Origin of the sequence: Marinobacter persicus (assembly GCF_900114155.1) — a bacterium.
GTDB classification, from domain to species: Bacteria; Pseudomonadota; Gammaproteobacteria; order Pseudomonadales; family Oleiphilaceae; genus Marinobacter; species Marinobacter persicus.
Window position 1 is genome coordinate 287,697 of the sequence record NZ_FOSC01000001.1, and the last position, 57,671, is coordinate 345,367.

Below are 57,671 nucleotides of genomic sequence, written 5' to 3' on the forward strand. Positions count from 1 at the left end.
TTCGAACACCTTATTTCAGACACAGGGTAACTTTGGTAATGGCAGGAATGGACGAACAATACAATCCCCGTGATGTAGAACAAAAAGCCCGCGACTTCTGGGAAACCAACGAAACCTTCAAAGTGAAGGAAGAACCGGGCAAGCCCAAGTACTACTGTCTGTCCATGTTCCCCTACCCCAGCGGCAAACTGCACATGGGCCACGTTCGCAACTACACCATCGGTGACGTGATCTCCCGCTACCAGCGCATGCAGGGCAAGAACGTCATGCAGCCCATGGGGTGGGACGCCTTCGGCCTGCCCGCCGAAAATGCCGCCATTGCCAACAAGTCCGCCCCGGCGAAGTGGACCCGCTCCAACATCGATTACATGAAGCAACAGCTCAAGCAGCTGGGCTTCGGCTATGACTGGAGCCGCGAGCTGGCCACCTGTGACCCGGACTACTACCGCTGGGAACAGTGGTTCTTCGCCCGTCTGTATGAAAAGGGCCTGGTGTACAAGAAAATGTCCACGGTGAACTGGGACCCGGTGGACCAGACCGTGCTGGCCAACGAGCAGGTGGTCGATGGCCGTGGCTGGCGCTCTGGGGCCGTGGTTGAACAAAAGAAAATTCCCCAGTGGTTCATCCGCATCACCGATTACGCCGATGAACTGCTCAAAGACCTGGACGAGCTGGAAGGCTGGCCCGAACAGGTCAAGACCATGCAGCGCAACTGGATCGGCAAGTCCGAAGGTACCGAGCTGACCTTCCCGCTGAAAGACCGGGACGAAGGCCTGACGGTCTACACTACCCGCCCGGACACCCTGATGGGCGTAAGCTACATGGCGGTGGCCGCCGAGCACCCGCTGGCGAAAGAAGCCGCAGGCCTGCATCAGGATGTGGCCCGTTTCATCGATGAATGCGGCAACAGCAAGGTGGCCGAGGCCGAGCTGGCCACCATGGAAAAGAAAGGTATCGACACCGGCTTCAAGGCCATTCACCCGCTGACCCAGGAAGAAGTGCCGGTCTGGATCGCCAACTTCGTATTGATGGAATACGGCACCGGCGCTCTCATGGCCGTCCCGGGCCATGACGAGCGTGACCACGAGTTCGCCGCGAAGTATCACCTGCCCATCAAGCAGGTGATCGCGGCTAACGACGGCCGTGAAATCGACGTGCAGGAAGAAGCCTTTACCGAGAAGGGCGTGCTGGTGTCCTCCGGCAAGTACAGCGGCCTGACCAGCGACGAAGCCTTCGACGAGATTGCCAAATACCTGGAAGACAACAACATCGGCAAGCGCACCGTGAACTACCGCCTGCGTGACTGGGGCGTATCCCGTCAGCGGTACTGGGGCGCCCCCATCCCGATGATGACCCTGGAAGATGGCACCGAAATGCCCGTGCCGGACGACCAGTTGCCGGTCCGCCTGCCGGAAGACGTGGAAATGGACGGAGTACAATCGCCCATCAAGGCTGATCCGGAGTGGTGCAAGACCGAGTACAACGGCCAGCCGGCCACCCTGGAAACCGACACCTTCGACACCTTCATGGAGTCGTCCTGGTACTACGCCCGGTTCTGCAGCCCCAACTACGACAAGGGCATGCTGGATCCGGCCGCGGCCAACTACTGGCTGCCGGTGGACCAGTACATCGGCGGCATTGAGCACGCCATCCTGCACCTGCTGTACGCCCGTTTCTTCCACAAACTGCTGCGGGACGTAGGCCTGGTGGACAGCTCCGAGCCGTTCAAGCGCCTGCTGACCCAGGGCATGGTGCTGGCCGAGACCTACTACCGCAACGAAGACAACGGCGGCAAAACCTGGTTTAACCCGGCCGATGTCACCGTGGAGCGGGACAACAAGGGCCAGATGGTTCGCGCGATTCTGAAATCCGACGGCCAGCCGGTGGAAATCGGTGGCGTCACCAAGATGTCCAAGTCCAAGAACAACGGCATCGACCCGCAATCCATCATCGACGAATACGGTGCCGACACCGTGCGTCTGTTCATGATGTTCGCCGCGCCCCCGGAGCAGTCCCTGGAGTGGTCCGACAGCGGCGTGGAAGGCGCTCACCGCTTCCTCAAACGCCTGTGGCGCATGGTGAACGAGCACGCCGCCAGCGGTGACGTGCCGGCGCTGGATGCCGACAGTCTGAACGCGGACCAGAAGGCCCTGCGCCTGAAGACCCACGAGACCATTGCCAAGGTCAGCGACGACATCAGCCGCCGCCTGACCTTCAACACCTCCATTGCCGCGGTGATGGAGCTGCTGAACGAAGTGGGCAAGCTGGGCGGTGACGAGGCCCAGACCCTGGCCGTGCGCCAGGAAGCGCTGGAAACCGCTGTACTGGTGCTGGCGCCGATTGTGCCGCACATCTGTCACCAGCTCTGGTATACCCTGGGCCACAAACAGCCGGTGGTGGAAGCGTCCTGGCCGGAAGCCAACGAAAAAGCCATGGTGCGCAGTGAAATCACCGTGGTGCTGCAGGTCAACGGCAAGGTGCGCGCCAAGGCGGACGTGCCTGCCGACATTGCCAAGGGCGACCTGGAGAAACTGGCACTCGAGCATGAAAACGTGCGCCGATTCACCGAAGACAAGACCGTTCGCAAGGTGATCGTGGTGCCCGGCAAACTGGTGAACGTGGTGGCCAACTGATATGAAACTCTGCCCTGCTCTGAAAGCCTCTTTCCCGAAAGCCCTGGTGCTGACGGCAGCCACCGTGCTGGCAGGCTGCGGCTTCCAGTTGCGGGGCACCTCGCCGGTACCGGCAGCACTGCAGCCGCTGGCCGTGGATTGCCCGGAATCCCTGCCCGGGGATTTCTGCAACTCCGTGCGTGATCAGTTGGAACTTGGCGGCGTGAAACTGGTTGATGAAAACCGTGCCGATTATATTCTGCGCCTGCGCGACTACCAGCAGGACCGCCGCGCCTCGGCCATCACCTCCGACGCCTCAGCGGCAGAATATGTGCTGCGACACACGGTGTCGGTAGAACTGTTCACCGCCGATGACGTGCCGCTGATCGCAAAAACCGACCTGAACGCCAGCGAAAGCTACCGCTACGATGAGAACAACGTGCTGGCCAAACAGCGTGAAGAGGACGAGCTGCGTCAGCAACTGGGTGACCGGCTGGCCCAGCAGGTTATCTTCCGCCTGGCACCAATGACCCAACAGCGTATTGACGCCGCCATCACCGAATATCACGACAGCCAGGAAGACGACGGAGGCTCATGAAAACCCAGCCCGGCCAGCTTCCCCAGCTTCTGAAGAAAGGCCTGGCACCGGTCTATCTGGTTTCCGGTGATGAACCACTACTGGTTCAGGAATGCTGTGACCAGATCCGCTCGGCCGCCCGTGAGGCTGGCTACCAGGACCGTCTGACTTTTCATGCTGACCATCAGCTGGACTGGAATGCCGTTGCCGACGAGTGCAACGCCCTGTCCCTGTTCGCCGAAAAACGCCGTATTGAAATCCACCTGCCCTCCGGGAAACTGGGCGATGGCCGTAAAGTCATGGAGCAGATACTGCAGGCGCCTCCGGAGGATGTGGTGCTGTTGTTGATCAGTGCCAAACTGGACGCCGCTGAAACCAAACGCAAATGGTATAAAGAGCTTCAGGGCACCGGTGTTCACGTGCCGGTGTGGCCGATTGACCCTGAAAAATTCCCGGGCTGGTTACAGCAACGGGCGGCCAGCCAGGGCCTGCAGCTAACCCGGGGCGCCATGATGATTCTGGCAGAACGGCTGGAAGGTAACCTGCTGGCCGCCAGCCAGGAGCTGGATCGTCTGGCCCTGTTGCTGGGCAACAACAAGACCATTGACGAGGCAACCGTTGAGCAGGCGGTACAGGACAGCTCGCGTTTCAACGGCTTTGAGCTGGTTACCGAACTGCTGTCCGGCAAGGCCGCGCACGCCGGCAAGATGATCGGCATTCTCCAGCAGGAGGGCGAAAATCCGCTTGGCCTGCTCAGCGTACTAACGCGGGATTTAAACCTGATTCTGGAACTGCAGAACACCGTTCAGCCGGGCGAGAACCCCTCCGCCTTCCTTAAAAAGCGCGGCGTCTTCCAGCCCCGGCGCGCCACCGCCGTACGCCAGGCCGCCAGCCGCCTTAACCGCAACCAGCTGCACCAGGCCCTGCACCTGTGCAACCTTACCGATCGCGCCGCCAAAGGCTTTGACGATCTGGGCCCCTGGCACCATCTCCGGGATCTCTCCGTCGTACTGGCGGCACCGGCGCGCTGATTTCATTCCTTCCTTGACACAAATTCTGCAGCGGGCGCATGCTGAGTCTATGCTTATCATGGAATGCAAGGAGGACAATTCACCATGAACCTGCAAGACGAACTTCACAAACTGTCGGAAAAGATCAAGCAGTACCGGGACGAAGCCCGGGTGCAGATGCACCTGGCCCGGGAAGATGTGAAAGACGAATGGGATGATCTGGAAAAAGACTGGGAACGCTTCCGCCACAAGATGGATGACATCCTGCACGACACCGAAGATGCCGGCCACGAGGCCCGGGAGACTGCACACCGGCTGGGAGAAGACCTGAAATCCGGTTATCAGAATATTCGCAAGAAGCTGAAGTAACTGTCTGGCCTGCCCGTGAACTCGAATAGAGAAAACAGGCAGGCCTTTCCATTTTTACATGTTAGATTTCGCTGGCATCCGGCGCCATCATTGCCCCCTCGCCACTGCGAATCCCCTCAGCCAGCGCCACCGTGCGCGGCAGTAAACGGTCGTAGTAAAAGCGTGCCGTCTTGATCTTGCCGGTGTAGAAACCGGACGTATCATTACCGGCCTTCTCGGCCGCCGCTTTCACCATCTTCGCCCACATATAGGCCAGCGCGGTGTAGCCGAACATGTCGAGGTAATCCACGGCCGCAGCGCCCACGGCTTCGGGGTTTTCGCCCGCCTGTTTGATCACCAGCTCAGTCACATCCGACAACCGCTCAAGCGCCGCCGCCAGGGATTCCAGGTAGGGACGTAACGCAGCGTCCATGCTGTTCTGCTCGATGAAGTTGGTGACGTCCTCGGCGAACAGTTCAAACAGTTTGCCTTCACTGCCCACCACCTTGCGGCCCATCAAATCCATGGCCTGAATACCGTTGGTGCCCTCGTAAATCTGGGTAATGCGGCAATCGCGCACCAACTGCTCCTGGCCCCACTCCCGGATAAATCCGTGGCCACCAAACACCTGCTGGCCGAGAATGGTGGTATCCAGTCCCCGGTCGGTCAGGAAAGCCTTGGCCACTGGCGTTAGCAAAGCGACCATGCCGTCTGCATGCTCCCGTTGCTGATCGTCCTCGGAGAACTTGGCAATGTCCAGCCAGCTGGCCACATAAGTGGAAAACGCACGGCCACCTTCCACGAAACTTTTCATGGTCATCAGCATGCGGCGCACATCCGGATGCACCAGAATCGGGTCAGCAGCCTTGTCTGGCTGTCGGGCACCGGTAGGCGCACGACTCTGGATACGCTCATTGGCGTACTCCCGGGCACTTTGCAGGGAGGCTTCCGCCGCGCCCAGGCCCTGGATGCCCACCCCAAGGCGCTCGTAGTTCATCATGGTGAACATGGCCGCCAGACCTTTGTTCTCCTCGCCTACCAGCCAGCCGGTGGCACCGTCGTAGTTCATCACACAGGTGGCCGAGGCCTTGATGCCCATTTTCTTTTCCAGCGATCCACAACCAAACTGATTGCGCTCGCCCAGCGAGCCGTCGTCGTTCACCAGGAACTTGGGCACCAGGAACATGGAGATGCCTTTCGGGCCCTTGGGCGCATCCGGCAGTTTGGCCAGCACCAGGTGCACGATATTCTCCGCCATATCGTGCTCGCCCCAGGTAATGAAAATCTTGGTGCCCGTGATCCGGTAGGAGCCGTCATCCTGCGGTTCCGCCTTGGTGCGGATAATGCCCAGGTCGGTGCCCGCGTGAGGCTCGGTCAGGTCCATGGCCCCGGACCACTCGCCAGAATAGAGCTTAGGCAGGTATTTTTCTTTCAGCTCCGGGCTGCCGTGGGCGTCCAGCGCCACACAGGCCCCGGCGGTCAGCATCGGCGCCAGGCCGAAAGACATGTTGGCTGCCTGCATCATTTCCTCGAACTGCGCCACCAGGGTCTTGGGCATGCCCATGCCACCGAATTCCGGGTTACCACCCAGCCCATTCCAGCCGCCTTCGACCAGCGTCTGGTAAGCTTCTTTGAAACCTTCCGGGGTCGTGACATCACCATCATTCCAGCGACAGCCCTGTTCATCGGCTTCGCGGTTGAGCGGTGCCAGCACGCCGGCGGTGATCTTCCCGGCTTCTTCCAGAATGGCGTCAGCGGTGTCGGGGTCCACGTTCCCGGCGACCCCTGGCAGGGATGCCCACAAAGCGGGGGCGTCGAACACTTCGTTAAGGACAAAACGCATCTCGCGAAGGGGGGCCTGGTAATCTGCCATATCACTCTCCTGAACTGGTTTGAAGTAGCCTGCCCTGATTGTCATTTGCAGCTACAACTTATTGTTTTTACGAGTCTAGACTATACGCCGGCCAGCGGATAAAAAAGCCCGCCTCCGGCGGGAGAACGGGCTTTCGATTAACGCGGAGCCAGAACGCCTCCGTCAGATGAAGAACGCATCTTCCGGCATGTCCAGCAGCGTGTCGGCGCCGGCCAGCATTGCCTCGGCGTGGGCCTTGGTGCGCGGCAGCAGGCGTTTGAAGTAGAAGCGGGCGGTCTGCACCTTGGCGTTGTAGAACATCTCCTCGGTGGTGCCCTCGGCCAGTTGTTCCTGGGCCACTTTCGCCATACGCGCCCACAGGTAACCGAACACGATATAACCGGAGTACATCAGGTAATCCACCGAGGCGGCACCCACTTCTTCCCGGTTTTTCATGGCGGTCATGCCGATCTTCATGGTGACATCGCCCCATTCCTTGTTCAGGGCCGCCAGTGGCTCGACAAATTCCTTGAGCTGCTCGTTATCGGCGTTTTCCTTGCAGAACAGGTGCACCTGCTTGGTGAACACTTTCAATGCTTCGCCCTGACTCATCAGCACCTTACGGCCAAGCAGGTCCAGCGCCTGGATGCCGGTGGTGCCCTCGTAGATCATGCCGATGCGGGCGTCACGCACGTTCTGCTCCATGCCCCACTCGGAGATGTAGCCGTGGCCACCGAACACCTGCATACCCAGGTTGGCTGATTCGTAGCCAATTTCGGTCAGGAAGGCCTTGGCGATCGGCGTCAGGAAGCTCAGTAGCGCATCCGCCGCCTGCTTTTCCTCGTCGGTCTTGCCACTGTGGACAATGTCCACCTGCTGCCCGGCCAGATAAATCAGTGCCCGGGCGCCTTCGGCAATGGCTTTCTGGGTCAACAGCATGCGACGCACGTCCGGATGAACGATGATCGGGTCCGCGATACCGTCCGGGTTCTTCGGCCCGCTCAGGGAGCGCATGGCCAGACGTTCTTTTGCATAGGCCAGCGACCCCTGGAAACCCAGCTCGGCGGCGCCCAGCCCCTGGATGGCGGTGCCGATGCGGGCGGTGTTCATGAAGGTGAACATGCAGTTCAGGCCTTTGTTCTCCGGCCCGATCAGCCAGCCCTTGGCGCCGTCAAAGTTCATCACGCAGGTGGCGTTGCCATGGATACCCATCTTGTGTTCCAGGGAGCCACAGGAAAGACCGTTGCGCTCGCCGGCCGAACCGTCTTCGTTGGGCAGACACTTGGGCACAATGAACAGGGAAATACCCTTGGTCCCTTCCGGCGCACCCGGCAGGCGGGCCAGAACGATGTGCACGATGTTCTCGGCCATGTCGTGCTCACCAGCGGAAATGAAGATCTTGGTGCCGGTAATACGGTAACTGCCGTCCTCGTTTGGTTCGGCCTTGGTCCGCAGGGTGCCCAGGTCCGAGCCGCAATGAGGTTCGGTCAGGCACATGGTGCCGGTCCACTCACCGCTGGTCAGTTTGGTCAGGTAGGTCTGTTTCTGTTCCTCGGTACCGTGGGCCTCGATGGTGTTGATGGCACCGTGACTCAGGCCCGGATACATGCCCCAGGACCAGTTGGCGGTGCCGACCATTTCGCTGATCACCAGACCAATGGAATGCGGCAGCCCCTGGCCGCCGTAGTTCGGATCGGCGGTGATGGATGGCCATCCGCCTTCCACGTATTGCTGGTAGGCTTCCTTGAAACCGGAGGGGGTTTTCACGCCGTCGTCGGTCAGCTTGCAGCCTTCTTCGTCACCCACGCGGTTGAGCGGAGACAGCACCTGCTCACAGAACTTGGCCCCTTCCTGGACAATGGCATCGACCATATCAGGTGTTGCATCTTCGGCCCCTTCCAGGCTGGCGTAATGCTGCTCGGCGCTGAGCAACTCGTTCATGACAAACTGGATATCACGCAGGGGAGCTTTGTATTCAGGCATCGTTTCCACCTCGGTTGACGGCCCGGCGCCCTGTTTGAGGGACGCTCGGGGTTTGCTCGGGTACGGTGATGTGTCGGCATCACGGCTTTTTATTAAACGCTTGTTTGAAACATACGTTTTGGCGAGCAAAGCTGTCAATAGGCTGATGTGAATTTTCTGCTACATAGACGCCTTACGCATTCGGGGAAGCCTTTCCAAAACACGCTGTGAATACGTCCCTGTAACGCTCGAGCTCCGCCATCCATGGCTCCGCACGGTTTTGGAAAGGCTTCCCCGATTACGTATAGCTGATGTAGGTGTTTTATCAGGCAAACACCGACAAGGCGCCTTCCCGCTCGTCTTCGCCCGCTGCCATTTCGGCCTGGGCCTGCAACATGGTCTGCATGGCCCTGGCGGCAACGGCACGGTCTTGAGCGGAGGGTTGGGCAGGCGCCATGGCGGCGGCACGTACCACGCGCATTTTTTCGATGGTGGCTTGCGGGTCACCCTCAACCGGTGAGACATCAATGGAGACCTCGCCACCCACCGCATATTGGGCGCCATCGGGGCCGCGCTCGTAGGTGAACGACATGGCTCCGGCATACTGGCCGCCGACAGACTGGTGAGCCTGCTCGTGGGCGCGGACTTCACGGTCGCGGGCTTTGAGTTCGGTCAGCTCTTTGAGCTGGTCGGGAGTGAGATTCTGGCCGTTGTTCCGCTGGCTTGCGTTTTCGCCCTGGCGGCTTTCATCGCGTTGCCGCCCAGAGCTTTGCTCGGTGGCGCGATTCGCATCGTTGTTACCGGCGCTTTGTCCGACGGCGGGAGCTGAGCGGGTATTGGCTTCAGTCGCCGTCTCGCCGGCGGCCGCCGTGCGGCCAGAGGTCGATTGCTGGCCGGGCGGCACAGCACCAACCGGCGGCAGGGCACCACCGGTGGAAGGGAAAATCGGGGGTACGGAAGAGAGAACGTTCACGACATGACGTTTCCCGGCAGTGGATCAGGCGCGCAGATCCAGCAGTGTTCCGAGCGTTTCATCTGCGGTTTTCACCACCTGGGCGGACGCTTCCACACTGCGTTCGTAAAGATTGAGCTCAATGATCGGCTCGGCCAGGTTGCCGGCACCGTCTGCACTGCCCTTGGGACCGTCGGCTCCGCCACGGGCGATCTTCCGGGCGGCGTTTTCCATGCCAACAATGCCATCCTGGACACCCTGTATGCCAATTCCCAGTGTGTTGTTGATCATGGTTGCGCTCCTTTAACTGAACCTGATGTTATTAACGCACAACCTTGTTCAATTTTCAATCAAGGGCTCGATATTCACATATTTCTTCAGTATGCCCGGCAGGCTTTTGTCGGGCTTGCCTTCTATCCACGGCAAAACGCCCAGGCAAGGGGTTTTCAGGTGCAGGCTCAGGTAGTTGAGGGTTTCCTGCTCACACTCCATGGGCTCGGGATCAATCCGGTTGCCAATCCAGCCCGCCACTCGAAGGCCATCGGCCTGTATGGCTTCCACCGTCAGCAAGGCGTGGTTGATGCAGCCAAGCTGTAACGGGATCACCACGATCACACCCAGCCCCATTTCCCGGGGTACGGCTGCGTAGGTTTCCCGATCGTTCAGGGGCACCCGCCAGCCGCCGGCGCCCTCGATCAGCATAAGGTCAGAGGGGCGTATCTGGGTACCACGGCAAAAGCCGATAATCCGTTGCGCCGAGATGGTCTGGCCCGCCTGGTGGGCCGCCACGTGCGGCGCAATGGCGGGCTCCAGGGCGATGGGATTGATGGCTTCGTATGAAATTTCTTCGGTGATGGCGCTCTGTAACAGCAGGGCGTCATCATTGCGAAGCCCCAGGGCGGTGTGTTCACAGCCGGAGGCGATCGGTTTCATGGCAATGGTTTTCAGGCCCTGCTCTCTGGCGGCTTCCAGCAGGGTGGCAGTGGCGATGGTTTTGCCAACGCCGGTGTTGGTGCCGGTTACGAAATAGGTTTTTTTTGCCACTTTTTGTCCTTGTCTATCAAACTGGCTTTCGCCAATACTGCCAGCCGGCCCGGTAGCTGGCACTAACTTGCCCGAATTCGTCTTTCGGGTAAGCCTGGCACATGGCCTTGAACCGGCCCGGGGCGGTTACCGTTCGCCGGCGTTGCTCGCCTTTGTAGCCCGCCCCCAGGTGTTTCAGTTCCCGGTTGAGGGCCAGGGGGGAATTGTAAGGCAAAATTATCGTTTCTGCCCGATGTTGCACGCCTGGTAAAACGCCATTCACCAACTGCTGCCAATCGGTCTCCCGGGCGAAACGGTTAACATGGGGCTGGCCGGGGTCGGCCCGGGCCCAGGCTGCTTCCAGCTCCGCAAGAGTGCCGTCGAGCAGGGTGGAAATCGCGAGGATCCCACCGGGCTTCAGCAGCCGGCGACATTCGGCGAAGATTACCTCGGGCCGGTTGCTCCACTGGATCATCAGGTTACTGAAAATAAGGTCTACGCTTTGGTCGGGCAAGGGCAGCTGTTCGGCATCGGCGTTAAGCCAGCTAACATGGCCGGGGCCGCAGGCTTTGGACTGGGTCAGCATGCCGGGGGACAGATCGGCGCCGGTCAGTGATGCTTCCGGGAAGCGTTCGGCCAGTTTCCGGGTGAACCAGCCCGTGCCGCAGCCCAGATCCAGGATGCTGTCCGGACGGAAGTGTTCTGGCAGCCAGGCCAGCATGGTGTCGCCCATGCACTTTTGCAGGCGCGCCGCTGTGTCGTAGGTCTGGCTCGCACCGCCAAAGCCCCGGGCGATGGATTCCTTGCTGCCGGTGCTTATCCTCGCGGGCTCCGAGGCCGGCGCATGCACAATCTCCGTAGCAGCGTTCATTGGAGCGCCTCTTCCGGAGTCTCTTCAACAAGATGACGGGCTTTCGAGAGCGCCGCCAACAGCTGTTTCAGCTGGTCAGTGGTGTGTGCCGCGCTCAGGGTCACCCGCAGGCGCGCCTGCCCCACCGGCACCGTGGGCGGACGAATAGCGGTGACCAGAAGGCCCTGCGCCTCCAGCGCCCGACTGAGTGCCAGGGCGGTATGGTTGTCTCCGATCATGATCGGCTGGATGGGTGTCTTCGAGGGCATCAACTCATACCCCAACCGCCCTGCTCCAGAGCGAAAATCGGCGATCAGTTGATTCAGATGTTCCCGGGGCGCGTCATCGGACTCTATCCGGTCCAGACTGGCACAGGTCGCCACGGCCAGCGCCGGCGGCATGGCGGTGGTATAGATGTAGGTGCGGGCCTTTTGCACCAGGTATTCGGTCAACCACTCCGGCCCGGCCACGAAAGCGCCACTGGTGCCCACGGCCTTGCCCAGGGTGCCGATCAGTACCGGCACCTCCTCTTCAGACAACCCGGCCTCCAGCACACTCCCCCGCCCTTGTGGACCAAGCACACCAAGCCCGTGAGCATCGTCCACCACCAGCAAGGCACCCTGCTCACGGCACACCCGGGCCAGCTCTCGTAACGGTGCAACATCGCCGTCCATGCTGAAAACGCCGTCGGTCACCACGACTTTATGGCCATCGGTGTTAGCCAACATGGTTTCCAGTGTGGCCACGTCGCCATGGGCGTACCGGCGCATTCGTGCGCGGCTGAGAATGCAGCCGTCGACAATCGAGGCATGATTCAGTTTGTCCGAAAACACGGTGTCGCCACGGCCAACCAGTGCCGAGATCACGCCCATGTTGGCCATGTAGCCGGTGGAGAAAAAAAGCGCGGAACTGCGTCGGGTAAACGCCGCCAGTCGCTCCTCCAACTGGTGGTGCGCTTCGTGGTGCCCACACACCAGATGCGAGGCCGCGCCGCCTAGCCCGGTTTCCGGCAAGGCCTGCTTAAGTGCCTCGATGTTCCCGGCGTCGTTGGCGAGGCCCAGGTAATCGTTGCTGCAGAACGACAACAATGGCTTTCCATCAGCGGTCAACTCCGGCTGCTGCGGACCGGACATGAGCCTGCGATGACGGTATAGGCCGTCTCGCTTTCGTTGTTCTATTTCTGCTGCAAAGTCGCGCATCTGTTTACCATCAACTGTATAGATCTGGGCCTTTGCCATGCTGAGCGCGGTGGATCGGGTAGGTCTTCCCGGGACACGCTCGAGACATCCGTGTGCGCTTAGCTTTCGCCATCCATGGCGAAAGATAGTCCCGGGAAGACCTACCCGATCCACCGCTTAATTTAGGAGCATGTCCTGAACCAAGGAGCTGCCTCAAACACCACAAACAGGGAGGTAACTCGTGGCCAGATTGGCTGAAGGTCGGGGCATGCCTCCCGGGACTATAGAGCGCCATGGATGGCGCGACCTAAGCGCACACGGACGTCTTGAGCGTGTCTCGGGAGGCATGCCCCGACCTTCAAGCCCTAACTCCCAAGCTCAAAACAAGGTCAGGCAGTCTCCCGAGTAGCGTCATAAAACAGGTGCCGGGTCGCCTCATACTCCACGGCTTCGGCCAGCGCCTCTTCCTCCTGCTCTTCGCTGGCACACTGCTCCCGCTGCTCCGGCCGGATGCCCAGCTTGCGGAACAGCTGCATGTCCGCGTCCGCCTCGGGGTTTGAGGTGGTTAACAGCTTCTCGCCGTAGAAAATGGAGTTGGCACCGGCCATAAAACACAGCGCCTGCATCTGCTCGTTCATCTGCTCACGACCCGCCGACAGTCGCACGTGGGACTCGGGCATCATGATGCGAGCCACCGCAATCAGGCGCACGAAATCAAACGGGTCCAGGTCTTCCACGTCTTCCAGCGGTGTACCCTTCACCTTCACCAGCATGTTCACCGGCACGCTTTCCGGGTGCTGTGGCAGGTTCGCCAGTTCCACCAGCAGGCCCACGCGGTCATCTTCTTCCTCGCCCATGCCCATGATGCCGCCGCAGCAGACTTTCATGCCCGCCTTGCGCACGTTATCGAGGGTGTCGAGACGGTCCTGATAGGTGCGGGTGGTGATGATGTGGCTGTAGTACTTCTCGGACGTGTCGAGGTTGTGGTTGTAGTAATCCAGGCCTGCCTCGGCCAGTTCCTCGGCCTGTTCTTCTTTCAGCATGCCCAGGGTCATGCAGGTTTCCAGGCCAAGGGACTTCACCTGCCGGATCATGTCCAGCACATAGGGCATGTCTTTTTTCGAAGGACTACGCCAGGCCGCGCCCATGCAGAAGCGGGACGCACCTTTTTCCCGGGCCGCGCGAGCCTCGCCCACCACTTTTTCGATCTCCAGCAGCTTTTCTTTCTCCAGATCGGTGTTGTAGTGACCACTCTGGGGGCAATACTTGCAGTCTTCCGGGCAGGCGCCGGTTTTGATCGACAGCAGCGTGCTGACCTGCACCTCGTTTGGATCAAAATGCTCCCGGTGTACAGTCTGGGCGCGGAACAGAAGATCATTGAAGGGCAGGTTGAAGAGTTCCCGGGCTTCCTTGAGCGTCCAGTCGTGACGCAGTGCGGTGGCGGTCATGGCAAAGTCCTGTTAACCTTTTTGGGTTATTTGGTTTACGGATAAACCGCGATGATAAAGGGACTGCACCCGCTGTCAACCTTATTCAGCCTAAAGGTTAACAGCAGAAATATGAACAACTCCGATGGCGGCCGGTGCGTGGCCTGCCTGACCAGTCACGCCCGGCACGGACTGTGTCCGGCGTGTCGCGCCGATCTGCCTGTGAACCGCTGGCACTGCCATGCCTGCGCCTTACCGCTGCCCTTCGCACTGCCCGCTGGGTTGTGTGGCGAATGCCAGGCAACGCCCCCGCCGTTCTCCCGTGCCATTATCCCGTGGCGTTATCAGTTTCCCATTGACGGCATGATTGGCCGGTACAAGTACCACGGCCAGCGACAATTCATACGGCCACTGCTGGCGGAATTCGGCGAACTCATCGAGCAACAGATCCCCGCCGAGGACCGGCCGGATTGGCTGGTGCCCGCCCCCATGCACTGGTCACGACGATGGCAGCGCGGCTTCAATCAGGCAGCCGACATTGCCGAGTGTCTGTCCTCGCACCTGGATATTCCTCTGGATTCCGGGCTGATTTACCGTTGCAGGCAAGTCCAGGCGCAACGGGGGCTGAACCGGGCCACCCGGCTGGCCAACCTGCAGGGGGTATTCCAGGTTCGCGGGACGGTACCAGAGAGAATCGCGCTGGTGGACGACGTAGTGACTACCGGGGCAACCGCCAAAACCCTCGCCCGCCACCTGCTGGACGCCGGTGCCCGGGAAGTGCAGCTGTGGGCACTGGCCCGAACGCCAGGCTGAGTCTCTGGTGCAAGCAAGAGACATGACCCACCTTGCCCATAACCGGTATACTTGCGCCACACCAAGCAAGCCATGGATTCTATGTCCGATCAACCAGTAAACCTGACCACCTCCAGCCACCCTTACGATGCGCTGACGCCTGACCTGATTCTGGACGCCCTGGAAGCGGCCGGTTTTGTCATCAACGGCAGGCTATTCGCGCTCAACAGTTACGAAAACCGGGTTTACCAGGTGGGCGTGGAGGATCAGCCGCCGGTCATTGCCAAGTTCTACCGGCCTGGTCGCTGGTCCGAAGCCGCCATTCAGGAAGAACACCAGTTCACGCTGGAACTGCAGGAAGCCGGCATTCCGGTGGTGGCACCGCTGATTCTGGCCAACGGAAAATCCCTGGGTGAACACGGTGGTTTCCGTTTCGCTGTGTTTCAGCAACGGGGCGGCCAGGCACCGGACACCAGTGTCACCGACACCCTCTACCGACTGGGCCAGTGGCTGGGCCAGATGCACAACATCGGCGAACTGAGGCCCTTTGAGCACAGGCCCGCCTTTGACCTGATCACCGGCATTGAACAGCACAACCGGTTTCTGGTCGAAGACGGCTGGGTGCCCGACGATCTGCGCCCGGCCTGGGACAGCCTGATTCCCGATTTATTGGCCGCCTGCCGGGCCCGGGTAGATGATGCCGGCCCGGTTAACACCCTGCGCATTCATGGCGACTGTCACGCTGGCAATATTCTGTGCCGGGATGAACAGATGCTGTTCGTGGACCTGGATGACTGTCGCACCGGCCCTGCCATTCAGGACATGTGGCTGCTGCTGAATGGCGAAGCCGCAGAAAGAGGCGCCCAGCTCGGTGAACTGCTGGAAGGCTACGAGATGTTCCGGGATTTCAACCGGCGGGAGCGGCACCTGATAGAACCCCTGCGCTGTTACCGCCAACTGTCCCATTGTGCCTGGCTGGCCCGGCGCTGGGACGATCCGGCCTTTCCCCGGTTCTTCCCATGGTTCGGGCAGCCCCGCTTCTGGTCGGACCAGATACTATCGTTGCGGGAACAACTGGCGGCACTGCAGGAACCGGCCATCAGCCTGCCCGGGCAATTCTGATCGTTTGTTGAAGAGGTAAGCATGAGCACAGAAAAACGTTATTCGGTTGGCGCACTGATCATTACTGCCGTGGCCGCCATTATCGGCACGGTATTGGTGCTCGAAGCCAGTGGTCGCATCGACCATTCGGAAAACAAGGACCAGGTACCGGTCGGCGAGTTCGAAGCGATTCACGTCAAGCCCGGCGAGGAGTTCCGCATGTCTCGCAAACCTTCCGAGCTGCACGCCGCCTGCGTGGACGGTTATCTGGCCATTGCCGCCGATGTCGACCCTTCGTTCCGGGGTATCCTGGTGGATTACAAGAACCGAGGTGTGCGCTGTGCCCGGCCCTCCCCGCTTGACCGGGATCCGGCCACTCCGGAGGCCGTCGAGGTGCCTGATGAGCAGTAGCAAACACCCGGCGCCGGAACAGGTCACCGACCGGCTGTTTGCCACCGAGCGCAACCCCGAGGATTTCCGCTTCGATGCCTCGGTGGCGAGGGTCTTCCCGGACATGATCCGACGATCGGTACCCGGTTACACCACGATTATCCCGATGATCGAGGTGATTACCGAACAATATGTGCAGCCCGGCTCCCACTGTTACGACCTGGGCTGCTCTCTGGGCGCTTCCACCCTTGCCATGCGCCATGGCATTCCCCACACCGACTGCACCCTGGTCGGGGTGGATAACTCCAGTGCCATGATCGAGCGGTGCGAGCACTATGTGGCGCTGGATGATCACGATCTGCCGGTACAGCTGCGCTGCGAGGACATCCTCTACACCGAGCTGAGCAACGCGTCGGTCACCACACTGAATTACACCCTGCAATTCGTGCCACCCGAACAGCGCCTGCCGCTACTCACCCGGATTGCCGATGCCACCCTGCCTGGCGGAGCCCTGATCCTGTCCGAAAAAATCCGTTTTGAGTCGGAGGCCGAGCAGGACATTCAGACCCGTCTGCACCACGAATTCAAACGCGCCAATGGCTATTCCGATCTGGAAATCAGCCAGAAACGGGCCGCCATCGAAAAAGTGCTGATACCCGAGACACTGCATACCCACAAGGCACGCCTGCAAGACGCCGGGTTTGACCAGGTTCTGGTTTGGTATCAGTGCTTTAACTTTGTTTCCATACTCGCTATCAAAACCCCTTAACCCCGGACTCTGGTATTTCCCATGGCATCGTTTGACTGGCAGACCCATTTCAACCCGGTTCTGGATTATCTGCGACAGGCCGGGCGCGAACAATGGGCCGGATTACTCAGACAGCAGTTGATTCAGAAATTCGAGGAACGCCCCCATGGCGACCTTCCCCGCTGGCTTGGCGCCCTGGACCAATTACCGGCGATCACCGGGGTCGAGGCCGACCTCAACGCCAGCGCGGTTACCCTGAATACCACCCGGGACCTTCCGGAAAAGGACCGGACAGAACTGGAAGCGGGCCTGCGCGGGCTGATGCCCTGGCGCAAGGGTCCCTTTGATTTCTTTGGTACCCACATAGACACCGAGTGGCGCTCGGACTGGAAGTGGGACCGGGTGGCACCCCACCTGGCCAACCTTGCAGGGCGCACCATCCTGGATGTGGGCTGCGGTTCGGGCTACCACTGCTGGCGCATGGCCGGCGCCGGTGCGGCGCGGGTGATCGGCATTGATCCCGGGCTGCTGTTCCTGTTTCAGTTTCTGGCGGTGAAAGGTTATCTGGGGGAGGTGCCGGTGGATCTGCTGCCGGTGCGTATGGAAGACCTGCCGGATCAGCTGGAATTATTCGACACCACCTTCTCCATGGGCGTGCTCTACCACCGCCGCTCACCACTCGACCACTTGCTGGAGCTGAAGGGTACCTTGCGCCGGGGTGGTGAGCTGGTACTGGAAACCCTGGTGGTGGACGGCCCGGAAGGCTACAGCCTGATGCCGGAAGACCGTTACGGGCAGATGCGTAATGTCTGGTTCCTGCCCAGTTGTCCCACCCTGCTGCGCTGGCTCGACCGGACCGGTTTTCGCAACGCCCGGGTGGTGGATGTCAGCGATACCAGCACCGATGAACAACGCAGCACTGACTGGATGCGTTTCAACTCCCTGAAAGATTTCCTGGACCCGCACGACCCGTCCAAGACCATCGAAGGCTACCCTGGCCCCAAACGCGCCACGATCATTGCCGAAAAGCCCTGATTCCGCCCCGCGGCCTCAGGCATAAAAAAACCGCCCGAAGCCTTTGCTGCGGGCGGTTTTTTGTTCTGGACAGAGTGCGGCCTTACTCTCCGAACGGATGGCGCAGCGTCACCGTTTCCACCCGGTCCGGGCCGGTGGAAATGATATCGATCGGCGCCTCAATCTTCTCTTCCAGGAAGCGGATGTACGCCTTGGCGTTCTCCGGCAACTGGTCCACGCTGGTCAGGCCCACGGTGCTCTCACTCCAGCCCGGCAGTTCCTCGTAAATCGGTTCGATGTCCTTGTAGCTGTCGCAGCCAATCGGCGGACGGAAAATCTCACCGTTTGGCGTCTTGTAACCAACGCACACCTTGACGGTTTCCAGACCATCCAGCACGTCCAGCTTGGTCAGACAAATGCCGGACACACTGTTGATCTGAATGGCGTGGCGTAAGGCCACTGCGTCAAACCAGCCACAGCGGCGCGAGCGGCCAGTGGTGGTGCCCACTTCGTTACCCTTGACCGCCAGGTGCTGCCCCATGTCATCAAACAGCTCGGTCGGGAACGGGCCTGAACCCACGCGGGTGGTGTAGGCCTTGGTGATGCCCAGCACATAATCCAGGAACAGCGGGCCGAAACCGGAACCGGTGGCGGTGCCGCCAGCCGTGGTGTTGGAAGACGTAACAAACGGGTAGGTCCCCAGATCAATATCCAGCAGCGAGCCCTGTGCGCCTTCGAACAGGATATTCTCGCCGCGCTTGCGATAGTCGTGCAAAATATCGGTCACGTCGGCAGCCATCGGCAGAATTTCTTCGGCCATCTGCTTGAGTTCGGTCAACGCGGCCTCAATGTCCTCCGCCTCTTCCTTGAAGTACTCGGTCAGGATGAAGTTGTGGTAGGACATGATTTCCCGCAGGCGATTCTCGAAATCGCCCGGGTTGCACAAATCGCCCAGGCGCAGACCCCGGCGGGAGACCTTGTCTTCGTAGGCAGGGCCGATGCCACGGCCGGTGGTACCGATCTTGTCGTTGCCGCGGGCACGTTCACGGGCCTGATCGATGCGCACATGGGTACGCAGGATGATCGGGCAGGCCAGGCTGATTTTCAGGCGGTCGCGCACGGCCACGCCGTTGGCTTCCAGCTCGCGTACTTCCTTGAGCAGCGCCTCGGGGGACAGCACCACGCCGTTGCCGATCAGGCACAGTACGTGTTCACGCAGGATGCCGGAAGGAATCAGGTGCAAGGCGGTCTTCTTGCCTTCGATAACCAGTGTATGGCCGGCGTTATGGCCGCCCTGAAAGCGCGCTACCGCCGCAACTTTGTCGGTCAGAAGGTCGACAATCTTGCCCTTGCCTTCGTCGCCCCATTGAGTGCCCAACACAACAACGTTTTTACCCATGATTCTCTCTCGTATCCGGCAGCCCCAGAAGAGCGCCTTGAAAATTTAGCGAAAATAAAACTGTAACCACCGGGCTTACTCGCCCAGCGTCTCGACAACCCATTTACCGTCCCGCTTGACCAGCTGACGGTCGCAGCCGCGCGCTGCGGGATCAGCATTGGCGTCTTCCGGCAGGGCGCGGACCACGGTCTCGGTCATCCGCAGGCCCGCGATCACGCCTTCAAGCGCCGGGTCGGCGTCGGCCGGTGCCCAGATGGCGCCGCTCCGGTTGTAGGCGCGCTGACCCAGGGCCACCAGGGCCCGAATATCCAGGCTGAAACCGGTAGCCGGGCGGGCCCGACCAAAATCACTGCCGATGGCATCATAACGACCGCCCTTGGCAACGGAGTCGCCGTGTCCGGGCACATAAGCAGCGAACACCAGCCCGGTATGGTAGTTGTAGCCGCGCAACTCACAGAAATCGAAACCCAGGCTCACCTCCGGATAGCTCTCCTGCAGCATATCCACCACACGGGCCAACTGTTCCAGCGCGGCGTCCAGCGCCGGTGAGGCGCCACCGAGGATCTGGCGGGCGGCTTCCAGCGCTTCAACACCGCCATTCACCCGGGCCAGTTCGCGTAATCGGGCACCGGCGGAACCGGGTGCGCAGTCGCCCAGCAACTGGTCCAGTTCGGGCACGGATTTCCGGGCCATGGCGTCGAAAACAGCCGCCTCGGTGTCGCGGTCGAATCCGGCCTCGGCCACCAGGCTTTCATAAATCGACACATGGGCCAGGTCCAGATGCACCCGGGGCAGACCGGCCACCCGCAGGGTCTCCAGCATCAGGCTGATCACTTCCAGATCCGCGGATTCGGAGGCACTGCCAAACAGCTCACAACCCGCCTGAATCGGTGTACGACCGGTCAGCATGTGTTGTGGCCGGGTATGCAGCACGTGCCCGGCATAGCACAGGCGGGTAATCCCCTCTTCACCCAGGGTATGGGCATCAATGCGGGCCGCCTGCGGGGTCATGTCCGCGCGCACGCCCATCATCCTTCCCGTAAGCTGATCGGTCAGCTTGAAGGTTTGCAGCTCCAGGTCGTGGCCGGTGCCGGTGAACAGTGATTCCAGGTACTCGATCAGCGGCGGGATTACCAGCTGGTAGCCCCAGCGCTGGCAGGTGTCCATTACATCCCGGCGCAGGGATTCTATCTGCCCGGCCAGTGGCGGCAGAATATCCTCCACCCCGTCAGGCAGTAACCAGCGATCAGATACAGTCATGAGATTCGGTTGTCCGTTGTTCCCTGACTGGCACAGAGCCAGGGGAATGACTCAGGATTTAAGGAGCCGTGTCGGCTTCTTGCGCCGGATGCGAAAACCCGACACAAAACCGGCAAAATTCTACACCGTTGGCGCACACAAAAAAACCGGAATGCCGAAGCATTCCGGTTTTGGTGTCACCCTGACCGCTAATCAGTTAGCGCCAGCCGGGTTATTCAGGAATTTCATGAAGTCGCTCTCGGAGTCGATCACCATGATGTCATCCTTGCCGGAGAAAGTGGTCTGGTAGGCCTGCAGGCTGCGGTAGAAGCTGTAAAAATCTTCGTCCGCACCATAGGCGTCAGCATAGATACGGGCAGCCTCACCGTCACCCTCACCGCGGGTTTCCTCGGCTTGGGCGAAGGCTTCCGCCAGTATCACAGTGCGCTGGCGATCGGCGTCAGCCCGGATACCTTCGGCCAGTTCCTGCCCCCGTGAACGGAATTCCTGGGCCAGTTTCTGGCGCTCGGTGGCCATTCGGCGATAGACGTTCTCGCTCACCTGGCCCGGCAGCTCTATGGCCTTGACCCGGATATCGACAACCTCCACGCCGAACTCCTGCTGCGCGGTTTCATTCACCAGGTCCCGCAGGGTATGCATCAGTTCATCACGCTGGCCAGAGACCACCTCGTGCATGGTGCGCACGCCGAATTCGTCCCGCAGGCCGTTGTCCACACGCGACAGGATCAGGGACTGGGCACGAAGCTCGTCACCACCGGTGGCCCGGTAGAACTGGTCCACATCCCGGATTTTCCACGCTACGTAGGAATCCACGTCCAGCGGCTTCTTCTCAACGGTCAGGTACTGGCGTGAGGGCAGGTCCATGGTCAGCACCCGCACATCAAATTCGCGCACCTCGTCAATCACCGGCACCTTGAAATGCAGACCGGCTTCGATGTCGGTCTCAACCAGTTCTCCAAAGCGCAAAAGCACGCCACGGTGGGTTTCCGGGATGATGTACACACTGGACAGCACAAGCAGGACAACAATCAGAGCGCCTGCCAGGCCCGCAATACTTTTGGGTCCCATAAGTTATCTGCTCCTGCGAATGTTGGCGTTCTGACGGTTCTGCACTTCCTGCAACACCTGATCGGTCAGGGTCTGTATATCCACCTGCTGCTGTGAGCTGCCACCGCCGGACGACTGCGAGCTGCTGGCCGGTGCACGGTTCTGGGTCAGGCGGTCCAGAGGCAGGTACATCATGTTGCCGCTGCTTTCCGTGTCGACAAAGATTTTGCTGCTGTTGGACAGCACCTGCTCCACGGCCTGGATATACATACGTTCGCGGGTAACCACTGGCGCGTTCTGGTAAACCGCCAGCAGCTCTTTGAAGCGTGCTGTTTCACCACGGGCCCGCTCAATCACTTCGGCCCTGTAGGCATTGGCTTCCTCGATCAGGCGCTGGGCGCGGCCACGGGCCTCGGGAACCACCTTGTTACGGTAGGTTTCCGCTTCTTCCTTCAGGCGTTGCTCGTCTTCCCGGGCACGCTGAACTTCACGGAACGAATCCTGTACCGCCGACGGCGGCTGGGTGCTTTCCACGTTCACCCGTACCACTTCCAGGCCGGTACCGTATTCCTGCAGGAAGTTCTGCAAACGTTCCTGTACCCGGATAGCCAGTTCGGCCCGCCCCTCGGTCAGCACATCATCCAGCGAGGAACTCCCCACTTCGTGACGCAGGGCGCTGTCGGTGGCAAAGGCCAGCGCTTCGTTGGAATCACGAACGTTCAGCACGTAGGCCTCGGCATTGGAAACCCGGTACTGCACCTGCAGGTCCACGGTGACCAGGTTCTCGTCCTGGGTCAGCATTTGCCCGGAGGATTCAGCCGAACGCACGTTGGTAACCCGAACCTTGGTCACGTCATCAATCAGTGGCACCTTGAAGCGCAGACCCGGGTTTTCGGTACGGTTGTACTCACCGAAGCGCAGCACCACCGCCCGTTCCTGTTCGTCCACGGTGTAGAACGACTGGAAAATAACGTAACCCACCGCCAGAATCGCGGCGATCGCCAATACGGCACCAAATCCGGCCGCGTTACCGCCGGAACCCTTGCCGCCGCCGGAATTACCGGAATTGTTACCTTTTCCGCCCAACATGCGGTTGAGCTTGTCGAGACCTTTTTTCAGAGCCTCGTCCAGATCCGGCGGGCCCTGATCATTGCCGCCGCGACCACCACCGGTACCCCAGGGGTCGTTGTCGTTGCGGTTTCCACCCGGTTCATTCCAGGCCATAGTTCTCTCCGTTCGTGTTTATTCGAATGGCTGCAAATACTAGGGATTTATACGCGCCCCGGCAATAGCCGGGCCACCGCAGCGCGCCTGTTAGTCCAGCCGCACGTCCCGTTCATTCATTCCGGCCCGGGCCAGCAGTTGATGCCAGTCCCGGTTCTGCAATCGTACTTCCACCACACTGTCGCCGTTATCCTGGTGCTTCTCGCCCAGGACCGAACCGGCCTGGTGCAAAAGCGCCCGCAATTTGCCGTCGGTCGGGCCCAGCACCACAAAGTGATGAACCACATCCTCAGCCAGACGTTCCACAATGGCATCAAACAGCAAATCCAGCCCCTGGCCGGTGACCGCCGACAACCATACCCGTACCGGGATACCGTCCTCGTTGCGGTCAATGCGTGGTGGGAAGTCCTCCAGCAGATCGATCTTGTTGAACACCTGCAGGACGGGAATCTCGTCGGCACCGATTTCCGCCAGCACCTCTTCGACCTGTTCGATATTCTCGTCCCGCCGGCTATCGTGACAGTCAATCACGTGCATCAGCAATGATGCCCGGGTGGTCTCTTCCAGAGTGGCCCGAAAGGCCTCCACCAGCTTGTGGGGAAGATGGCGGATAAAGCCTACCGTGTCCGCCATTACGACCGGCCCGATGTCCGGAAGTTCCAGCCGCCGCAGGGTCGGGTCCAGGGTCGCGAACAACTGGTCCGCCGCATAAACCGACGATGTGGTCATGTGGTTGAACAGGGTCGACTTGCCGGCGTTGGTGTAACCCACCAGCGAAACCGTCGGGATATCCGCCCGGTTCCTGGCGCGGCGCCCCTGGTCGCGTTGCTTGCGCACCTTTTCCAGGCGTTTGTTGATGGATTTGATGCGTTCACGCAGCAGACGCCGGTCGGTTTCCAGCTGTGTTTCACCGGGCCCGCGCAGGCCGATACCACCTTTCTGACGCTCCAGGTGGGTCCAGCCACGCACCAGGCGGGTCGACATGTGCTCCAGCTGCGCCAGCTCCACCTGCAGTTTACCTTCATGGGTGCGGGCCCGCTGGGCAAAAATATCCAGGATCACGCCGGTGCGGTCCAGCACCCGGCATTTGAGTTCACGCTCGATATTACGCTCCTGGCTCGGGCTCAGGGCGTGGTTAAACAGCACGATATCGGCCTCACTGGCGGCCACCGCATCGCGGATCTCTTCCAGCTTGCCCTTACCGACAAACAAACGGGGGCTGGGCTGCTTGCGGGTACCGGTGACTTCGGCCACCGGTTCAACGCCGGCAGACGTCACCAGCTCACGAAATTCACCCAGGTCTTCGGTGTCTTCGTGCACGGAAAATTCAATATGAACGAGAACGGCTCGTTCACCGACATCGGGACGCTCAAACAAGTTTTATCAACTCCATAAAAACAAACACCCGCGACCGCCACAGCCCAAAGGCCGAACCGGAGCGCGGGTGGAAAAACCGGACGGACAGGGTATCAGTCTTCAGCTTCCCCTTCCTCAGCCGGATTCTGTTGCGGAATACGAACATTACGGGCAGGCACAACGGTGGAAATGGCGTGCTTGTAGACCATCTGGCTGACGGTGTTCTTCAGCAGGATGACAAACTGGTCAAAGGATTCGATCTGGCCCTGCAGTTTGATGCCATTCACCAGGAAGATGGAAACCGGAATGCGTTCCTTGCGCAAGGCGTTGAGGTAAGGGTCTTGTAGGGAGTGCCCTTTTGACATGAGTATTCTCCTGTTTATTTATTAGTAAGTGCAGATCGTCAATTATCAGTTTTCAATGTGATGGGACACCCCTGTTTTTTCAAGGTTCCCAAAACGTGCGCCGGATCGGCACCGGCCAGCCAGTGAACATCCGTCCATTTGCGCAACCAGGTCAGCTGCCGCTTTGCCAGCTGACGGGTAGCCGCGACGCCCTTGTCGACAAAACCATCATAGTCGGTTTCGCCGGCAAGATGTTCCCACGCCTGGCGGTAACCAACGCAGCGCATGGATGGCATGTCAGGCTCCAGGTCTCCCCGGGCCATTAACGCCCGGACCTCATCAAGAAAACCGGCATGAAGCATCTCGATGAAACGCTGCCGGATGCGTTGATGCAGAACTGCCCGATCAGCCGGCGCCAGTGCAAACTGGACCACAGTATACGGCAGGCCGGCCTGTTCGTCTGCCTGCCACTGCGTGGTATACGTGGAATCATCGACACTGGACCCCTGACCGGTCCCGGCCTGCCAGAATTGCGAAATGGGCTTTCCGGTCAGACGAAGCACTTCCACAGCGCGCATCAGGCGCTGACGATTATTCGGGTGAATCCGGGCCGCCGCTTCCGGGTCCTTCGCCGATAGTTCGTCATGCAGGGCTTGCCAGCCTCGCTCTTCGGCCTCCGCCTCAATCGTCGCCCGCAGCTCCGGACTGGCCGAAGGCAGGTTCGACATGCCGCTGAGCAGTGCCTTGAAATACATCATGGTGCCCCCGACCAGCAACGGGATGCGGCCCCGGGCGGTGATTTCCGCCATCTCGGCCAGTGCATCCCGACGGAAGTCGGCGGCGGAATAGGTCTCGGCCGGGTCACAAATATCAATCAGGCGATGCGGGGCACGGGCCAGCTCGTCGGCCGAGGGCTTGGCGGTACCGATATCCATGCCCCGGTAAATCATCGCCGAGTCCACGCTGATGATCTCGCAGGGCAACTGGTCGCACAATTGCAGGGCCAGATCGGTCTTACCGGAGGCGGTGGGGCCCATCAGGAATATGGCGAGCGGCTTTGCCATTAACGCCCCCGCAAAAACAGTTTGTCCAGCTCGGAGAGCGTCACCAGCGTCCAGGTGGGGCGGCCGTGGTTGCACTGGCCACTGCGCTCGGTGGCTTCCATGTCGCGCAGCAGGGAATTCATTTCAGGAATAGTCAGTTGGCGGTTGGCGCGAACAGAGCCGTGACAGGCCATGGTGCCCAGAAGCTCGTGGGTCATGGCTTCCACCCGGTCACTCTGGCCGTGCTGGATCAGATCCGCCAGCACGTCCCGCACCAGCTGTTCGGTGTCCGCACCGCGCAATAACGCCGGGATCTGGCGCACTGCCAGGGTTTCCGGGCCCAGGCGCTCGATCTGCAGGCCCAGTTGCTGCAACTCCGGACCATGGCTTTCCACCAGTGCCGCTTCTTTCTGGCTGACCGCCAGCGATACCGGCACCAGCAGGGGCTGGCTTTTCAGGTCCTGCTCGGCCAGCGCCCGCTTCATGCGCTCGTAGGTAATTCGCTCATGGGCTGCATGCATATCCACCACAATCATTCCCGAGCGGCTCTGGGCCAGAATATAGATGCCGTGCAACTGAGCAATGGCGTAGCCCAGCGGCGGCTCCTCTTCAGCATCTTGCGGCGGTGTCACGGCCGGCGCCGGCGATGAGGTGGCGGACTCAGCCCCACTCACTCCACCACCCTGGTTCAGTGACTGGTAGAACGCCATCTGGTCGCTCGCCTGCCAGTCAGTTGCCGGCTGGCCACCATGGGAACCGTAGCCGCCGAAAGCCCCTCCATGGCCCGCCCCCCGGACATCCGGAGCAGGTTGCGGCTGCGCCCCGGGCGTGGGTGCCGGGTGTTGTGGGCCAAAACCGGTAGCGGCTTCCGCCTCCCGGCCAACGGACTGGGCGACCGCCCCCCGGAAATGGTCATCCGGGCGAACATCCGCCAATGCCTTGTGCAGGGTACGGAAAATAAAATCATGAACCAGCCGTCCATCCCGGAAACGCACTTCGTGCTTGGTGGGATGTACGTTGACATCGACCGTGGCCGGATCCACTTCGAGATAGAGTACAAACGCCGGGTGGCGATTGTTGTAGAGCACATCCCGGTAGGCCTGGCGCACCGCGTGGGCCACCAGTTTGTCGCGGATCACCCGACCATTGACGAAGAAATACTGCAGGTCCGCCTGGCTCCGTGAAAACGTCGGCAATGCCACCCAGCCCCACAACCGCAAACCGGTCGCTTCAGCGTCAATAACCACGGCGTTGTCGATGAACTGCTGACCGCACAGCGAACCGATGCGCCGTTCCTTGTCCAGATCGCTATGTGCCGGACGCAGGCTCTGCACGGTGCGCTGGTTGTGACGCAGGGTGAACCCCGCATCAAACCGGCCCAGGGCCTGCCGGCGAATGCATTCGTCCACATGATTGAATTCGGTTTTTTCGGTGCGCAGGAATTTGCGCCGGGCCGGGGTGTTGAAGAACAGATCCCGGACTTCCACCGTGGTGCCCACCGGGTGGGCGGCCGGGGAAATACTGGCGGCCATATCCCGGCCCTCCACCTCTACCCGCGCCGCCGCTTCCTGATCTTCCGTGCGGGAAGTCAGCGCCAGCCGGGACACCGAACTGATACTGGCCAGGGCCTCGCCACGGAAACCAAGCGTTCCAACGGCTTCCAGATCGTCCAGGGTCGTGATCTTACTGGTGGCATGACGGCTGAGAGCCAGCGGCAGATCGGCCTCGCCGATACCGGAGCCGTCATCCCGCACCCGGATCAGCTTGGCGCCGCCCTGCTCGATTTCGATATCCACCCTTTGGGCACCGGCATCAAGCGCATTTTCAACCAGCTCTTTGACAACCGAGGCGGGCCGCTCTACTACCTCGCCGGCGGCTATCTGGTTGGCCAGTCGGGGCGAGAGCAACTGAATGTGGGGCATATCCGGGACTTACCTCAAGTTCACGATGATGGGATGCGAATGGTTTGCCCTACCATAACACGATCATCGTTCATCCCGTTAAAGCGCATGAGCTCGCTGACGGTCGTCTGGTTCTCTCGCGCCACGGCAGAGAGAGTGTCGCCACGCTGGATACGGTACTGGCTTACCTGACTGTCGCCACCATTCTGTTTCTTCCAGGCCAGCAGAGTGCCCGGTGGCGGGGTTTTCTGGAAGTATTCATCAATACCCTGCATCACCGCCCGGGCCAGGCGCTCACGATACCGGTACGAACCCAGATTTTTCTCCTCGGTGGGGTTGGAGATAAAACCGGCCTCCACCAGTATCGAGGGAATATCCGGCGATTTCAGCACTGCGAACGCCGCCTGTTCCACACCCGGCTTGTGCAGCTCGGTCACACTGCCCAGGCGGCCCAGAATGGAGCTGCCCACGCCCAGGCTGGCATTGATGCTCGCGGTCATGGACAAGTCCAGCAACACGCCCGCGAGCATGTCATCACGCCCCTCAAGAGACAGGCTGCCGGCACCACCTATCAAATCTGCCCGGTTTTCACTCCGTGCCAGCCAGCGCGCGGTCTCACTGGTAGCCCCACGCTGGGACAGGGCAAACACCGACGCGCCTTTTGGCCGAGGCGTACGGAAGGCGTCGGCATGCACGGAAACGAACAGGTCGGCGTTGTATTTGCGCGCCAGAATGGTGCGGTTACGCAAGCCGATGTAATAGTCCCCCGTACGCGTCAGTTTGGCGGTATAACCCGGTTGCTGGTTGATCAGATCAGCCAGTTTCTTGGCCATCGCCAGTACCACGTCTTTCTCGCGGGTACCGGCCGGGCCGATGGCACCGGGATCTTCGCCGCCGTGTCCGGCATCCACCACCACAATGACATCACGTTTGCCGTCGGCGTTCTGGGTCACGGTCGGGCTCTGGGCGCGCTCGACGCGTGTGCCCTTCTCATCCACCAGGTCAATCACCAGCCGGTGGCCGTATTGCTGGTTAGGGTCCAGCAGAAAGCTGCGGGGTTTGATTTCCGATTTCAGATCCAGCACCACCCGCAGGTCGTCTCCATTGCGGGGGGCACTACGGATCCGTTTGATCGGGCTGCCTTCCAGGTCCACCTGGCTGAAATCGGTGGCCAAAGACACATTCTCAAGGTCAATGACCAACCGGTCCGGAGATGACAGTGAAAATACGTTATGGCTGACTTGACTGGCGGTGTCGAACACCAGCCGTGTGTGGTCCGGCGCTGGCCAGATACGCACACCTTCCACCTTGCCGGCCGCCGAAACGGTACCGGCCAGCGCAAGCAGCGAGAAAGCCCAGATCATCGCAAAAATGGTTTTCATCAGTGCCGCCCTATCAGCTCGATTTCATTGAGCAGCGAGGCGCCGAACTCCGAGCGTGCCCGGAGCACCACCGAGCGCCCCTCGCCTTCCCGCTCCAGATGGATCTCCAGATCCGGCTCAGGCAGTACGCCCTTGCCCCGTTCCGGCCACTCCACCAGGCACACGCTGGCTTCGGTGAAATAGTCCCGGATACCCATGTATTCCAGCTCTTCCGGGTCACCCAACCGGTAAAGATCAAAATGGTACACCACCGGCTGCAACTGCTCGTATGGCTCAACCAGCGTGTAGGTGGGGCTCTTGACCGCCCCCTGATGACCCAGACGACGCATGAAACCACGACTGAGCGTGGTTTTCCCCATTCCCAGATCACCATCCAGATACAAGGTTGCCCCATGCTCCGAGGCCTTGATCAACCGGGCCAACTCATCGCCCAGATGCTCGGTTTCCGCTTCACCTTCCAGGAACAACCGGCGTTCATTACCAAAAATGCTCATTCATCCTCCCGGTCGTTTCCCGTCATACACTGAACCTGCCTGAACACTCCGGCCAGGGCATCGATCACGTCTCCCGGCAGCAGGCTGATATACCCCTGGATCCTGGCGGCGTTGTCGGCCGCCTGAAGATGGGCACATGCCCCGGCAATTGCGGACTTGCCCGCGCCACCGGTTTGACCATACAGACCGCCGATGATACCGGAAAGCACATCGCCCATGCCGCCGGTGGCCATGCCCGGATTGCCGCCGGCGATAATAGCCGGCAGTCCGGCTCCCGTTGCCACCACGGTGCCGGCGCCTTTCAGGAGGGCAACGCCACCATAGGTCCGCTGCAAGGCCTGGGCCGCTGCCAGTCGGTCTTCCTCAATGTCCGAGACGCGGCAATGCAACAATCGCGCGGCTTCTCCGGGGTGTGGCGTTAACACCTGGCGGGCAAAAGGCTCAGGGGTCTGGTCCGCCAACAGGTTCAGGGCATCCGCATCGAGTATCCGGGGTTTATCACTGGCCAACACCAGTTGCAGCAACTGCTGTCCCCAGGCGGACTTACCTAACCCCGGGCCACAAACCACCACATCGGCCTGGGTCAGCAGGGGCACAAGCTCGCCGCCATTACTGACGCCCCGGGCCATCACCCAGGGACAACGGCTAAGCGACGCCGGCACATGCTCCGGGCGCGTGGCCAGTGTCACCAACCCGGCCCCGGAGCGGGCGGCCGCTTCCGCTGCCATGATGCCGGCACCGCCAAAGCCGTGATCTCCCGCCACCACCAACACATGACCAAACGCGCCCTTGTGGGCATCGAGGGCCCTGGGCGCCAGCCAGCGCCGGCAAGCCGGCCAATCATAGCGTTCAGCCAAGGGCGACTGCTGGCCGTCCTCGCCCTGCTCCGCCATGGCCAGGGGCTCGACAACCACACGACCACAGGCACCCACGCCCTTACCGGTGTAAAGCCCCGCCTTGGCGCCAATAAAACTGACAGTAAGCGAGGCGCGGACCACTTCGCCTTCCGCCCAACCGGTGGTGGCATCCAGCCCGGAAGGCAAATCGATGGCCAGCACCGGCTTGCCGGTCTCATTGAGCTGGCGAATCACCCCGGCAACCGGTTCTCTCGCGGCCCCGGTTACACCCGTGCCAAGCATGGCATCCACGACAACATCGGCCGCAGACAGCATGGCTTGCAGTTCAGCGGCGGTCAGCCCGGACAATTCCAGAATGTCCACGCCTTCGGCGCGGGCCTGGCTGGCAGCCTTTTGCGCATCACCAGACAGCTTTTCAACCGGCGCTACCGCCACGCAACGGGCCTCCAGGCCATGGCGAAGAGCATTCACCGCCACCAGGTAGCCATCGCCACCGTTATTGCCGGCACCACAAAGCGCCAGAACCCGCCCGGCCTCCGGGAAGCCCTTGCGCAACTGACGAAAGGCGGCGCGGGCCGCCGATTGCATCAGCTCGAAGCCATCCACGCCCTGCTGATCGATCAGGTAGCGATCCATGACCCGAACGGAATCGGCGGAATAAAGCCGTTCTGGTAAACTGTGCACGGTCTGTGTCGGCATGGGCCGAGGCTCCAATGAGATGCAGGCAAAGAATTCGGTTTAAGACCTTTAGCCAGATACCTGTAAAGCATAGCAAAACAGAAAAGAAGGTCATAACTTAATCAAATTAAATCTTCCGGGCTAATTTTTCACGGGCCACCCGCCCCAGGACGCTCCATGGCCAGCAACACGAACACCACGGACAAACCCGGTACCGACCCATCCCTGAACGCCCTTCCGGAGCACATTCGTCAATGGGGCCGGGAACTGGGCTTTGCCGACATCGGCATTACCACGGCACAGACCGGCCCCCACGCCGAACGCCTGCAACGCTGGCTGGCCGCCGGCTACCACGGCCAGATGGGTTACATGGCCGACCACGGCGACAAACGCTACACGCCGGACTCACTGGTGCCTGGCACCACACGGGTCATCTCGGTTCGCCTGGATTATCTGCCGGCACCGGACAACCCGAAAGAGGTGCTGACCAACCGGGAAAAGGCCTATGTCACCCGCTACGCCCTGGGCCGGGATTATCACAAACTGATGCGCAAGCGCCTGGCGACGCTGGCCAAATGGATTGACGAAGCCGTCAGCGGTTACGACTACCGAGCCTTCGTGGACAGCGCACCGGTACTGGAGCGTGGACTGGCACAGCGCGCCGGGCTGGGCTGGATCGGCAAGAACAACATGCTGATTCACCCGAAAGCCGGTTCCTATTTCTTTCTGGGTGAAATCTTCACCAGTGCGCCATTACCGGTGGACGAGCCCTTTGAAAAACAACACTGCGGCTCCTGTTCCGCCTGCCTGGAGGTCTGCCCGACCGACGCCTTTGTTGGCGCCCACTTACTCGATGCCCGGCGCTGCATCAGCTACCTGACCATCGAGCTCAAGGGCCCCATCCCAGAAGAACTGCGCGCAAAAATGGGCAACCGGGTGTTCGGCTGCGACGACTGCCAACTGGTGTGCCCCTGGAACAAATTCAGCAAGGCCACGGCGGAAAACGACTTTCAGCCGAGGCATGGCCTGGAAAATTCGGAACTCGCCGAACTGTTTCTGTGGAGCGAAGAGGAATTCCTCAAGCGCACCGAAGGCTCGGCCATCCGCCGTACCGGTTACGAAAACTGGCTGCGCAACCTGGCGGTCGGGCTGGGCAACGCGCCGTCCACCATTCCGGTGATCGAGGCGCTTAAACAGCGGGCCGATCACCCGTCAGAACTGGTACGCGAGCACGTAGCCTGGGCCCTGCGCCGGCATGGCTTATAGCTTGAAGAAGGTTTCCCGGTAGTGGCGCAACTCGTTAATGGAATCACGAATGTCGTCCAGTGCCAGGTGGCTGCCTTTTTTCTTTACGCCATCGAGTACGTCCGGGCGCCAGCGGCGGGCGAGCTCCTTGATGGTGGAGACGTCCAGGTTCCGGTAATGGAAGAAGGCTTCCAGCTCGGGCATGTATTTAACCAGGAAGCGCCGGTCCTGGCCGATGCTGTTGCCACACAGGGGCGACTCGCCGGCTGACAGGTGTTCTTTCAGGAACTCCAGGGTCAGCTGTTCGGCCTCCGCTTCGGTGACGTTGCTTTCCTTGACCCGCTGGGTGAGCCCGCTGGCACCGTGGGTGTTGGTGCACCATTCATCCATGGCATCCAGCAGACTGGTTGGCTGGTTAATAGCGATCACCGGGCCTTCGGCGACGGTGTTAAGCTCCGAGTCGGTGATGATCGTTGCCATTTCAATGATGCGTTCCTTTTCCGGATCCAGGCCGGTCATTTCCAGATCGATCCAGACCAGTTTGCTGTTTTGCTCTGTCATATTCCTGGGCTCTCTATTTTGCATGCTGGTTTAAGGTGCCGGTACGGATGTGGGTTGGCTTCACGGGACACGCTGTGGATACGTCCCTGTACGCTTGACTGCAGCATCCATGCTGCAGACAGTCCCGTGAAGCCAACCCACACCCGCACGCTTGGACAAAGTGCATTCCGCACCATGATTCGACTTAATAAGTTCAAAACCATTTTACGGCAATTCAACGGAAGCATTGCTGAATGACGCCCGCGACGGCAGAGCCATCATTAGCGAATAGCAGTTTGATCGAAAGCGCTGGGCGGGTAGGCCTTCCCAGGAGTATCTGAAGCCATGGATGGCTTCAGCTAAGCGCACATGGATGTGCTCGTAGCGTCTCCTGGGAAGGCCTACCCGCCCGGCGCGCACCGCTAAACTTGCAGTCTTACAATACCCAAGCGAGCACCGAAGTTAACCCATTGTCCATGATTCACGTATCATGTGTCACACCACTTCCCCGGAAAACGTGCAAGCAAATGGCCAAACGCAGACTGAACAAACGCCAGCAGTGGCGTATCGAAAAAATCCAGAAAGAGCGCGCCAGCCGTGCTGCCCGCAAGGAAAAAGTGGTTCAGGAGCAGGCCGAGGCCGGCGAACTGGGAGCCGAGCAGGAAGGGCTGGTCATTGCCCACTTTGGCCAGCAACTGGATATCGAGGCGCTGGAAGGAGAGGATGCCGGACAGGTATTCCGGTGTTTTGTGCGGGCCAACATCGACAGCCTGGTGACCGGCGACAAGGTGATCTGGCGACCGGGCAAGAGCGAGACCGGGGTGATTGTGGCCCGCTGCGACCGGGGGAATCTGCTACAGCGGCCGGACAATTTCGGGGCGCTGAAGCCGGTGGCAGCGAACATTGATCACATCATTCTGGTGATCGCGCCCGAGCCGGAGCCCCACGACAACCTGATTGACCGCTACCTGGTGGCCTCCGAAACCGCAGACATACCGGCGGTTATCCTGCTCAACAAGACCGACCTGATAGACGACCACAACCGCGACCACATCGACACCCTCATGGCCCGTTATCAGAGGCTGGGCTATGAGGTGGTGCGCACATCTGCCGCGAACAGCCAGACCTCGCCGGCGCCGGAGGTAGAAGCACTGGTTCGGGACAAAACCAGTGTGTTTGTGGGCCAGTCCGGGGTGGGCAAGTCATCGATCATCCAGACGCTGCTGCCGGATGAACACTTGCGAGTGGGCGCGGTGTCGCAGAGTACTGGCAAGGGTGTTCACACCACCACTACAGCGAAGCTGTTTCACCTGCCCATGGGCGGTGCACTGATTGATTCACCGGGCATTCGGGAGTTCGGCCTGTGGCACATGACGCCACAGGAACTGGAATACGGTTTTCGGGAGATTCGTCCGCTGATTGGCCTGTGCAAGTTCCGCAACTGCCGGCACATGGGTGACCCGGGCTGCGCACTGGATGCCGCCGCCGAGTCGGGGGAAATTTCACCGGAGCGGCTGAAAAGCTTTCATCGCATTCTGCACGACATGGCCGAGCAGAATGCGCGCGGGCTCAAGCTGTCCTGATAAAACCGCCAGGCGCCCTGCCGGCTCGTTACCAGTTGAGCTCGCCTTCTTCAGGCTCGTCCGGAGCCTGGAACCAGTCGCCCCCCTCCAACTGCTCCGTCGCCTGCTGCTGATCTTCCTCGCTCGGCTCCGTCAGATCAATCAATGGCCTGTCCGAGCGCGAGGCATCGCTCTGGATGTCGTCAGCGGTTTTCTTGTTCAGCACGATAATCGAGATGCGCCGGTTTACCGGGGCCTGCGGGTTTTCCTTGTCGAACAGCACCGAGTCACTCAGGCCCACCACCCGGCCAATCTGCTCCGGGCGCACGCCACCGGCCACCAGGGCCCGGCGCGCCGTGTTGGCCCGGTCGGCTGACAGCTCCCAGTTGGTGTAACCGGGGCGACCACTGAACGGTGTGGCATCGGTGTGGCCAGTGATGCTGAGTTTGTTGTTAACCGAGCCCAGGGTCTTGGCCAGTTCAAACAGGATGTCCTGGGAGTAGTACTTGAGTTCGTCCCGGCCGCTGTCGAACATGGGCCGGCCGGAGCGGTCGACGATCTGTATGCGCAGGCCCTCGTCGGTGATGTCAATCAGCAGCTGGTCCTTGAACTCCTGCAGGGTTTCACTCTGCTCGATGCGCTCGTTCAGCTCCTGGAACAGCTCTTCCATCCGCCGCTGCTCAAGGGTTTCGGACAACTCGTCCACGGTCTCGTCTTCAAGCTGAATCTGGTTCGTGGCTTCATCCTGAGGCGTTTCGTCCACCACCGAAGCGCTGCCCCCCATATCAACCGGGTTGGGTGAACCACCCTCGGTAAAACCGACCGGGTCCTTGAAGTAACTCGACACCGCCAGCTTCTGTTCCGGCGTGGCGGTCGCGGTCAGCCACATCACCAGAAAGAACGCCATCATGGCAGTGGCGAAGTCGGCAAAGGCGACCTTCCACGAGCCACCATGATGGCCGGCGACCACCTTTTTCTTGCGCTTGATGATTATCGGCTGCTCTTCCACGCCTTACTCCGTCGTGCCCGGGGGTGCCGGTGGTTACTTGGACCGAACGTGGTCGTTCAGTTCCTGGAACCCGGGCCGTTTGTCGGTGGGCAGGGCCTTTCGGCCAAACTCAATGGCCATCTGCGGGGCCTGTCCGGAAACCGTAGCCACCACCGCCGATTTAACGCAGTCGTAGGCTTTCAGTTCGTACTTGGCGGAATGCTCCAGGGCGATGGCCGTGGGGCCGACAAAACCATAGCCCATCCAGATACCCAGGAAGGTACCCACCAGGGCGGCCGCCACGCTCAGGCCGATTTTCTCCGGACCTTCGGACATGTAGTTCATGGTGATCACGATACCCAGCACCGCCGCCACGATACCCAGGCCCGGCAGGGCATCGGCAATCTTATTGACAGCGTGGGAGGGCTCTTCGAGTTCGTGCTGACGGCTCTCGATTTCGTTCTCCATCATGCCCTCGAGCTCATGTGCCGCCATATTGCCGGTACTGATAATGCGCAGGTAATCGGTAATAAAGTCCAGCAGATGCTTTGACTTCATCACCGCCGGATAGCGGGTGAAAATCTGGCTGGATTCCGGGTTATCGATGTCTTCCTCAATCGCCATCACCCCCTGCTTTCGTGATTTATCGAAGATCTCGTACAACAGGCTCAGAAGGTCCATGTAATAGGACTTGTTGTACGGAGAACCGGTGAGCAGCCGCACCACTCCCTGTCCCACTTCCTTAACCGTGTGCATGGGGTTGGCGATGATGAAGGAGCCCACGGCAGCACCGCCGATAATCAGCACTTCCGTCGGTTGCCACAGCACGGCGAGGTTCCCCCCGTGCAGCACATAGCCACCCAGAACACTGGCAACAACAATTACAGCACCAATAATCAACAACATGGGATCAACACACACCTTTGTTCCGGTTAAGGAGACCGATCATAGCAAGCCTCTGCCATGACCGCGAAGCCCTGAAAAGCATTTCTATCGACCGGTTACAATTTGATAAACTTACCGGCCGTTTTAACGTAAGAGATGTTCCGAATGCTTGATAAGCTGTTTGTTTTCAGCCAGTACCTTACCCCGCAACTGGCGATTTCCCATCTGGCCGGCCGCCTGGCCGACAGCGCCAGAGCCTCCGGTTTGAGGCGCCGGGTGATCAAATGGTTTATCGGCCGTTACGGCGTAAACATGAGCGAGGCCGCCGAGCCGGACTTCACCGCCTACCCGACGTTCAACGCCTTCTTCACCCGGGCGCTCAAAGACGGCGCCCGGCCGATCGATGGAGGTGATGACGTTTTCGTCAGCCCGGTGGATGGTACGATCAGCCAGCTCGGACAGGTCAATCAGGATCGTGTTTTCCAGGCCAAGGGCCAGTCATTCAGCCTGTTCGAGCTGCTGGGTGGCAGCCCCGAGCGGGCGACCCCCTTCACCGACGGCGAGTTTGCCACCCTGTACCTGTCGCCAAGCGACTACCACCGCATTCACATGCCCATGGCAGGCACCTTGAAAGAGATGGTGTATGTGCCCGGCAAGCTGTTTTCGGTTAACCCGACCACCGCCGACAACGTGCCCAACCTGTTCGCCCGCAACGAACGGGTGGTGTGCATCTTCGACACCGATGCCGGACCGATGGCGCTGGTACTGGTAGGCGCCATGATTGTCGGCAGCGTGGAAACCACCTGGGCCGGCATTGTGGCTCCCAACCCTCACCAGGTCAGCCACTGGCACTACCAGGGCGATGACGCACCGCGTTTCGAGAAAGGCGAAGAAATGGGCCGCTTCCGCCTGGGGTCAACCGTTATCGCGGTGATGCCACAAGGATCTGTGCAGTGGAACAGAGAACAGACAGCCAGCAAAACCGTGCGTCTGGGCGAAGCCTTTGGCACGCTTTCCGGGCTTTCAAAGTCAGGCCCGATCGGCGGGGAAAGCTAACACTTCGTCAATCGAGCCGGCGCCCACTTTCAGCATTAACAGGCGGTCCAGACCCAGAGCCACCCCGGAACAGGCAGGCAAACCGGCTTCCAGCGCGGCCAGCAGACGCCCATCCACGGGCATGTCGGCTTTCCCGTTCGCCCGACGCTGGCGATTGTCCGCCTCGAACCGCCGCTTCTGCTCCTCGGCGTCTGTCAGTTCCCAGTAACCGTTACACAACTCCAGCCCGTTGATATACAACTCGAACCGATGGGCCACCGGGTAGCCGTCGTCTGGGGACACCCGCGCCAGGGCCGCCTGCGAGGCTGGATAACGGGTAATAAACACCGGTCGCTTGCGGCCCAGTTCCGGCTCCACGCGAAAACTCATCACCAGGTCCAGGCAGCCATCACGACCCAGCCCCGCCAGTTGTTCAGGCTCCAGCCACCGCTGGCAGTACCGGCCCAGGTCATGGTCGGTAATGGTCATGGGATCAAAGCCGGCGTAGCGCCGAACCGCTTCACGGTACGGCAACTGATCAGGTTCCGGACATTCAAGCCACTGGCACACCAGATCACCCACCTCGGCCATCAGTTGCTGATCGGTAAACCCTTCCCGGTACCACTCGAGCATGGAAAATTCAGGATTGTGTCGGCGCCCCCGCTCACCCTTGCGGAAGACCCGTGCCACCTGGTAAATCGACCCGGCACCGGCAGCCAGAAGCCGCTTCATGTGGTATTCGGGGGAGGTCTGCAGCCACCAGGAAGGTGACGGCCCGGCATCAGGAAAGGCGGGAATACCATCCAGATTCACATCCGTCACGCCAAAGCGACCCAGCACCGGTGTCTCCACTTCCATGACCTGCCGGCGCGCAAAAAAGCCGCGCACGTATTGCAGTTGCCGTGCGCGGCTTTTCAGCGTTTCCAGTGAAGCGGTGGGCTGCCAGTCAGAAGCAGACACACTCAAGCTCGATCAGCTGCTTTTGACACGGCTGACGTATTCGCCAGTACGGGTATCCACCTTCAGCACTTCGCCAATGGTGATAAACAGGGGCACATTCACCACCGCGCCGGTGGACAGGGTCGCCGGCTTGGAGCCGCCCTGGGCGGTGTCACCCTTCATGCCCGGATCAGTGTCGACCACTTCCAGCTCAACAAAGTTCGGCGGGGTGACCGACAAAGGCGCATCGTTGTAAAGAGTGACGGTGTACTTGTCCTGCTCCTTGAGCCACTTGACGGTATCGCCAACGGCTTTTTCGCTGGCCGGATACTGCTCAAAGGAGCCGTCGGTCATCATGAAGTACCAGAACTCGCCATCGGAATACAGGTATTCCATTTCCAGCTCGACCACATCGGCCGCTTCCAGGCTCTCACCGGACTTGAAAGTGCGCTCCCAGACCCGGTTGGTCATCAGGTTGCGCAGTTTCACCCGGTTGAACGCCTGGCCCTTGCCCGGCTTGACGAATTCGTTCTCCAGCATGATGCAGGGATCGCCATCCAGCAAAACCTTGAGACCGCTGCGAAATTCGTTGGTAGAATATGAAGCCATGAGATGTTCACCTGACGTAATGTCGTTTAAATTTGAAAGGGCGCTATGATACAGCGAACCCCTGCCCGTATAGAAGCCCGCAATGAGCCGGCCGGCCATGCACCCCGCACGGCAAGGCTCCATATCCCTGAACCGGACGCCAGTTGGCAGCGCCTCCTGGCCAGCGCCGTCACCCGCCCGGAGCAATTGCTGGCCCGCCTGAAGCTGCCCGCCGATGCCTGGCTGGCGGGCGCCGAGGCCGGTCACGGGCTATTCAGCATCCGGGTACCGGAGCCATTCATCCAGCGTATGGAGCCCGGCAACCCAAACGACCCTCTCTTGCGCCAGGTGTTGCCGCTGGCCGAGGAAACGGCCCGGGCGCCGGGTTTTGTCACCGACCCGCTGGCCGAAGATGGCGCCGTGGCAACCACCGGATTGATCAGAAAGTATCGCAGCCGGGCGCTGCTGATGGTCACCGGCCAGTGCGCCATCAACTGCCGCTACTGCTTCCGCCGGCACTTTCCCTATGCCGACCACCGCCTTGGGCCGGACGACCGCCGGCAGATCGCCGATACACTGACAGCTGACCAGGACATCAACGAGGTTATCTTCAGTGGCGGCGACCCCCTGGCAGCCAGCGACAAGCTGCTGGCCCAGTGGTCGCAACTGCTCGAAGACATCCCCCATATTCGCCGGCTGCGCATTCACTCACGCCTGCCGGTGGTCATCCCCCAACGGGTAGACAGCTCGCTGCTGGCCTGGCTTTCCGCCAGCCGCCTGCAAAAAATACTGGTGATCCACGTCAATCATCCTGCCGAAATTGACGAACCCACCCGTGCCGCCCTGGCCAGGCTGAGGGGCGCCGGTGTTACCCTGCTGAACCAGAGCGTAATCCTGCAGGGCGTGAATGATGACACCGACACCCTGATTGAGCTCAGCGAGACCCTGTTTGACGCCGGCGTCATGCCCTACTACCTGCACGCTTTTGATCCGGTGCAAGGCGCCCATCATTTTGATGTCAGCGATGATCACGCCAAGGCTCTGGTGCGTGGCATGATGGATCGGCTGCCCGGCTTTCTGGTGCCCCGGCTGGTCAGGGAACTGCCGGGGGAAACCAGCAAGACCCCCCTGCTCTAGCGTTCCCCGCACAGCGATGCAAGTGCTTGTCGGTTCGCTTTTTTTCGCCGTTTTGCTATTCTGATTTTCACTACTAATCAATCATTACGGCCTTTCTTTTTAAGCGTTTTCGGATGACGTGAATCGGGAAAGGTCGCCGGATGGTGGCGTCAAGACATGGAAGGAATGGAAAAGCCGGATCTCCAGGTGCCGGAACAAAAGACAGCCAGCCTGTCGTTTTGTGAAACCACACCCAAGGCGTTCCGCCAGTGGGCCGGGCAACTGCCCATGGTCAACACCGGCGAGGCGTCCCGGCAGCTTTACCATGCCATTCTGGAGCTGAACCAGGTATTCCTGGCCCCACAACAGCGCCTGCAGCTTCTGGAAATCATCCGTGACAAGATTCACTTTGTCTGCGAGGAGCTGTCCCGCCATTTTTTGGGCCTGGCCATTGCCCTGCCGGAAAAACAGCGGAAGATCGCCAATCTGGCCCAGGCCCTGCAGCTGCACCTGGCCAACGGCTACAAACTGTGCCTGCTGGAGTTCCTCGATAACGGCGGCATCGAAAAACACCGCAAGCCGGTCGCCACCGCGACTCACCGGATCATTGCCGAACTGGGAGCGACGATTCTCCGCGCCCATCAGCTGTACTGCCCGAGCCCCCGGCGCAGCTGGCTGGAATGTCACCATCTGTACCGGTTCGCCTGGCAGCAGGGCCTGCTGGACCAGAGCGTGGAAGACAACACCCTGAACCACCAGCCGGCCACCACCATTGCCGCTGATTACAAGCGGATTCTGCTGCTCGGCTGCGCCCGGCCCAACCAGTTGCGCCAGAACGAGCTGACCCAGGTGTACGATCTGTTTGAAACCTGGGCCCGCCATGGCCAGTGTGGCCCGGAGGCCGACGAACACAGCCTGTTCGTGGTTAACCCGCAGCAGGACAAACCGCCGGTATACCGCAGCCTGCTGGACAAGACACCGGAAGAGTCCTGGTACGGGTTCGATACCACGGTCCTGTCCGGCTATCTCACCGAAATACTGCAGGCCAGACGCGAACGCCGTCCCGGAGCCGGTAGCCAGCCGGGTATTCCGGTAGAGGTACCCGGCACCATCAGCGACAACCTGCTGACCCATTTAAGCCAGGCGCTGGGCATACTGGCCAAACGGAACTTCAACCGTATTGCCAGCCAGGGCACCCTGGAGCTTTGCGTGGGACTGAGCGCGACCCATTATTTTGTCGCCGGCGAGAAAACCTTCTCCGAGTTTCTCGAGGGCAATGAAAGCGACCACCATTTGCAGGAAAACCTGTTTATCAAAAAAGCCAATGCCCCCAAGGATGCCTGGTCCCAGGCCCACGACACCGGGCCCAGCGAAGACCGCCTGCATTCAGCCGAGACCCCCATTACCTTTCGCACCGGCTCCGGCAACCAGGCAGCAACCGAGGCCCGTCGCAACCGGCCGCAGTCGCACCAGACCCTGCTGATCAACACCAGCCCCGGTGGTTACTGCGTGGCCTGGGAACAGAATGTGCCGCCATCCCTGCAGGCCGGCGAGATTCTCGGGGTGCGCGAGCACAAATCGCACCCATGGAGCATCGCGGTGGTACGCTGGCTGCGCCAGATCAGGAACCAGGGCACCCAGTTGGGCATTGAGCTGCTGGCCCCGAGTGCCGCGCCCTGTGCGGTAAGATTGATCCAGAAAGTGGGGCAAAACAGCGAATACCTGCGCGGGCTCATGCTGCCGGAAATCAACGTGGTTAACCAGGCCGCCACGCTGGTCACACCGCGCATGCCGTTCCAGACCGGGCAGCGGATTTCACTGTTGCACGACGGCTGCGAAGACCACGCTCAATTGCTGAAAAAGGTCTCGGCCACCGGCAGCATCAGCCAGTTTGAGCTCAAGCTCTTCAGCTCGCAGCCGCTGGCGGGCACTTCGGACGCCCGGCCCTCTCCGGGCCAGCCAACAACCGACGATGAGTTTGACTCATTATGGCCATCCTTGTGACGTACCCGGTTGTTATCCGTCGTCGGCCACTGCATTATGAGGCCATTAAATTTTGACCAGACAGTGCCCGGCACCCGGCGCCGGTAACCTGGCTCATGGGCACCACGAGATACCTTCGGAATGCAGAAACACAACACTACCGTACACCTGTTAATTCTCGATCCGTCACAGAATGACGCGGAATCGGTTGTCAGCCTGTTACGCAACGCTGGCCGGGCCACACGCGCCCACCGGATCACCTCCGAAGAGGATCTGGAGGAAGCCCTGAAGACGTCCACCTGGGATCTGTTCCTGGCCCGGGACATGGATGAACAGGAATTTGGCCCGGACGACGCCCTGGCCACCATCAAGCGCATGGACAAGGACATCCCGTTCATCCTGCTGACCGAACAGGCCGACCGCAAACGCACCGTCGACATCATGAAAGCGGGCGCCCAGGACGCCCTGCCGTTCGAGTATTCCGATTTGCTGGTACTGGTGGCCAAACGGGAACTGGCAGCGCTGCACGAGCGCCGGCGCCGGCGTGTACTTGAGTCCCACCTGCGCGAAGCCGAGCAGCGCTGCCAGTTACTGCTGGAAAGCTCCAAGGATGCCATTGCCTACATTAACGACGGCATGCACATCTACGCCAACCAGTCCTACATGGAGCTGCTGGGCTACGATGACATTGACGAGCTGATCTGTATTCCGGTGCTCGACACCCTGACTCCCGATAGCCAGGAAAAGTACAAGGACTTCATGAAAACCTTCGCCCAGAAGCGCGAAGACGGCATGACCCTCAACTGCACCGCCCGGCGCAGCGATGACCAGGAACTGGACGTCACCATGTCGGTGTCCGCCGCCACCTTTGATGGCGAAGCCTGCACCCAGATTGTCCTGCAGCCGGCCCACTCCGATGCCGAGCTGGAAGAAAAACTGCAGGAAATCAGCAACCAGGATCTGCTCACCGGCCTGTATAACCGGCAGTACCTGATGGCAGCCCTGGGCCGTGCAGTGGCGGAAGCTGGCAAAAACAACCAGACCGGCGCCATCGCCTATCTTGCCCTGGACAACTTCCTGTCCATGAAAAACCGCATAGGCATCGCCGGCGCCGACCTGTTGCTGGGCGATCTGGCCACCCTTCTGCGGGAACATGCGGGCTCGGGCGTTACCCTGGCCCGCCTGAGTGACGACGCGTTCTGCATGATGTGCCTGCCCTGTGACGAGAAGTCCATGGAACAGCAGTGCGAGGGCATTCGCAAAGCGGTGGAAGACCATCTGTTCGACATCAATGGCCACACGGTGCCCCTGACCGTCTCCATCGGTATTGCCGCCATTACCGAAAACTCGCCGAAAGCCGAGGACCTGCTGGGGCGGGCACATATTGCCTCCTCGGAAGTGAAAAAACTTGAAGGCCACAGCGACGGTAACGGTGTGCTGGTATACAACCCGGCCGATTACGAAAAGCTGGACAGCAAGAACTCTGCCGAAGCCATCCAGCGGGCGCTCGACGAGAACCGCTTCCGCCTGCTGTTCCAGCCGGTGATCAACCTGCGCGGCGAGGACGAGGAGCATTACGAAGCCTTTGTTCGCATGCTGGACAAGGACAACAACGAAATCTCGCCCTACGATTTCCTGCCCCCGGTCGGCCCGACGGAAACGACCATCAAAATCGACCGCTGGGTCATCCTGCAGACCATCAAACAGCTGTCCAACCACCGCTCCCGCGGGCACGATACCCGCATGTTCCTCAACGTGACAGCCGAAACCCTGCAGGACAAAACCTTTACGCCCTGGCTCAGCGTGGCCCTGAAAGCCGCACGTTTGCCCGGCGACTCCCTTATCTTCCAGATTCGCGAGGGCGACGCCGCCAACCACATGAAACAGGCCAAGGATTTCACCAGGGCGGTACACCAGCTGCGCTGCAAGGTATCGATTTCCCAGTTCGGCTGCGCAATCAACCCGTTCAACACGCTCAAGCACATTGATGCCGATTACGTGAAGATTGATGGTTCGTTTACCGAGGAAATCCAGAAGAACAACGAGGCCAAGGACCAGGTAAAGGAAATGGTCAAAACCCTGCAAAATGCCGGCAAGCTCACCATCATCCCGCTGGTGGAGAACGCCAGTGTGCTGGCAACACTCTGGCAGGCTGGCGTCAATTACATCCAGGGCTATTACCTGCAGGCCCCGGTGCCGGAGATGAACTACGACTTCAGCGAAAACTGACCGGCAAGGTTAGCTGCCAGTGGCGTTGATGAACCGGCGCCTGCAAAAAGGCGAACCCGCAAGGGCTCGCCTTTTTGATTTCCGGAGCCCCGTCCGAAGCGGGGCTACAAATGCAGGCTGGTTTCACTCTGACGAAAACCGATCAGATACAGAATCGCATCCAGTCCCAGAGTCGAGATGGAGTGGCGCGCGGACTCCTTCACCAACGGCTTGGCCCGGAAGGCCACACCCAGCCCGGCCTGGCTGAGCATGGGCAGATCATTGGCGCCATCGCCCACGGCAATCACCTGCTCCCGGGAAATATGTTCTTTCTCGGCGATCTCCAGCAACAGCTCGGCCTTGCGCTGACCGTCCACTATCTGGCCTTTCACCTCACCGGTGACCTTGCCATCGACAATTTCCAGCTCGTTGGCGTAGATGTAATCGATGCCCAGCTTGCGCTGCAGATGGCGGGCGAAATAGGTAAAGCCGCCCGACAGGATCGCGGTACGGTAACCCAGCGCCTGCAGGCTGCGTATCAGGTGTTCGGCACCCTCGGTCAACCGCAGGCGATTGGCAATGCCCTCCAGCACGGACTCATCCAGGCCTTTCAACAGCGCCAGCCGCTCGGCAAAGCTCTGGCTGAAATCCAGTTCGCCCTGCATGGCCCGCTCGGTGATTTCCGCCACCTGGTCACCCACGCCGGCCTCTCGTGCCAGCTCATCGATGACTTCGGCTTCGATCAGGGTGGAATCCATATCGAACACCACCAGCCGGCGGTTACGGCGGAAAATGGAGTCCTCCTGGAAGGCGATATCCACGTTCATTTCCCCGGCAATATGCAGGAAATCCGCCCGCAGCTGCTCAAGATCCGTGGGGGTGCCACGCACGGAGAACTCCACGCAAGCGATGCGGTTATCCGATGGATTCAGCGAGGGGCGGGCCGACAGCCGGGTGATGTTGTCAATGTTCAGTCCATGGCGGGCAGTAATAGCCGATACCCGGGCAATCTGCTCGGCCTTGATGTCCCGGGACAGCAGGGTCACGATGTAGCAGGCCCGGTTGCGGCCGGCCGCCCAGGCCTGGTACTCCTGCTCGGTAATCGGTGCAAAACGCACCTGCAGATCCAGCGCATGCAGGCGAAACAACAAGTCGCGAATCACCGGCGAAGATCGGGATTCATCGGGAATCTCGATCAGGATGCCCCAGGTCAGGTGATCGTGGATCACGGCCTGACCGATGTCCAGAATACGGACATCGTATTGGCCCATGATGCCGGTGATTTCCGAGGTCAAGCCGGGCTTGTCACGCCCGGACACGTTAATCAGTACCAGTTCACTCACTGTCCGCGTTCTCCTGTTCCTGCGCCCGGGCGGCGGAGGGTGTTACCACAATGTCGTCAACCCGCTGCAAACCGCGTGGCAGCTTGTGCCCGCGCCGGCCACGGTCGCCAAGGTAATGCTCCAGGTCACTGAACCTCAGGCCCAGTTTGCGCTTGCCGGCGCGGATTTCCAGCTGATCCTCCTCGCCGAACACCCCCAGTGCCACCACAAACTCTTCCCGGCTCTGCACCCGGGCCGAGGGAATGCTGAGCATCTTGTTACCCTTGCCCTTGGCCAGCTCGGGCAGTTCCGAGAGTGGAAACACCAGCATGCGGCCTTCGTTGGATACCGCTGCGATGTACAACGTGGAGGCGGTCTCCGGCACCATCACCGGCGGCATCAGCCGCGCCCCCTTGGGCACGGTGACCATGGCCTTGCCCGCCCGGTTCTTGCTGATCAAGTTGTTTAGATCCGTAACAAACCCGTAGCCGGCATCGGTGGCCAGCAATACCTTGTGTTCCGGCTTGCCGGTCACCAGGCCGGCAAAGGTGGCACCGGAAGGAGGGTTGATACGACCGGTCAGAGGCTCGCCCTGGCCCCGGGCCGAAGGCAGGCTGTGAGCCATCAACGCATAGGCCCGGCCGGTTGAATCGAGGAAGATGGCCTGCTGGTTATTGCGACCGCGCGCCGCCAGGGCGAAGCGATCACCGGCCTTGTAATTGAGGCCCGCCGGGTCAATGTCGTGCCCCTTGGCCGCGCGTACCCAGCCTTTCTCCGATAGCACGATGGTGACCGGGTCGTTGGACACCAGATCGGTCTCACTGAAGGCACGGGCCTCTTCCCGCTCGACAATCGGTGAGCGGCGGTCGTCACCAAAGGCCTCGGCATCCCGCTCCAGCTCGCTTTTGATCAGTTCGCGCAAACGGTCTTCGGAGCCCAGGATGGATTGCAGCTCATCGCGCTCGGCGGACAATTCGTCCTGCTCACCGCGGATCTTCATTTCTTCCAGCTTGGCCAGGTGGCGCAGTTTCAGTTCAAGAATGGCCTCGGCCTGCTCCGGCGAGAGACCAAAGCGGCGAATCAACTCGTCTTTGGGCTTGTCTTCGTAGCGGATAATCTCGATGACTTCATCGATGTTCAGGTAGGCAACCAGCAAGCCTTCCAGAATGTGCAGGCGGGCCAGCACCTTGTCCAGGCGATGCTGGAGCCGGCGGGTAACCGTGGTTTTCCGGAACGCCAGCCATTCGGTCAAAATCTCCGCCAGGCCTTTTACTCCCGGCCGGCCGTCGTTACCGATCATGTTGAGGTTCACCCGGTAGGTTTTCTCAAGATCGGTACTGGCGAACAGGTGCGCCATCAGACCATCCAGGTCCACCCGGTTGGAACGGGGGACAATCACCAGGCGGGTCGGGTTTTCATGATCGGATTCATCCCGCAGATCCGCCACCATGGGCAGCTTTTTGGTCTGCATCTGCTGGGCAATCTGCTCCAGCACCCGGTTACCGGATACCTGGTGCGGCAGGTCGGTAACCACAATCTCACCGCTTTCACGCACCCAGCGCGCCCGCATTCGCAGTGAACCCCGGCCGGTCTGGTACATTTTGCGCAGGTCCGCCCGGGGCGTGATGATCTCGGCCCGGGTCGGGAAATCCGGCCCCTTGATGTGTTCACACAACTGATCAATCGAGGCTTGCGGCTCGTCCAGCAGGCGAATACAGGCGGCTGTCACTTCCCGCACGTTGTGGGGCGGAATGTCAGTGGCCATGCCGACGGCAATGCCGGTGGTGCCGTTGAGCAGCACGTGAGGCAACCGGGCTGGCAGCACCGAGGGTTCGTCCATGGTGCCATCGAAGTTGGGCACCCAGTCCACCGTGCCCTGCCCCAGCTCGCCAAGCAACACTTCGGCAAACGGCGCCAGCCGGGATTCGGTGTAACGCATGGCGGCGAAGGATTTGGGGTCATCCGGCGAGCCCCAGTTGCCCTGCCCATCCACCAGCGGATAGCGGTAAGAAAATGGCTGGGCCATCAACACCATGGCTTCGTAACAGGCGCTGTCACCGTGGGGGTGAAACTTACCCAGCACATCGCCCACGGTACGGGCGGACTTCTTGTACTTGGAGGTGGATTTCAGTCCCAGCTCGGACATGGCATAGACAATACGCCGCTGAACCGGTTTCAGGCCGTCGCCTACGTTCGGCAATGCCCTGTCCAGGATGACGTACATGGAATAATCAAGGTAGGCCTTCTCGGTGTAATCCCGCAACGAGACCCGTTCGAAACCTTCATCCGTTGTCTGAAACTCTGGCATGGATGCCCCTTTGCCTTGAATGCCTGACGTGAAATGTGGCGTATCATGCTACGCTTTTGCGCCGACCGGTGCCGGCCCCTTAATGGCGCACCATTATATGGACGCCGGGCCGGATACACCAATTTCCAATAGCGGAATTCCCGAATGGAGCAATGATCGGGCGCACCTTACTCTGCGGTAACGTAATCAGAACGCCGTTGAAATTCTCGGATGAGCGGAAACTTATGAAACCCATTTTCAAAGCTTGCGGGCATGCCATGATCACTGCCGTGATCAACGCCTTTCTGGCGGTCGCCCTGATGCTCATGGTGGAATTCGCCATCAGCGGCACATTCCAGGTGGCGGAGCCTTATTTGTGGGCAGGATTCCTGATCTGGATTGTCATTTTTGGCGGGCAATTCCTGCGCCAGCGGCATCTGTGCCGCTGTGCGGAACAAAACGGTGATACCCAGGAAGGGTAAACACCGTTTTTCTTACACTGCGATTACTGCTTGATACCTTCCACGGAAATTTCCAGCTCCACAACCTCAGACGCCGGCCCCAAATCCATCGGGATGCCAAAATCCTTCAGGCGCAGCTCGGTTTCAGCCTCAAAGCCCATCCGGTAACCGCCCCAGGGGTCTTCGCCATGGCCCAGCATTTCCGCTTCCAGGGTGACTTCCCGGGTCACGCCGCGCAGGGTCAGATCACCGATGATGTCGGCTTCGTCACCATCGTCATCCAGTTCAATGCGCTTGCTCTTGAAGGTGGCCTGCGGGTACTCACCCACATGCAGGAAATCCTCGCTGCGCAGGTGCTTGTCCCGCTCCGCGTGATTGCTGTCAACGCTGGCCGGATCAATGGTGACCGTTACCGAGCTGTTTTCCGGATTTTCGGCGTCATAGACAAATTCGCCATCAAAATCATTAAAGCGCCCGTACAGCCAGCTGTAACCCAGATGTGAAATCCTGAAGGTGATGAACTGGTGGGTGTCCTTGTTATCGAAGGCGTAGGTACCGCTGTGATTATCGGCCTGGGCTGTACCTGCCAGCGCCAGGGATACGGCGGATGCGAGCAATACTTTCTTCATGGTTTTCTCCTTCTTGCACAGTGTCAGAAAATCCGGCCGGTGAGCTGACAGGGCTTACGCCTGCTTGCCCAACATCCGGCGCAGAGTATGATCACGATCAATCACATGGTGCTTCAGTGCCGCCAGAGCGTGCACACAAGCCAGTACGATCAATGCCCAGGTGCTCCAGTAATGGATACTGCCGGCAACATCTTCCATGCCCTTGATCCTGCCGGTGACAGACGGCACCTCGAACCAGCCGAACACGCTGATCGACGAGCCATCCGCCGTGGAAATCAGATAGCCACTGACCATGGCTGCCAGCATCAACCCATACAGCAACAGGTGCGCAATATGGGCTGAAACCACCTCCCAGCGGCGGTGGCCAGGCAAGGGTTGAGGGGAGGGATTCACGGCCCGCCAGAATAGCCGGAACAGCACCACCGCAAACAACAACAGCCCCACGCTACGATGAATGTCCGGCGCTTTGCGATACCAGTCATCGTAATAGGACAGCTCCACCATCCAGAACCCCAGGGCAAACAGTCCAATAACGGCAGCGGCTACCAGCCAGTGCAGAACAATGGCCAGCCAGCCATAACCCTGCCGGGAATTCCTGAGCGCCATGATGGTGGGACCTCCTGTCTGCGCGGGTTGTGGATGAACGAACAATTATGAAGAGTGTAGAAGGGGCTTACGCATCATAAAACCAGAATGTTTTGCGCTCGAAGATCAGTTTTTTTGATCAACCAGGACCGTGTTTCGGAGTACCCGTATGCGCTATTACGGATTGTTGGAATTCATCAGCCAGATAGAATGGACCCATAAATTAATCAGCGCTCCGAAAGGGGTTACAGACCAAGAGGTAGAGACATGGAACTGGAATTCGACGAATCCGTTGCCGTACCCAGCAATAACTAAGATTGCTTCCAAATCCCCCGGCCAGCCGGGGGATTTTTGTATCCGCCCACCCTCGCATATTCCACCCCTGAGCGGAATTAGTGGAAATACCGGCGAAAGTTTGGCAATCTGCAGCCCTCAGCCAGACACCACTCTGTTCTCGCCTATGTCCCGTGATGTTCCCGATTACATTCCTGCTTCTGAAGTTGAGCTGTTATCGCCCATGCTCAGCCAGGAAAGTAACCGGTGGACGGCTGATTTCCGCGGGCTGACGCTGCATACCGCATTGCAGCCCATCTACAGCCTGTCTCACAAACGCACCATCGGTTATGAAGCACTGATCCGGGCCTTTGATCACGAACAATGCCAGGTTTCGCCGTTACATCTGTTTGACCTGCCGGACTCCCACGCCGAGAACCTGCTGCTCGACCGGCTGTGCCGTTACCTGCACATCCGCAATTACAGTGGCATCAAGGATCAACTGAACTGGCTGTTCCTGAACGTATCCCCACAGGTGATCACAACAGGCAGCCAGAAAGATTCATTTTTCGGCCAGTTGCTGGAAAAAACCACCCTGCCACCGCACCGGATTGTCATCGAAATTGTTGAACAGCCCACCGACGACGCCGACCGCCTGCGGGAAACCGTGGCCTACTACCGGGAGCTGGGCTGTCTGATTGCCATTGACGATTTTGGTGCCGGCCACTCGAATTTCGAACGCATCTGGAACCTGTCGCCAGACATCGTGAAACTGGACCGGGCCCTGCTGACCCGCGCCACCGAAGACCGCAAGGCTCGCCAGATTCTCAACGGCATGGTGTCCCTGCTGCACCAGTCAGGATGTCTGGTACTCCTGGAAGGCGTGGAAACACGGGATCAGGCGATGATTGCCATCGATGCCGGAGTCGATTTCGTGCAGGGGTTCTACTTCCACAAACCGTCACTGGACCTTGAAGGCTTGTCCCGGGCCCAGGCGGATCTGGACGAGCTGCTGGAAGAGTACAAATATTACAAACAGCTGATCCGCGACCCGGACCAGCAGGTTGCCAATTTCTTCTCGATCCCCTTCAAGCGCACCGTGGCACAGTTGCAGGAAGACACCAGCATGTCGGAAGCCTGTGCGGAGCTGCTCAAACACCCCACCGTGTCGCGCTGCTACCTGGTCAACAGCCGGGGCATCCAGATCGAGGACACACTGGTGTCTGACTTCGTTGAGCGTAACCAGGATCCCCGCTACCGCCCCCTGGAAAGCACGGTCAGTGCCGACTGGTTCCGCCAGCAGTACCTGCGCCAGGCCCTGGCCGAACCGGGTGTGCTGCAAGTGACAACTCCCTACCTGTGCGCGACCGGCGCCTATATGTGTGTCACCCTGTCGCTGGCCTACGAACACCAAAACGAGACCCGCGTACTGTGCTGCGACATCCTGGCCAACGGCCAGGTCCTGGACAGTGACCAGCCCGACTATTAAAGCGGCACTATTCCATATACCAGCACAATAACGACAATACTGGCCGCGCCAACCAGCAGATTCATCGGCAGGCCGACCCTGACAAAATCACTGAAACGGTAGCCACCCGGCCCCAAAACCATCATATTGGTCTGGTACCCAAGAGGCGTGGCAAAGCTGGCGGAAGCCGCCATCATAATGGCAATCATAAAGGGTTCGGCGTCCACCCCGAGGGTCCTGGTCAGTGACAGGACAACCGGCACCATGAGTATCGCGGCAGCGTTATTGGTCAGCATTTCGGTCAACACAGACACCACGACATACACCAGAATCAGCGTCAACAGCAGGTTGTCGCCACTCAGGCCAATCACCCCCTCGGCCAGATAGCTGGCGGCACCGGTTTGCTCCAGCGCCGCGCCCAGGGCAAACGCCGAGGCAATGGTGAGTGCGACAGGGACATCTATCGCCTTCTGCGCCTGCCCGACAGAACAGCAGCCGGTCAGAATAACCAGGGCGGCACCCACAAGGGCCGCGTTGAGCATCGACACCACGCCCAAAGCCGCGAGCCCGACCAGGGTGAACAAAATGCCCCAGGACAACCAGGCCCTGTCGTGTCGCGGTGGCTCAGTGTCCAGATCGTTAATCAGCAGGAAATCCTTGTTGTAGCGCTGCCGACTCACGAACGCGGGCCGGGCTTCCAGCAACAGGACGTCGCCGGGCCGCAGGCGGATATTGCCCAGGTTGCCCGGCACACGCTCTCCACCGCGAGCCACCGCCAACACCACCGCACCATAGCGATCCCGAAACCGGGCATCACGAATGGTCTGCCCCAGCACATTCGATTGCGGAGAAAGCACGGCCTCCACCAGGCGCCGTTCTGCCCGGTCCTTGCTCAAAGCCGGTTCATCGTCATGCACTGACGGGACAATGCCGTTGATTCGCAAGAGATCGGAAATCGCCTGGGTGTCACCGGCAAACACCAGCCGGTCGCCGCCACGAAGGTGCTCCTCCGAGGGCACAGCCGTTACTACACTGCCATTTCTCTCAATCTCAACCAGGTATAACCGGTCCAGCTCACGCAAGCCCGCCTCGCCCACCGACTTGCCGACCAGCGGTCCGCCATGGGCGACCGCCACCTCCAGGGTGAACTCGTTGACGGAACCAAATTTCTGCTGATCCTTTCTGCTGGGTAACCACCGGGGCATAAACACCAGGATGGCGACCAGGCCAATAACCGCCACAGGCAGCCCAACCTTGGTAATGGCAAAGATGGAAAAACTGTCACTGCCAGTAAGTTGCTGATACTGACCATTAACCACCAGATTGGTGCTGGTACCGATCATGGTAAGCGAGCCACCCAGAATGGCGGCATAACTCAGAGGGATCATCAGTTTTGAAGGGGGAATGCCAATTTTTCGCGACCAGGCATGCACGGCGGGGATCATGGTGGCAACCACCGGCGTGTTGTTCAGAAAACCACTGAGCAGGGTGACGGGCAAGGCAATGCGGGCCTGGGCACGGCGTGTTGTTCCGGGGTTACCCAACAGGTGATGCACCAACAGATCCACACCACCCGAGTGGTGAATGCCGGCAGCCACCACAAAGAGCGCGACTACCGTCACCAGACCGGTATTACTGAAACCGGACAGAGCCTGATCCGGCTCCAGGATGCCTGTGGCACTGAGCACCACCAGTACCGCCAGCATGACCATGTGCGGAGCGACACGCCCTGAACTCATCAATAAAAGCGATGAGAGAGCCAAGCCGAGGGTAAACCAACCTTGCCAATCCATAATCCACTTTCATCCAACCCTGAAACCACCAAGGGTAATGAAAGCGGAGAAATATTAAAAAGAATAACGGATACCTTTTAAATACCCAAAACGAATATCAGACTTCAATATCCGCCATATTACCGTACTCCTCCAGCCACGCCCGGCGGTCGGATGCCCGCTTCTTGCCCAACAGCATGTCCATACGCTCGTCGGTATCGTCGCCCTCTTCCAGAGTGAGCATCACCAGCCGGCGAGTGTCCGGTGCCATTGTGGTTTCGCGCAACTGCAGCGGGTTCATCTCGCCCAGCCCCTTGAAACGGGTCACCTGAATCTTGCCCCGGCGTTTCTCCGCCGCGAGCCGGTCCACAATGCCCTGCTTTTCATGCTCATCCAGCGCGTAGAAGGTTTCCTTGCCCAGATCCACCCGGTACAGCGGTGGCATGGCCACGAACACATGGCCGGCCGCCACCAGCGGCCGGAAATGCTTCACGAACAGCGCGCATAGCAAAGTGGCGATGTGCAGGCCGTCGGAATCGGCATCCGCCAGGATACAGATCTTGTTATAGCGCAGACCCTCGAGTTTGTCGGAGCCGGGGTCCACCCCGATGGCCACGGCGATGTCATGCACTTCCTGGGAAGCCAGAATTTCGCCGGACTCCACTTCCCAGGTGTTCAGGATCTTGCCCCGCAGCGGCATCACCGCCTGGAATTCCCGGTCCCGGGCCTGCTTGGCTGAACCGCCCGCCGAATCCCCTTCCACCAGAAACAGCTCGGAGCGACTGGCATCGGCGCCGGAACAGTCCGCCAGCTTGCCCGGCAAGGCAGGCCCGGAGGTCACCTTCTTGCGGGCCACTTTCTTGCTGGCCCGAAGACGGCGCTGGGCATTGCTGATGAACAGATCCGCCAACACCTCGGCAATATCCGTATGCTGGTTCAGCCACAGACTGAAGGCATCTTTCACCACACCGGAGACAAACGCCGCCGCCTCCCGGGAGGACAGCCGCTCCTTGGTCTGACCGGAAAACTGCGGCTCCTGCATTTTGAACGACAGCACGTACGCCGCCCGCTCCCAGATATCCTCGGGGGAGAGTTTTACCCCACGGGGCAACAGACTCCGGAACTCGCAGAACTCGCGCATGGCTTCCAGCAGGCCGGTGCGCAGGCCGTTCACATGAGTTCCGCCCTGGGCGGTGGGAATCAGGTTCACGTAGCTTTCCTGCACCGCATCGCCGCCTTCCGGCAGCCACTGGATGGCCCAGTCCACCGCTTCACTGTTGCCGGAAAAACTGCCGGTGAATGGTTCCAGAGGCACGGCTTCAATATCCGCCAGGGCCGTGCGCAGATAATCCCGAAGCCCCTCCTCGTAACACCACTCGTCTTTCTCACCGGTCTTTTCCTGCAGGAAAGTCACCGTCAGCCCCGGGCACAAGACTGCCTTGGCGCGCAAATTGTGACGCAAACGACTGACTGAAAAGTTGGGGCTGTCGAAGTAGCTGGCGTCCGGCGTGAACTTCAGGCGGGTGCCGGTGTTGCGTTTGCCGACAGTATCGATCACTTCCAGATCAGAAGCCTTGTAGCCGTTGGCAAACGTCATCCGGTGTACCTGGCCATCCCGTTTGATGGTGACTTCCAGATGAGTCGACAGGGCATTGACCACCGACACCCCGACACCGTGCAAGCCACCGGAGAAATTGTAATTGCCCTGGGAGAACTTGCCGCCGGCATGCAGCCGGGAAAGAATCAGCTCAACACCGGGTACGCCGTGCTGCTGGTGAACATCCACCGGCATGCCCCGGCCATCGTCTTCCACACTCAGGGAGTTGTCACTGTGCAGCACCACATCGATACGCCGTGCGTGGCCGGCCAGCGCTTCATCGACACTGTTGTCGATCACTTCCTGAGCCAGGTGGTTGGGCCGTGAGGTGTCGGTGTACATGCCCGGGCGCTTGCGTACCGGGTCCAGGCCACTCAGAACTTCGATGGCATCGGCGTTGTACTGTTGCTGGCTCATAGTCGGGGCACGGCTCCGCGTTGGATGGTCAAAACAGAGCCATAGCTTAGGGATTCACGCTGAAAGATCAACGGTTGTTTACACCAGGGTTGTACTGATCGATGGCCGCTCACCGGTTGTCGGGTTTCGGCAGGCCAACGAGAGGCTTCGGGGTCAGACCCGAGACCTTCAGCTTCTGCCAGTCCGCCGGTTTGATAGCCAGTACCGCACAGGGTGAAGTGATGACCTGGGCGGTGGCCATGCCCGGTGCTGGTTCACGTAATTTCATGGAAAGGCTGAGCACACCCTGCTCGGCGGAGAACCCATCCAGCGTCACACTGTAACCGGCCGTCGGCTTTTGCCCCAGGGTAACAAACACCAGGCTTTCATCGGCCAGGTCCACCGCGCGCACCAGTTCGGTGGACAGATTCTGGCCAGCAACACCCAGTAATCGGTCGCGATGCTCCGCGGAGCGCACCCAGGCCACACCCGGCCCGGTCAGGCCGCAATGGGCAGACTGGGTAACCTGGCGGGCCTCGGGGGAGTTCCGGGCACTTTTCTGATGGGTCGTGTTGGCGCAACCGGCCAGCACGATGGTAAGAAACAAAACTGGCAAGACGGAGCTGATACCCGGCATTCGCGTTATTCCCTGATGGCCGTTAAACATTGGCGTCAAAAGCACCGGTATTCTAACAGCATCAGGAACCGGTGCGGTGGTCCAGGAGGTCGGTATAACGAGATCCGCACCGCCATGCGGATCTCCACTTGGCGTGAGCCCGATCAAGCGGTAACATTGCCGTTTTTTCGCGCAGTCTGAAATTTCCGGCACAGCCACCCCTATATTCCAACTCCCAGCACCCTGCGAGGCAGACATCCGTCATGCTTGAACGACTGTTCCAACTCCAGGCCCACGGCACCACTGTTCGTAAAGAAGTAGTGGCGGGCATTACCACTTTCCTGACCATGGCTTACATTATCGTGGTCAACCCCAGCATTCTTTCCGCCACCGGCATGGATTTCGGGGCGGTCTTCGTCGCCACCTGTATCGCCGCCGCCATCGGCACCCTGATCATGGGCCTCTGGGCCAACTACCCGATTGCCCTGGCACCGGGCATGGGGCTCAATGCCTTTTTCTCGTTTACGGTGGTCGGGTCCATGGGCTACAGCTGGCAGGTGGCCCTGGGGGCCGTGTTCCTGTCCGGCTTCATCTTCTTCATCCTGAGCGTGGTAAAAATCCGCGAATGGCTGATCAACAGTATTCCCATGTCGCTGCGTTTCGGCATTTCTGCCGGCATTGGTTTCTTCCTCGCACTGATCGCCCTGAAAAACGCCGGCGTGGTGGTCGACAACCAGGCCACCCTGGTTGGCATGGGTGACATCAAAATGGCGGAGAGCCTGCTGTTCTTCGGTGGTTTTGTCTTGATCTGTGCGCTGTCGTTCCGCCGCATTACCGGCGCGGTGATGATCGGCATCCTGGCCATTACCGTCATTGCCATGATGATGGGCATGGTGGAGTACGAAGGCCTGGTTTCCACTCCACCCAGCCTGGCCCCCACCTTCATGGAGCTGGATATTGCCGGCGCCCTGAACGTGGGCATGATCAGCGTGGTGTTCGCTTTCCTGTTCGTGGACCTGTTCGACACCTCCGGCACCCTGATCGGCGCCGCACAGCGCGGCGGCCTGCTCGATAAAGACGGCAAACTGCCCCGCCTGGGCCGGGCACTGATGTCTGACTCCGTGGCCACCATGTCCGGGGCGGCACTGGGCACCTCCACCACCACCAGCTACATTGAATCCACCGCTGGCATTTCAGCCGGTGGGCGCACCGGCCTGACTGCCGTGGTGGTGGCTGTGCTGTTTCTGGCCTGCCTGTTGCTGTCACCCATCGCCAGCATTATCCCGCCATATGCCACGGCTCCGGCCCTGCTTTACGTGGCGGTGCTCATGGCCAGCGGCCTGAAACTGGTGGACTGGGACGACATCACCGATGCCGCACCGGCCATTGTCACCGCCCTGACCATGCCGCTGACCTTCTCCATTGCCAACGGCATCGCCCTGGGCTTCATTACTTATGCCGTGATCAAGGCACTGGCCGGGCGCTGGTCTGACCTGAACGCCAGCGTGGTGGCCATTGCAGTGGTCTTTGTTCTGAAATTCATGTTCCTGGAGGCCGCGTAAGCGGTCTCTTGGCGTTACCAGCAGGTCTTGTCATGGACTATTTTTCCGAGAGCATCAAACAGGCCATCCGCACTGTACCGGACTGGCCCAAACCCGGCGTGGCGTTTCGCGACATTACCACCGTACTGCAGGATAAAACCGCCTTCCGCAAGCTGATCGACGCCTTTGTGCACCGTTACCACGGCCAGCATATTGACGCGGTAGCCGCGGTGGACGCACGCGGCTTCATCATCGGCTCGGCCCTGGCCTACGAACTGAACGCCTCCCTGGTGCTGGTGCGCAAGAAAGGCAAGTTGCCGTTCGACACCCTGGTGGAAGACTACGAGCTGGAATACGGCACCGCCTCGGTGGAACTGCACGAAGACGCCTTCAAAGCCGGCGACAACGTGGTCCTGGTGGATGACCTGATCGCCACCGGCGGCACCATGCTGGCAGCCTCCCGCCTGATTCGCCGTATTGGCGCGGACATTGTCGAAGTGGCGGCCATGATCGACCTGCCAGCCCTGGGCGGCTCCACCAAACTCAAAGAAGAAGGCCTGAAGGTCTATACTGTCTGTTCATTCGACGACGATTGAACCGGGGGCAACCAACATGGCCGATTACAAACATCACTGGAAAGACGGCACCCCGGTGCACCTGCCGCTGGGCAAGATTGTCTGCGTGGGCCGCAACTACGCCGAACACGCCCGGGAGCTGAACAACCCGGTCCCGGACGAGCCGCTGCTGTTCATCAAGCCCACCACCTCGGCGGTGTACATCACCCGCCCGCTGGAAGTCCCCCGGGACCAGGGCG

51 protein-coding genes (1 of these 51 only partly in view) are annotated in these 57,671 nt (G+C 60.2%); 20 read left to right on the forward strand and 31 right to left on the reverse strand.

The window, feature by feature from the left end; all coding sequences use genetic code 11:
- Positions 1-47 precede the first annotated feature (47 nt).
- The 4 genes from leuS (at position 48) to BMZ63_RS01370 (ending at position 4,568) form a co-directional block, all read left to right on the forward strand.
- Positions 48-2,633, forward strand: coding sequence for a leucine--tRNA ligase (gene leuS, locus BMZ63_RS01355; protein ID WP_091700602.1), 2,586 nt, complete (start codon positions 48-50; stop codon positions 2,631-2,633).
- A gap of 1 nt (position 2,634) precedes the next feature.
- Positions 2,635-3,210 carry an LPS-assembly lipoprotein LptE gene (locus BMZ63_RS01360; protein ID WP_091700604.1) on the forward strand — a complete coding sequence of 192 codons (576 nt, stop codon included), beginning with the start codon at positions 2,635-2,637 and terminating at the stop codon, positions 3,208-3,210.
- A complete protein-coding gene (holA, locus tag BMZ63_RS01365; protein WP_091700606.1) occupies positions 3,207-4,220 on the forward strand; it encodes a DNA polymerase III subunit delta in 1,014 nt (337 codons plus the stop codon). The genes BMZ63_RS01360 and holA overlap by 4 nt, the downstream gene beginning before the upstream one ends.
- Positions 4,221-4,304: 84 nt before the next feature.
- Positions 4,305-4,568 carry a hypothetical protein gene (locus BMZ63_RS01370; RefSeq protein WP_091700608.1) on the forward strand — a complete coding sequence of 88 codons (264 nt, stop codon included), beginning with the start codon at positions 4,305-4,307 and terminating at the stop codon, positions 4,566-4,568.
- Positions 4,569-4,629: 61 nt separating this feature from the next.
- Here the strand turns inward: BMZ63_RS01370 and BMZ63_RS01375 are convergent, their stop codons facing one another.
- The 8 genes from BMZ63_RS01375 to bioB form a co-directional block, all read right to left on the reverse strand.
- Positions 4,630-6,420, reverse strand: coding sequence for an acyl-CoA dehydrogenase C-terminal domain-containing protein (locus tag BMZ63_RS01375; RefSeq protein ID WP_091700610.1), 1,791 nt, complete (start codon positions 6,418-6,420; stop codon positions 4,630-4,632).
- A gap of 162 nt (positions 6,421-6,582) precedes the next feature.
- Complete coding sequence (locus BMZ63_RS01380; protein ID WP_091700612.1) at positions 6,583-8,382, reverse strand: acyl-CoA dehydrogenase C-terminal domain-containing protein; 1,800 nt, start codon at positions 8,380-8,382, stop codon at positions 6,583-6,585.
- Between the two features lie 304 nt (positions 8,383-8,686).
- Positions 8,687-9,334 (reverse strand): putative metalloprotease CJM1_0395 family protein, encoded by a 648-nt coding sequence (locus BMZ63_RS01385; protein ID WP_227663681.1) that lies wholly within the window; start codon positions 9,332-9,334, stop codon positions 8,687-8,689.
- Between the two features lie 24 nt (positions 9,335-9,358).
- On the reverse strand, positions 9,359-9,604 hold the full coding sequence (locus tag BMZ63_RS01390; RefSeq protein ID WP_091700614.1) for a flagellar biosynthesis protein FlgE: 246 nt from the start codon (positions 9,602-9,604) through the stop codon (positions 9,359-9,361).
- A 48-nt stretch (positions 9,605-9,652) separates the two neighbouring features.
- Positions 9,653-10,357, reverse strand: a complete 705-nt coding sequence (bioD, locus tag BMZ63_RS01395; RefSeq protein WP_091700616.1) for a dethiobiotin synthase — start codon at positions 10,355-10,357, stop codon at positions 9,653-9,655.
- Between the two features lie 16 nt (positions 10,358-10,373).
- Positions 10,374-11,207, reverse strand: coding sequence for a malonyl-ACP O-methyltransferase BioC (bioC, locus tag BMZ63_RS01400; RefSeq protein WP_091700618.1), 834 nt, complete (start codon positions 11,205-11,207; stop codon positions 10,374-10,376).
- The gene (bioF, locus tag BMZ63_RS01405) at positions 11,204-12,385 is read right to left on the reverse strand and encodes an 8-amino-7-oxononanoate synthase (protein WP_091700951.1); all 1,182 of its coding nucleotides are present in this window, start codon (positions 12,383-12,385) and stop codon (positions 11,204-11,206) included. The genes bioC and bioF overlap by 4 nt, the downstream gene beginning before the upstream one ends.
- Positions 12,386-12,753: 368 nt before the next feature.
- Positions 12,754-13,812 (reverse strand): biotin synthase BioB, encoded by a 1,059-nt coding sequence (bioB, locus tag BMZ63_RS01410; protein ID WP_091700620.1) that lies wholly within the window; start codon positions 13,810-13,812, stop codon positions 12,754-12,756.
- A 111-nt stretch (positions 13,813-13,923) separates the two neighbouring features.
- Between bioB and BMZ63_RS01415 the strand changes: the two genes are divergently transcribed.
- The 5 genes from BMZ63_RS01415 to cmoB all read left to right on the forward strand — a co-directional run bounded on the left by BMZ63_RS01415 (position 13,924) and on the right by cmoB (position 17,857).
- A complete protein-coding gene (locus tag BMZ63_RS01415) occupies positions 13,924-14,604 on the forward strand; it encodes a ComFC family protein (RefSeq protein ID WP_227663680.1) in 681 nt (226 codons plus the stop codon).
- Positions 14,605-14,685: 81 nt separating this feature from the next.
- Positions 14,686-15,705, forward strand: coding sequence for a serine/threonine protein kinase (locus BMZ63_RS01420; protein WP_091700625.1), 1,020 nt, complete (start codon positions 14,686-14,688; stop codon positions 15,703-15,705).
- A 21-nt stretch (positions 15,706-15,726) separates the two neighbouring features.
- On the forward strand, positions 15,727-16,095 hold the full coding sequence (locus BMZ63_RS01425; RefSeq protein ID WP_091700627.1) for a PA3694 family proteiin: 369 nt from the start codon (positions 15,727-15,729) through the stop codon (positions 16,093-16,095).
- Positions 16,085-16,843, forward strand: coding sequence for a carboxy-S-adenosyl-L-methionine synthase CmoA (cmoA, locus tag BMZ63_RS01430; protein ID WP_091700629.1), 759 nt, complete (start codon positions 16,085-16,087; stop codon positions 16,841-16,843). The genes BMZ63_RS01425 and cmoA overlap by 11 nt, the downstream gene beginning before the upstream one ends.
- Before the next feature lie 21 nt (positions 16,844-16,864).
- A complete protein-coding gene (cmoB, locus tag BMZ63_RS01435; protein ID WP_091700631.1) occupies positions 16,865-17,857 on the forward strand; it encodes a tRNA 5-methoxyuridine(34)/uridine 5-oxyacetic acid(34) synthase CmoB in 993 nt (330 codons plus the stop codon).
- A gap of 82 nt (positions 17,858-17,939) precedes the next feature.
- Here the strand turns inward: cmoB and BMZ63_RS01440 are convergent, their stop codons facing one another.
- From BMZ63_RS01440 to BMZ63_RS01490, 11 genes are all read right to left on the reverse strand, one after another.
- Positions 17,940-19,235, reverse strand: a complete 1,296-nt coding sequence (locus BMZ63_RS01440; protein ID WP_091700633.1) for an adenylosuccinate synthase — start codon at positions 19,233-19,235, stop codon at positions 17,940-17,942.
- A 75-nt stretch (positions 19,236-19,310) separates the two neighbouring features.
- On the reverse strand, positions 19,311-20,495 hold the full coding sequence (locus tag BMZ63_RS01445) for an ATP phosphoribosyltransferase regulatory subunit (RefSeq protein WP_091700635.1): 1,185 nt from the start codon (positions 20,493-20,495) through the stop codon (positions 19,311-19,313).
- Between the two features lie 192 nt (positions 20,496-20,687).
- Positions 20,688-21,563, reverse strand: a complete 876-nt coding sequence (hflC, locus tag BMZ63_RS01450; protein ID WP_091700637.1) for a protease modulator HflC — start codon at positions 21,561-21,563, stop codon at positions 20,688-20,690.
- Positions 21,564-21,566: 3 nt separating this feature from the next.
- Positions 21,567-22,766, reverse strand: a complete 1,200-nt coding sequence (hflK, locus tag BMZ63_RS01455; RefSeq protein ID WP_091700639.1) for an FtsH protease activity modulator HflK — start codon at positions 22,764-22,766, stop codon at positions 21,567-21,569.
- A gap of 90 nt (positions 22,767-22,856) precedes the next feature.
- Positions 22,857-24,143: a ribosome rescue GTPase HflX gene (hflX, locus tag BMZ63_RS01460; protein ID WP_091700641.1), complete on the reverse strand. Its 1,287-nt coding sequence runs from the start codon at positions 24,141-24,143 to the stop codon at positions 22,857-22,859.
- A gap of 92 nt (positions 24,144-24,235) precedes the next feature.
- Positions 24,236-24,487, reverse strand: coding sequence for an RNA chaperone Hfq (gene hfq / locus BMZ63_RS01465; protein WP_091700643.1), 252 nt, complete (start codon positions 24,485-24,487; stop codon positions 24,236-24,238).
- Between the two features lie 38 nt (positions 24,488-24,525).
- Positions 24,526-25,530, reverse strand: a complete 1,005-nt coding sequence (miaA, locus tag BMZ63_RS01470) for a tRNA (adenosine(37)-N6)-dimethylallyltransferase MiaA (RefSeq protein ID WP_091700645.1) — start codon at positions 25,528-25,530, stop codon at positions 24,526-24,528.
- Complete coding sequence (mutL, locus tag BMZ63_RS01475; RefSeq protein ID WP_091700647.1) at positions 25,530-27,431, reverse strand: DNA mismatch repair endonuclease MutL; 1,902 nt, start codon at positions 27,429-27,431, stop codon at positions 25,530-25,532. Before mutL ends, miaA begins: the two co-directional genes overlap by 1 nt.
- A gap of 20 nt (positions 27,432-27,451) precedes the next feature.
- A complete protein-coding gene (locus tag BMZ63_RS01480; protein ID WP_091700649.1) occupies positions 27,452-28,792 on the reverse strand; it encodes an N-acetylmuramoyl-L-alanine amidase in 1,341 nt (446 codons plus the stop codon).
- A complete protein-coding gene (gene tsaE / locus BMZ63_RS01485) occupies positions 28,792-29,286 on the reverse strand; it encodes a tRNA (adenosine(37)-N6)-threonylcarbamoyltransferase complex ATPase subunit type 1 TsaE (protein ID WP_091700651.1) in 495 nt (164 codons plus the stop codon). The genes BMZ63_RS01480 and tsaE overlap by 1 nt, the downstream gene beginning before the upstream one ends.
- On the reverse strand, positions 29,283-30,842 hold the full coding sequence (locus tag BMZ63_RS01490; protein ID WP_091700653.1) for an NAD(P)H-hydrate dehydratase: 1,560 nt from the start codon (positions 30,840-30,842) through the stop codon (positions 29,283-29,285). The genes tsaE and BMZ63_RS01490 overlap by 4 nt, the downstream gene beginning before the upstream one ends.
- Positions 30,843-30,998: 156 nt before the next feature.
- Between BMZ63_RS01490 and queG the strand changes: the two genes are divergently transcribed.
- Positions 30,999-32,087: a tRNA epoxyqueuosine(34) reductase QueG gene (gene queG / locus BMZ63_RS01495; RefSeq protein ID WP_091700655.1), complete on the forward strand. Its 1,089-nt coding sequence runs from the start codon at positions 30,999-31,001 to the stop codon at positions 32,085-32,087.
- Here the strand turns inward: queG and orn are convergent.
- On the reverse strand, positions 32,082-32,627 hold the full coding sequence (gene orn, locus BMZ63_RS01500) for an oligoribonuclease (protein WP_091700658.1): 546 nt from the start codon (positions 32,625-32,627) through the stop codon (positions 32,082-32,084). The two genes, queG and orn, sit on opposite strands and share 6 nt — an antisense overlap.
- 506 nt (positions 32,628-33,133) lie before the next feature.
- Between orn and rsgA the strand changes: the two genes are divergently transcribed.
- Positions 33,134-34,189, forward strand: a complete 1,056-nt coding sequence (gene rsgA, locus BMZ63_RS01505) for a small ribosomal subunit biogenesis GTPase RsgA (RefSeq protein WP_091700661.1) — start codon at positions 33,134-33,136, stop codon at positions 34,187-34,189.
- 28 nt (positions 34,190-34,217) lie between these two features.
- Here the strand turns inward: rsgA and motB are convergent, their stop codons facing one another.
- Positions 34,218-35,177, reverse strand: coding sequence for a flagellar motor protein MotB (gene motB, locus BMZ63_RS01510; protein ID WP_091700665.1), 960 nt, complete (start codon positions 35,175-35,177; stop codon positions 34,218-34,220).
- A gap of 33 nt (positions 35,178-35,210) precedes the next feature.
- Positions 35,211-36,062: a flagellar motor stator protein MotA gene (gene motA, locus BMZ63_RS01515; RefSeq protein ID WP_091700668.1), complete on the reverse strand. Its 852-nt coding sequence runs from the start codon at positions 36,060-36,062 to the stop codon at positions 35,211-35,213.
- Positions 36,063-36,206: 144 nt separating this feature from the next.
- On the opposite strand from motA, the gene asd reads away from it, so the two are divergent.
- Entirely contained in the window at positions 36,207-37,097 is an 891-nt protein-coding gene (asd, locus tag BMZ63_RS01520; RefSeq protein WP_091700671.1) for an archaetidylserine decarboxylase, read from the forward strand.
- Here asd and epmA read toward each other — a convergent pair.
- Positions 37,071-38,036 (reverse strand): EF-P lysine aminoacylase EpmA, encoded by a 966-nt coding sequence (gene epmA, locus BMZ63_RS01525; RefSeq protein WP_091700953.1) that lies wholly within the window; start codon positions 38,034-38,036, stop codon positions 37,071-37,073. The genes asd and epmA overlap by 27 nt on opposite strands.
- A 12-nt stretch (positions 38,037-38,048) precedes the next feature.
- Entirely contained in the window at positions 38,049-38,624 is a 576-nt protein-coding gene (gene efp / locus BMZ63_RS01530; RefSeq protein ID WP_091700673.1) for an elongation factor P, read from the reverse strand.
- A gap of 45 nt (positions 38,625-38,669) precedes the next feature.
- Here efp and epmB point away from each other — a divergent pair, with 45 nt between their 5' ends.
- From epmB to BMZ63_RS01545, 3 genes are all read left to right on the forward strand, one after another.
- Entirely contained in the window at positions 38,670-39,740 is a 1,071-nt protein-coding gene (gene epmB, locus BMZ63_RS01535) for an EF-P beta-lysylation protein EpmB (protein WP_091700676.1), read from the forward strand.
- A gap of 156 nt (positions 39,741-39,896) precedes the next feature.
- Entirely contained in the window at positions 39,897-41,723 is a 1,827-nt protein-coding gene (locus BMZ63_RS01540) for a GTPase (protein WP_091700679.1), read from the forward strand.
- A gap of 120 nt (positions 41,724-41,843) precedes the next feature.
- Positions 41,844-43,931: an EAL domain-containing response regulator gene (locus BMZ63_RS01545; protein WP_091700681.1), complete on the forward strand. Its 2,088-nt coding sequence runs from the start codon at positions 41,844-41,846 to the stop codon at positions 43,929-43,931.
- A 104-nt stretch (positions 43,932-44,035) separates the two neighbouring features.
- On the opposite strand, the gene serB is transcribed toward BMZ63_RS01545, so the two are convergent.
- A complete protein-coding gene (gene serB, locus BMZ63_RS01550; protein WP_091700684.1) occupies positions 44,036-45,253 on the reverse strand; it encodes a phosphoserine phosphatase SerB in 1,218 nt (405 codons plus the stop codon).
- Positions 45,246-47,540, reverse strand: coding sequence for a DNA topoisomerase IV subunit A (gene parC, locus BMZ63_RS01555; protein WP_091700686.1), 2,295 nt, complete (start codon positions 47,538-47,540; stop codon positions 45,246-45,248). The genes serB and parC overlap by 8 nt, the downstream gene beginning before the upstream one ends.
- A gap of 224 nt (positions 47,541-47,764) precedes the next feature.
- On the opposite strand from parC, the gene BMZ63_RS01560 reads away from it, so the two are divergent.
- A complete protein-coding gene (locus tag BMZ63_RS01560) occupies positions 47,765-48,001 on the forward strand; it encodes a hypothetical protein (RefSeq protein ID WP_091700689.1) in 237 nt (78 codons plus the stop codon).
- Positions 48,002-48,024: 23 nt separating this feature from the next.
- On the opposite strand, the gene BMZ63_RS01565 is transcribed toward BMZ63_RS01560, so the two are convergent.
- Both BMZ63_RS01565 and BMZ63_RS01570 read right to left on the reverse strand, forming a co-directional pair.
- A complete protein-coding gene (locus BMZ63_RS01565) occupies positions 48,025-48,609 on the reverse strand; it encodes a YceI family protein (protein WP_091700692.1) in 585 nt (194 codons plus the stop codon).
- Between the two features lie 54 nt (positions 48,610-48,663).
- Complete coding sequence (locus BMZ63_RS01570) at positions 48,664-49,215, reverse strand: cytochrome b (protein WP_091700695.1); 552 nt, start codon at positions 49,213-49,215, stop codon at positions 48,664-48,666.
- Positions 49,216-49,609: 394 nt separating this feature from the next.
- Between BMZ63_RS01570 and BMZ63_RS01575 the strand changes: the two genes are divergently transcribed.
- On the forward strand, positions 49,610-50,956 hold the full coding sequence (locus BMZ63_RS01575) for an EAL domain-containing protein (RefSeq protein ID WP_227663679.1): 1,347 nt from the start codon (positions 49,610-49,612) through the stop codon (positions 50,954-50,956).
- On the opposite strand, the gene BMZ63_RS01580 is transcribed toward BMZ63_RS01575, so the two are convergent.
- The 3 genes from BMZ63_RS01580 to BMZ63_RS01590 form a co-directional block, all read right to left on the reverse strand.
- Positions 50,953-52,674, reverse strand: coding sequence for an SLC13 family permease (locus BMZ63_RS01580; RefSeq protein ID WP_227663678.1), 1,722 nt, complete (start codon positions 52,672-52,674; stop codon positions 50,953-50,955). The genes BMZ63_RS01575 and BMZ63_RS01580 overlap by 4 nt on opposite strands.
- Before the next feature lie 151 nt (positions 52,675-52,825).
- Positions 52,826-54,721 (reverse strand): DNA topoisomerase IV subunit B, encoded by a 1,896-nt coding sequence (gene parE / locus BMZ63_RS01585; RefSeq protein WP_091700703.1) that lies wholly within the window; start codon positions 54,719-54,721, stop codon positions 52,826-52,828.
- Positions 54,722-54,830: 109 nt separating this feature from the next.
- A complete protein-coding gene (locus BMZ63_RS01590) occupies positions 54,831-55,337 on the reverse strand; it encodes a protease complex subunit PrcB family protein (protein ID WP_091700706.1) in 507 nt (168 codons plus the stop codon).
- A 242-nt stretch (positions 55,338-55,579) separates the two neighbouring features.
- Between BMZ63_RS01590 and BMZ63_RS01595 the strand changes: the two genes are divergently transcribed.
- The 3 genes in view from BMZ63_RS01595 to BMZ63_RS01605 are tightly spaced (at most 32 nt apart) and all read left to right on the forward strand, a layout consistent with a single transcriptional unit that may run on beyond the window.
- Positions 55,580-56,878, forward strand: coding sequence for an NCS2 family permease (locus BMZ63_RS01595; RefSeq protein ID WP_091700708.1), 1,299 nt, complete (start codon positions 55,580-55,582; stop codon positions 56,876-56,878).
- A 32-nt stretch (positions 56,879-56,910) separates the two neighbouring features.
- Positions 56,911-57,453 carry an adenine phosphoribosyltransferase gene (locus BMZ63_RS01600; protein ID WP_091700711.1) on the forward strand — a complete coding sequence of 181 codons (543 nt, stop codon included), beginning with the start codon at positions 56,911-56,913 and terminating at the stop codon, positions 57,451-57,453.
- 16 nt (positions 57,454-57,469) lie between these two features.
- On the forward strand, positions 57,470-57,671 hold the beginning of the coding sequence (locus BMZ63_RS01605; protein WP_091700714.1) for a fumarylacetoacetate hydrolase family protein. The gene runs 461 nt beyond the window's last position; only the first 202 of its 663 coding nucleotides appear in the window; its start codon is at positions 57,470-57,472; its stop codon lies beyond the right edge, outside the window.

Bases quoted from the DNA above. Each gene is read 5' to 3' on its own strand.
- leuS (WP_091700602.1), top strand. From the start codon at position 48: ATGGACGAACAATACAATCCCCGTGATGTAGAACAAAAAGCCCGCGAC.
- BMZ63_RS01360 (WP_091700604.1), top strand. From the start codon at position 2,635: ATGAAACTCTGCCCTGCTCTGAAAGCCTCTTTCCCGAAAGCCCTGGTG.
- holA (WP_091700606.1), top strand. From the start codon at position 3,207: ATGAAAACCCAGCCCGGCCAGCTTCCCCAGCTTCTGAAGAAAGGCCTG.
- BMZ63_RS01370 (WP_091700608.1), top strand. From the start codon at position 4,305: ATGAACCTGCAAGACGAACTTCACAAACTGTCGGAAAAGATCAAGCAG.
- BMZ63_RS01375 (WP_091700610.1), bottom strand. From the start codon at position 6,420: ATGGCAGATTACCAGGCCCCCCTTCGCGAGATGCGTTTTGTCCTTAAC.
- BMZ63_RS01380 (WP_091700612.1), bottom strand. From the start codon at position 8,382: ATGCCTGAATACAAAGCTCCCCTGCGTGATATCCAGTTTGTCATGAAC.
- BMZ63_RS01390 (WP_091700614.1), bottom strand. From the start codon at position 9,604: ATGATCAACAACACACTGGGAATTGGCATACAGGGTGTCCAGGATGGC.
- bioC (WP_091700618.1), bottom strand. From the start codon at position 11,207: ATGAACGCTGCTACGGAGATTGTGCATGCGCCGGCCTCGGAGCCCGCG.
- bioF (WP_091700951.1), bottom strand. From the start codon at position 12,385: ATGCGCGACTTTGCAGCAGAAATAGAACAACGAAAGCGAGACGGCCTA.
- bioB (WP_091700620.1), bottom strand. From the start codon at position 13,812: ATGACCGCCACCGCACTGCGTCACGACTGGACGCTCAAGGAAGCCCGG.
- BMZ63_RS01415 (WP_227663680.1), top strand. From the start codon at position 13,924: ATGAACAACTCCGATGGCGGCCGGTGCGTGGCCTGCCTGACCAGTCAC.
- BMZ63_RS01420 (WP_091700625.1), top strand. From the start codon at position 14,686: ATGTCCGATCAACCAGTAAACCTGACCACCTCCAGCCACCCTTACGAT.
- BMZ63_RS01425 (WP_091700627.1), top strand. From the start codon at position 15,727: ATGAGCACAGAAAAACGTTATTCGGTTGGCGCACTGATCATTACTGCC.
- cmoA (WP_091700629.1), top strand. From the start codon at position 16,085: ATGAGCAGTAGCAAACACCCGGCGCCGGAACAGGTCACCGACCGGCTG.
- cmoB (WP_091700631.1), top strand. From the start codon at position 16,865: ATGGCATCGTTTGACTGGCAGACCCATTTCAACCCGGTTCTGGATTAT.
- BMZ63_RS01440 (WP_091700633.1), bottom strand. From the start codon at position 19,235: ATGGGTAAAAACGTTGTTGTGTTGGGCACTCAATGGGGCGACGAAGGC.
- BMZ63_RS01445 (WP_091700635.1), bottom strand. From the start codon at position 20,495: ATGACTGTATCTGATCGCTGGTTACTGCCTGACGGGGTGGAGGATATT.
- hflC (WP_091700637.1), bottom strand. From the start codon at position 21,563: ATGGGACCCAAAAGTATTGCGGGCCTGGCAGGCGCTCTGATTGTTGTC.
- hflK (WP_091700639.1), bottom strand. From the start codon at position 22,766: ATGGCCTGGAATGAACCGGGTGGAAACCGCAACGACAACGACCCCTGG.
- hfq (WP_091700643.1), bottom strand. From the start codon at position 24,487: ATGTCAAAAGGGCACTCCCTACAAGACCCTTACCTCAACGCCTTGCGC.
- miaA (WP_091700645.1), bottom strand. From the start codon at position 25,530: ATGGCAAAGCCGCTCGCCATATTCCTGATGGGCCCCACCGCCTCCGGT.
- mutL (WP_091700647.1), bottom strand. From the start codon at position 27,431: ATGCCCCACATTCAGTTGCTCTCGCCCCGACTGGCCAACCAGATAGCC.
- BMZ63_RS01480 (WP_091700649.1), bottom strand. From the start codon at position 28,792: ATGAAAACCATTTTTGCGATGATCTGGGCTTTCTCGCTGCTTGCGCTG.
- tsaE (WP_091700651.1), bottom strand. From the start codon at position 29,286: ATGAGCATTTTTGGTAATGAACGCCGGTTGTTCCTGGAAGGTGAAGCG.
- BMZ63_RS01490 (WP_091700653.1), bottom strand. From the start codon at position 30,842: ATGCCGACACAGACCGTGCACAGTTTACCAGAACGGCTTTATTCCGCC.
- queG (WP_091700655.1), top strand. From the start codon at position 30,999: ATGGCCAGCAACACGAACACCACGGACAAACCCGGTACCGACCCATCC.
- orn (WP_091700658.1), bottom strand. From the start codon at position 32,627: ATGACAGAGCAAAACAGCAAACTGGTCTGGATCGATCTGGAAATGACC.
- rsgA (WP_091700661.1), top strand. From the start codon at position 33,134: ATGGCCAAACGCAGACTGAACAAACGCCAGCAGTGGCGTATCGAAAAA.
- motA (WP_091700668.1), bottom strand. From the start codon at position 36,062: ATGTTGTTGATTATTGGTGCTGTAATTGTTGTTGCCAGTGTTCTGGGT.
- asd (WP_091700671.1), top strand. From the start codon at position 36,207: ATGCTTGATAAGCTGTTTGTTTTCAGCCAGTACCTTACCCCGCAACTG.
- efp (WP_091700673.1), bottom strand. From the start codon at position 38,624: ATGGCTTCATATTCTACCAACGAATTTCGCAGCGGTCTCAAGGTTTTG.
- epmB (WP_091700676.1), top strand. From the start codon at position 38,670: ATGATACAGCGAACCCCTGCCCGTATAGAAGCCCGCAATGAGCCGGCC.
- BMZ63_RS01540 (WP_091700679.1), top strand. From the start codon at position 39,897: ATGGAAGGAATGGAAAAGCCGGATCTCCAGGTGCCGGAACAAAAGACA.
- BMZ63_RS01545 (WP_091700681.1), top strand. From the start codon at position 41,844: ATGCAGAAACACAACACTACCGTACACCTGTTAATTCTCGATCCGTCA.
- parC (WP_091700686.1), bottom strand. From the start codon at position 47,540: ATGCCAGAGTTTCAGACAACGGATGAAGGTTTCGAACGGGTCTCGTTG.
- BMZ63_RS01560 (WP_091700689.1), top strand. From the start codon at position 47,765: ATGAAACCCATTTTCAAAGCTTGCGGGCATGCCATGATCACTGCCGTG.
- BMZ63_RS01565 (WP_091700692.1), bottom strand. From the start codon at position 48,609: ATGAAGAAAGTATTGCTCGCATCCGCCGTATCCCTGGCGCTGGCAGGT.
- BMZ63_RS01570 (WP_091700695.1), bottom strand. From the start codon at position 49,215: ATGGCGCTCAGGAATTCCCGGCAGGGTTATGGCTGGCTGGCCATTGTT.
- BMZ63_RS01580 (WP_227663678.1), bottom strand. From the start codon at position 52,674: ATGAGTTCAGGGCGTGTCGCTCCGCACATGGTCATGCTGGCGGTACTG.
- parE (WP_091700703.1), bottom strand. From the start codon at position 54,721: ATGAGCCAGCAACAGTACAACGCCGATGCCATCGAAGTTCTGAGTGGC.
- BMZ63_RS01590 (WP_091700706.1), bottom strand. From the start codon at position 55,337: ATGCCGGGTATCAGCTCCGTCTTGCCAGTTTTGTTTCTTACCATCGTG.
- BMZ63_RS01595 (WP_091700708.1), top strand. From the start codon at position 55,580: ATGCTTGAACGACTGTTCCAACTCCAGGCCCACGGCACCACTGTTCGT.
- BMZ63_RS01600 (WP_091700711.1), top strand. From the start codon at position 56,911: ATGGACTATTTTTCCGAGAGCATCAAACAGGCCATCCGCACTGTACCG.